The sequence below is a fragment of the Stenotrophomonas sp. A3_2 genome (assembly GCF_036624925.1).
Lineage (GTDB): Bacteria > Pseudomonadota > Gammaproteobacteria > Xanthomonadales > Xanthomonadaceae > Stenotrophomonas > Stenotrophomonas hibiscicola.
In genome coordinates, this window is record NZ_JAZKVY010000252.1 from 1 (window position 1) to 55581 (window position 55581).

52 protein-coding genes and 1 pseudogene (1 of these 53 only partly in view) are annotated in these 55581 nt (G+C 66.9%); 33 read left to right on the forward strand and 20 right to left on the reverse strand.

Annotated features, from left to right (window positions below):
* The first annotated feature begins 192 nt into the window (after window positions 1-192).
* The 9 genes from R5H29_RS10405 to R5H29_RS10445 all read left to right on the forward strand — a co-directional run bounded on the left by R5H29_RS10405 (window position 193) and on the right by R5H29_RS10445 (window position 9632).
* Window positions 193-486 (forward strand): LysM peptidoglycan-binding domain-containing protein, encoded by a 294-nt coding sequence (locus tag R5H29_RS10405; protein WP_005419771.1) that lies wholly within the window; start codon window positions 193-195, stop codon window positions 484-486.
* A 43-nt stretch (window positions 487-529) separates the two neighbouring features.
* Window positions 530-1042: a hypothetical protein gene (locus R5H29_RS10410; protein ID WP_019660848.1), complete on the forward strand. Its 513-nt coding sequence runs from the start codon at window positions 530-532 to the stop codon at window positions 1040-1042.
* Between the two features lie 911 nt (window positions 1043-1953).
* On the forward strand, window positions 1954-4176 hold the full coding sequence (locus tag R5H29_RS10415) for an NADP-dependent isocitrate dehydrogenase (protein WP_019660847.1): 2223 nt from the start codon (window positions 1954-1956) through the stop codon (window positions 4174-4176).
* 278 nt (window positions 4177-4454) lie between these two features.
* The gene (locus tag R5H29_RS10420; RefSeq protein WP_308304989.1) at window positions 4455-5420 is read left to right on the forward strand and encodes a hypothetical protein; all 966 of its coding nucleotides are present in this window, start codon (window positions 4455-4457) and stop codon (window positions 5418-5420) included.
* Complete coding sequence (locus R5H29_RS10425) at window positions 5413-5961, forward strand: ATP/GTP-binding protein (protein WP_134730120.1); 549 nt, start codon at window positions 5413-5415, stop codon at window positions 5959-5961. Before R5H29_RS10420 ends, R5H29_RS10425 begins: the two co-directional genes overlap by 8 nt.
* The gene (locus tag R5H29_RS10430) at window positions 5954-6370 is read left to right on the forward strand and encodes a roadblock/LC7 domain-containing protein (RefSeq protein ID WP_111098609.1); all 417 of its coding nucleotides are present in this window, start codon (window positions 5954-5956) and stop codon (window positions 6368-6370) included. The genes R5H29_RS10425 and R5H29_RS10430 overlap by 8 nt, the downstream gene beginning before the upstream one ends.
* A 53-nt stretch (window positions 6371-6423) precedes the next feature.
* Window positions 6424-6783: a hypothetical protein gene (locus R5H29_RS10435; protein ID WP_005419760.1), complete on the forward strand. Its 360-nt coding sequence runs from the start codon at window positions 6424-6426 to the stop codon at window positions 6781-6783.
* 166 nt (window positions 6784-6949) lie between these two features.
* Window positions 6950-8680 carry a bifunctional isocitrate dehydrogenase kinase/phosphatase gene (aceK, locus tag R5H29_RS10440; protein WP_332329144.1) on the forward strand — a complete coding sequence of 577 codons (1731 nt, stop codon included), beginning with the start codon at window positions 6950-6952 and terminating at the stop codon, window positions 8678-8680.
* A gap of 61 nt (window positions 8681-8741) precedes the next feature.
* Window positions 8742-9632 carry an energy transducer TonB gene (locus R5H29_RS10445; protein ID WP_134730138.1) on the forward strand — a complete coding sequence of 297 codons (891 nt, stop codon included), beginning with the start codon at window positions 8742-8744 and terminating at the stop codon, window positions 9630-9632.
* Between the two features lie 34 nt (window positions 9633-9666).
* Here R5H29_RS10445 and R5H29_RS10450 read toward each other — a convergent pair whose 3' ends face one another.
* Complete coding sequence (locus tag R5H29_RS10450; protein WP_329843311.1) at window positions 9667-11241, reverse strand: sensor domain-containing diguanylate cyclase; 1575 nt, start codon at window positions 11239-11241, stop codon at window positions 9667-9669.
* A 297-nt stretch (window positions 11242-11538) separates the two neighbouring features.
* On the opposite strand from R5H29_RS10450, the gene R5H29_RS10455 reads away from it, so the two are divergent.
* On the forward strand, window positions 11539-12606 hold the full coding sequence (locus R5H29_RS10455) for a hypothetical protein (protein WP_180877941.1): 1068 nt from the start codon (window positions 11539-11541) through the stop codon (window positions 12604-12606).
* An 87-nt stretch (window positions 12607-12693) separates the two neighbouring features.
* Here R5H29_RS10455 and rho read toward each other — a convergent pair whose 3' ends face one another.
* Complete coding sequence (gene rho, locus R5H29_RS10460; protein WP_019660840.1) at window positions 12694-14445, reverse strand: transcription termination factor Rho; 1752 nt, start codon at window positions 14443-14445, stop codon at window positions 12694-12696.
* Between the two features lie 228 nt (window positions 14446-14673).
* Window positions 14674-15003 (reverse strand): thioredoxin, encoded by a 330-nt coding sequence (gene trxA, locus R5H29_RS10465; RefSeq protein WP_005411275.1) that lies wholly within the window; start codon window positions 15001-15003, stop codon window positions 14674-14676.
* Between the two features lie 509 nt (window positions 15004-15512).
* Here trxA and rhlB point away from each other — a divergent pair.
* The 8 genes from rhlB (at window position 15513) to R5H29_RS10505 (ending at window position 23543) form a co-directional block, all read left to right on the forward strand.
* A complete protein-coding gene (gene rhlB / locus R5H29_RS10470) occupies window positions 15513-17237 on the forward strand; it encodes an ATP-dependent RNA helicase RhlB (protein ID WP_019660839.1) in 1725 nt (574 codons plus the stop codon).
* A gap of 144 nt (window positions 17238-17381) precedes the next feature.
* The gene (ftsE, locus tag R5H29_RS10475; protein ID WP_032129538.1) at window positions 17382-18068 is read left to right on the forward strand and encodes a cell division ATP-binding protein FtsE; all 687 of its coding nucleotides are present in this window, start codon (window positions 17382-17384) and stop codon (window positions 18066-18068) included.
* 3 nt (window positions 18069-18071) lie between these two features.
* Window positions 18072-19019, forward strand: coding sequence for a permease-like cell division protein FtsX (gene ftsX / locus R5H29_RS10480; RefSeq protein WP_227844015.1), 948 nt, complete (start codon window positions 18072-18074; stop codon window positions 19017-19019).
* A gap of 7 nt (window positions 19020-19026) precedes the next feature.
* A complete protein-coding gene (locus R5H29_RS10485) occupies window positions 19027-19869 on the forward strand; it encodes a response regulator (protein WP_332329145.1) in 843 nt (280 codons plus the stop codon).
* A complete protein-coding gene (gene ung / locus R5H29_RS10490) occupies window positions 19866-20579 on the forward strand; it encodes a uracil-DNA glycosylase (protein ID WP_180877942.1) in 714 nt (237 codons plus the stop codon). The genes R5H29_RS10485 and ung overlap by 4 nt, the downstream gene beginning before the upstream one ends.
* Before the next feature lie 277 nt (window positions 20580-20856).
* Window positions 20857-21732, forward strand: coding sequence for an RNA polymerase sigma factor RpoH (rpoH, locus tag R5H29_RS10495; RefSeq protein WP_099559904.1), 876 nt, complete (start codon window positions 20857-20859; stop codon window positions 21730-21732).
* Between the two features lie 350 nt (window positions 21733-22082).
* Window positions 22083-23054 carry an RHS repeat domain-containing protein gene (locus R5H29_RS10500; protein ID WP_227844016.1) on the forward strand — a complete coding sequence of 324 codons (972 nt, stop codon included), beginning with the start codon at window positions 22083-22085 and terminating at the stop codon, window positions 23052-23054.
* A 6-nt stretch (window positions 23055-23060) separates the two neighbouring features.
* On the forward strand, window positions 23061-23543 hold the full coding sequence (locus R5H29_RS10505; protein ID WP_021203248.1) for a DUF2247 family protein: 483 nt from the start codon (window positions 23061-23063) through the stop codon (window positions 23541-23543).
* A 149-nt stretch (window positions 23544-23692) separates the two neighbouring features.
* Here the strand turns inward: R5H29_RS10505 and purD are convergent, their stop codons facing one another.
* On the reverse strand, window positions 23693-24976 hold the full coding sequence (gene purD, locus R5H29_RS10510; protein ID WP_332329146.1) for a phosphoribosylamine--glycine ligase: 1284 nt from the start codon (window positions 24974-24976) through the stop codon (window positions 23693-23695).
* Window positions 24977-25037: 61 nt separating this feature from the next.
* Window positions 25038-26621, reverse strand: a complete 1584-nt coding sequence (gene purH, locus R5H29_RS10515; protein WP_329843307.1) for a bifunctional phosphoribosylaminoimidazolecarboxamide formyltransferase/IMP cyclohydrolase — start codon at window positions 26619-26621, stop codon at window positions 25038-25040.
* A 223-nt stretch (window positions 26622-26844) separates the two neighbouring features.
* On the opposite strand from purH, the gene R5H29_RS10520 reads away from it, so the two are divergent.
* The 6 genes from R5H29_RS10520 to R5H29_RS10545 are packed head-to-tail and all read left to right on the forward strand — an operon-like array spanning window position 26845 to window position 32645.
* On the forward strand, window positions 26845-27462 hold the full coding sequence (locus R5H29_RS10520; RefSeq protein WP_332329147.1) for a CDP-alcohol phosphatidyltransferase family protein: 618 nt from the start codon (window positions 26845-26847) through the stop codon (window positions 27460-27462).
* 34 nt (window positions 27463-27496) lie between these two features.
* Entirely contained in the window at window positions 27497-29248 is a 1752-nt protein-coding gene (locus tag R5H29_RS10525) for a bifunctional alpha/beta hydrolase/class I SAM-dependent methyltransferase (RefSeq protein WP_332329148.1), read from the forward strand.
* Window positions 29248-30576, forward strand: coding sequence for a phosphatase PAP2/dual specificity phosphatase family protein (locus tag R5H29_RS10530; protein ID WP_308304982.1), 1329 nt, complete (start codon window positions 29248-29250; stop codon window positions 30574-30576). The genes R5H29_RS10525 and R5H29_RS10530 overlap by 1 nt, the downstream gene beginning before the upstream one ends.
* Complete coding sequence (locus R5H29_RS10535; protein ID WP_021203254.1) at window positions 30573-31010, forward strand: hypothetical protein; 438 nt, start codon at window positions 30573-30575, stop codon at window positions 31008-31010. The genes R5H29_RS10530 and R5H29_RS10535 overlap by 4 nt, the downstream gene beginning before the upstream one ends.
* A 13-nt stretch (window positions 31011-31023) precedes the next feature.
* A complete protein-coding gene (locus tag R5H29_RS10540) occupies window positions 31024-31653 on the forward strand; it encodes a 1-acyl-sn-glycerol-3-phosphate acyltransferase (RefSeq protein WP_021203255.1) in 630 nt (209 codons plus the stop codon).
* Window positions 31650-32645 (forward strand): phosphatidate cytidylyltransferase, encoded by a 996-nt coding sequence (locus R5H29_RS10545; RefSeq protein ID WP_021203256.1) that lies wholly within the window; start codon window positions 31650-31652, stop codon window positions 32643-32645. The genes R5H29_RS10540 and R5H29_RS10545 overlap by 4 nt, the downstream gene beginning before the upstream one ends.
* Before the next feature lie 128 nt (window positions 32646-32773).
* On the opposite strand, the gene fis is transcribed toward R5H29_RS10545, so the two are convergent.
* The 3 genes from fis to prmA all read right to left on the reverse strand — a co-directional run bounded on the left by fis (window position 32774) and on the right by prmA (window position 34897).
* Entirely contained in the window at window positions 32774-33049 is a 276-nt protein-coding gene (gene fis, locus R5H29_RS10550; RefSeq protein WP_005419706.1) for a DNA-binding transcriptional regulator Fis, read from the reverse strand.
* A gap of 114 nt (window positions 33050-33163) precedes the next feature.
* Complete coding sequence (locus R5H29_RS10555; protein ID WP_019660828.1) at window positions 33164-33934, reverse strand: DUF3426 domain-containing protein; 771 nt, start codon at window positions 33932-33934, stop codon at window positions 33164-33166.
* A 42-nt stretch (window positions 33935-33976) separates the two neighbouring features.
* Complete coding sequence (prmA, locus tag R5H29_RS10560; RefSeq protein WP_134730136.1) at window positions 33977-34897, reverse strand: 50S ribosomal protein L11 methyltransferase; 921 nt, start codon at window positions 34895-34897, stop codon at window positions 33977-33979.
* Between the two features lie 163 nt (window positions 34898-35060).
* Here prmA and R5H29_RS10565 point away from each other — a divergent pair, with 163 nt between their 5' ends.
* Window positions 35061-36026, forward strand: coding sequence for a hypothetical protein (locus R5H29_RS10565; RefSeq protein ID WP_134730134.1), 966 nt, complete (start codon window positions 35061-35063; stop codon window positions 36024-36026).
* Complete coding sequence (locus tag R5H29_RS10570; protein ID WP_010481078.1) at window positions 36023-36397, forward strand: hypothetical protein; 375 nt, start codon at window positions 36023-36025, stop codon at window positions 36395-36397. The genes R5H29_RS10565 and R5H29_RS10570 overlap by 4 nt, the downstream gene beginning before the upstream one ends.
* 97 nt (window positions 36398-36494) lie before the next feature.
* Here the strand turns inward: R5H29_RS10570 and accC are convergent, their stop codons facing one another.
* The 4 genes from accC to R5H29_RS10590 form a co-directional block, all read right to left on the reverse strand.
* The gene (accC, locus tag R5H29_RS10575; RefSeq protein ID WP_019660825.1) at window positions 36495-37862 is read right to left on the reverse strand and encodes an acetyl-CoA carboxylase biotin carboxylase subunit; all 1368 of its coding nucleotides are present in this window, start codon (window positions 37860-37862) and stop codon (window positions 36495-36497) included.
* 10 nt (window positions 37863-37872) lie between these two features.
* Window positions 37873-38352, reverse strand: a complete 480-nt coding sequence (accB, locus tag R5H29_RS10580) for an acetyl-CoA carboxylase biotin carboxyl carrier protein (RefSeq protein ID WP_019660824.1) — start codon at window positions 38350-38352, stop codon at window positions 37873-37875.
* Window positions 38353-38410: 58 nt separating this feature from the next.
* Window positions 38411-38854, reverse strand: a complete 444-nt coding sequence (gene aroQ / locus R5H29_RS10585) for a type II 3-dehydroquinate dehydratase (RefSeq protein ID WP_111097629.1) — start codon at window positions 38852-38854, stop codon at window positions 38411-38413.
* Window positions 38855-39173: 319 nt separating this feature from the next.
* On the reverse strand, window positions 39174-39902 hold the full coding sequence (locus R5H29_RS10590; RefSeq protein ID WP_332329149.1) for a DOPA 4,5-dioxygenase family protein: 729 nt from the start codon (window positions 39900-39902) through the stop codon (window positions 39174-39176).
* A gap of 164 nt (window positions 39903-40066) precedes the next feature.
* On the opposite strand from R5H29_RS10590, the pseudogene R5H29_RS10595 reads away from it, so the two are divergent.
* Window positions 40067-40896 (forward strand): annotated as a pseudogene (locus tag R5H29_RS10595) (oxaloacetate decarboxylase).
* 57 nt (window positions 40897-40953) lie between these two features.
* On the opposite strand, the gene R5H29_RS10600 reads toward R5H29_RS10595, so the two are convergent.
* Window positions 40954-41487 carry a hypothetical protein gene (locus R5H29_RS10600; RefSeq protein WP_332329150.1) on the reverse strand — a complete coding sequence of 178 codons (534 nt, stop codon included), beginning with the start codon at window positions 41485-41487 and terminating at the stop codon, window positions 40954-40956.
* A 124-nt stretch (window positions 41488-41611) separates the two neighbouring features.
* Between R5H29_RS10600 and R5H29_RS10605 the strand changes: the two genes are divergently transcribed.
* Together R5H29_RS10605 and R5H29_RS10610 are read left to right on the forward strand one after the other, a co-directional pair.
* Window positions 41612-42208, forward strand: coding sequence for an NAD(P)H-dependent oxidoreductase (locus tag R5H29_RS10605; protein ID WP_171952571.1), 597 nt, complete (start codon window positions 41612-41614; stop codon window positions 42206-42208).
* A gap of 16 nt (window positions 42209-42224) precedes the next feature.
* Window positions 42225-42818 (forward strand): TetR/AcrR family transcriptional regulator, encoded by a 594-nt coding sequence (locus R5H29_RS10610; protein ID WP_332329151.1) that lies wholly within the window; start codon window positions 42225-42227, stop codon window positions 42816-42818.
* 13 nt (window positions 42819-42831) lie between these two features.
* Here R5H29_RS10610 and R5H29_RS10615 read toward each other — a convergent pair whose 3' ends face one another.
* Window positions 42832-43614: a D-alanyl-D-alanine carboxypeptidase family protein gene (locus R5H29_RS10615; RefSeq protein ID WP_155030471.1), complete on the reverse strand. Its 783-nt coding sequence runs from the start codon at window positions 43612-43614 to the stop codon at window positions 42832-42834.
* A gap of 129 nt (window positions 43615-43743) precedes the next feature.
* Here R5H29_RS10615 and R5H29_RS10620 point away from each other — a divergent pair, with 129 nt between their 5' ends.
* The gene (locus tag R5H29_RS10620; protein WP_021203266.1) at window positions 43744-44310 is read left to right on the forward strand and encodes a GIY-YIG nuclease family protein; all 567 of its coding nucleotides are present in this window, start codon (window positions 43744-43746) and stop codon (window positions 44308-44310) included.
* Window positions 44311-44317: 7 nt separating this feature from the next.
* On the opposite strand, the gene R5H29_RS10625 is transcribed toward R5H29_RS10620, so the two are convergent.
* Window positions 44318-44461: a hypothetical protein gene (locus R5H29_RS10625; protein WP_019660816.1), complete on the reverse strand. Its 144-nt coding sequence runs from the start codon at window positions 44459-44461 to the stop codon at window positions 44318-44320.
* 98 nt (window positions 44462-44559) lie between these two features.
* Between R5H29_RS10625 and R5H29_RS10630 the strand changes: the two genes are divergently transcribed.
* Window positions 44560-45459: a LysR substrate-binding domain-containing protein gene (locus R5H29_RS10630; RefSeq protein ID WP_134730090.1), complete on the forward strand. Its 900-nt coding sequence runs from the start codon at window positions 44560-44562 to the stop codon at window positions 45457-45459.
* 98 nt (window positions 45460-45557) lie between these two features.
* On the opposite strand, the gene R5H29_RS10635 is transcribed toward R5H29_RS10630, so the two are convergent.
* Window positions 45558-46274: a transporter substrate-binding domain-containing protein gene (locus R5H29_RS10635; protein WP_332329152.1), complete on the reverse strand. Its 717-nt coding sequence runs from the start codon at window positions 46272-46274 to the stop codon at window positions 45558-45560.
* An 81-nt stretch (window positions 46275-46355) separates the two neighbouring features.
* Between R5H29_RS10635 and R5H29_RS10640 the strand changes: the two genes are divergently transcribed.
* Complete coding sequence (locus R5H29_RS10640) at window positions 46356-46727, forward strand: VOC family protein (RefSeq protein WP_332329153.1); 372 nt, start codon at window positions 46356-46358, stop codon at window positions 46725-46727.
* 65 nt (window positions 46728-46792) lie between these two features.
* On the opposite strand, the gene R5H29_RS10645 is transcribed toward R5H29_RS10640, so the two are convergent.
* Window positions 46793-47632: an arylamine N-acetyltransferase gene (locus R5H29_RS10645; RefSeq protein WP_332329154.1), complete on the reverse strand. Its 840-nt coding sequence runs from the start codon at window positions 47630-47632 to the stop codon at window positions 46793-46795.
* Between the two features lie 203 nt (window positions 47633-47835).
* Between R5H29_RS10645 and R5H29_RS10650 the strand changes: the two genes are divergently transcribed.
* Window positions 47836-50373, forward strand: a complete 2538-nt coding sequence (locus R5H29_RS10650) for a methyl-accepting chemotaxis protein (protein ID WP_332329155.1) — start codon at window positions 47836-47838, stop codon at window positions 50371-50373.
* Between the two features lie 46 nt (window positions 50374-50419).
* On the opposite strand, the gene R5H29_RS10655 is transcribed toward R5H29_RS10650, so the two are convergent.
* The 3 genes from R5H29_RS10655 to R5H29_RS10665 form a co-directional block, all read right to left on the reverse strand.
* A complete protein-coding gene (locus R5H29_RS10655; RefSeq protein WP_332329156.1) occupies window positions 50420-52942 on the reverse strand; it encodes a sulfite reductase flavoprotein subunit alpha in 2523 nt (840 codons plus the stop codon).
* Window positions 52943-53397: 455 nt separating this feature from the next.
* A complete protein-coding gene (locus R5H29_RS10660; protein ID WP_155030201.1) occupies window positions 53398-53961 on the reverse strand; it encodes a TlpA disulfide reductase family protein in 564 nt (187 codons plus the stop codon).
* On the reverse strand, window positions 53958-55581 hold the 3' portion of the coding sequence (locus R5H29_RS10665; RefSeq protein WP_332329157.1) for a protein-disulfide reductase DsbD. The gene runs 761 nt beyond the window's last position; 1624 of the gene's 2385 nt are visible here — the last part of the coding sequence; its start codon lies beyond the right edge, outside the window; the stop codon is at window positions 53958-53960. Before R5H29_RS10665 ends, R5H29_RS10660 begins: the two co-directional genes overlap by 4 nt.

A 55581-nucleotide genomic window follows, 5' to 3' on the forward strand; every position in this document is an offset into this window, starting at 1 on the left:
GTGCCGGCCGCTGGCCGGCAATCGGCCAAGGCCGGATCCCGTGGCACAGCCGGCCAGCGGCCGGCACTACCGGGTGTCCATTCCCCCGATTGTTCAGCCGCCCCCGGGGCCGGCTTCACATCTGCACCATCCCCATTTAACAACCGCCATGGCACCGTGCCAATCACGTAGTCATGCAGACGGGAGTTGTGGATGAGTACCGAGAAGAAAGCCGATTTCTCCGGCGTCAGTGGCAGTGTCGACAGTACCGCCGAGCAGGTGCCGAAGGCGGACTTCTCCGGCGTCAGCGCTTCGGTGGACAGCACCGCAGACGTTGTCAGCGGCGGCACCTATACCGTGCAGAAGGGTGACTCGCTGTCGAAGATCGCCAAGCAGCATCTGGGCGACGCCAATGCCTGGAAGAAGATCTTCGAAGCCAACCGCGATGTGCTTGATGACCCGGACAAGATCTTCCCGGGCCAGACCCTGAAACTGCCGCCGAAGTAAGCCGGCCAGAACGCCGTCCGACAATCCCTGGGAGGAACCCCGAATGATCAAGACCACCCCGCTCCAGACCGCCCTGATCGCCGCCCTGCTGGGCAGCGTCGCCCTGGTCGGTTGCAAGAAGAAAGAAGAGTCGACCGACAACAATGCCGCTCCGGCAGCGACCGCTCCGGCCGAACCGGCAGCACCGGCCCCGATGACCGGCGCGCCGCCGCCGATGGCCGAAGCCGCTGCTGTCAGCGTCTCGTCGGTCACGGTCGGAAAGACCGCCGCCGCCGACAAGTCGGTTGCGACGACGGCTCTGTTCGCACCGAAGGACGACATCATCGTCTCGGTCAAGACCGACGGTGCGGCAAACAATGTCAACGTTGGCGCGAAGCTGACCTATCAGGACGGCCAGGTGGCCGGCGAACAGACCGCCACCCTGAACACCAGTGGTGCGGAAACCACCAACGTCACGTTCAAGAATGCAAAGGGCTGGCCGGCCGGCAAGTACCGCGCCGAAGTCACCGTCGATGGCAAGGCGGCCGGAACGCCGCAGGAGTTCGAGGTCAAGTAAGTCCAGCCGACTCTCTCCCGGCAGGGCTCACGATGGACGCAGCCGCGAGGCTGCGTCCTTTTTTATTGGGCGATGTCCGCTTTGGGGCCTAGCGGGATACGCTGAACGGACCACGGACAGATCGGGGGACAGGATGCTCAGCTGGATTGCGCTCACACTCGCAATGGGACCTGCGAATCTCTGGAGCTACAGTTGCGACCACTTCCTATACGGCGCCTGTGTGCGGGTGCCGACAGGAATGTCTGTGACCTACGAGGCACCTGTTGACTCTGGTCTGCACCTTATCAGGCACGATAGTAAGGAAGTCGCCCTGATCTACGAGGGCGACGCCCCCGAAAAGCCTGCAGGAAGCACGCCGGATCTGCGTTTCACGGACGGCGGATATGCCGTGTCGGGATACGTAAGGTCGGAAGGACCTTCCACCCGGTACGACGTCTACGTTCGGCCCGGATCGTCTGGCGCCGGTTCGCTGCACATCCGAGGTTCCGCAGCGACGGCGGATGAACTCGCCAGCCTGGCCGCCGTCGTCGGGGGATTCCGTGTCTGCAACTTCCAGCAAAGCAAGCGCGCACAGACGTTGACCTGTCCGAGGCGTGCCGAGTGGGGGCAGCGATTGTCGGAGTGGGTCATGCGTGCCTCCACGAGCGGGAAGTCGAACTAGCCATCAAGCCCCAGCTTCCAGACCGGAAGCGAGCCAACGACGAAACACAGCGGTCCAGTACCGTCGCGTATGGCGTGGCTTTGCCCCGCGCGGTTGAAAACGCGACAATGCAGGGGTTTCCCCGCCGCGCGCCCACCCTGACGGCGACGGGGGAAAGCGTGGGGCCCGGCCCCGCGCGCGACACGGTTGCACGTGGCCCGGCGCTGGCGCCGGCCTTCCCCTGAGCACTGCTACAGAGTCCAAGTCCCCCATGTCCAAGATTCTCTACACGCTGACCGACGAAGCCCCGTTCCTGGCCACCCAGTCGCTGCTGCCGATCGTTGACGCCTACACCGGTACGGCCGGCATCGTGGTGGAAACCCGTGACATCTCGCTGTCCGGCCGCATCCTGTCGCAGTTCCCGGAACTGCTCAGTGACGCGCAGAAGGTCAGCGACGACCTGGCCGAGCTGGGCCAACTGGCGACCACCCCGGACGCCAACATCATCAAGCTGCCGAACATTTCCGCCTCGGTGCCGCAGCTGAAGGCGGCCATCAAGGAACTGCAGGACCAGGGCTATCCGCTGCCGGATTACCCGGAAACCCCGGCCGACGACCAGCAGCGCGACTACAAGGCGCGCTACGACAAGGTCAAGGGCAGCGCGGTGAATCCGGTGCTGCGCGAAGGCAACTCCGACCGCCGTGCACCGCTGTCGGTGAAGAACTACGCGCGCAAGCACCCACACCGCATGGGCGCCTGGGCGCCGGATTCGAAGTCGCATGTCGCGCACATGGCCGCCGGCGATTTCTACGGCAGCGAGAAGTCGGCCACCCTGGCCAATGCCGGTTCGCTGAAGATCACCTTCCACGGCAATGACGGCAGCACCGCTGTGCTGAAGGAAAAGACCGCGGTCAAGGCCGGCGAGATCGTCGATGCCGCCGTGATGAGCCGCAAGGCACTGGCCGCGTTCATCGGCGAGCAGATTGCCGATGCCAAGGCCCAGGGCGTGCTGTTCTCGCTGCACCTGAAGGCGACCATGATGAAGGTCTCCGACCCGATCATGTTCGGCGTGGCGGTGAACGAGTTCTACAAGGACGTGCTGGCCAAGCACGCCGACGTGCTGAAGCAGGCCGGTTTCGATGCCAACAACGGCATCGGTGACCTGGCTGCGCGCCTGCCGTCGCTGCCGGAAGCCACCCGTGCTGCGATCGAAGCCGACCTGGCTGCCGAGTACGCACAGCGCCCGGGCGTGGCCATGGTCAACTCGGACAAGGGCATCACCAACCTGCACGTGCCGAGCGACGTGATCGTCGACGCCTCGATGCCGGCGATGATCCGCGACTCCGGCAAGATGTGGAATGCCGAAGGCAAGCTGCAGGACACCAAGGCCGTCATTCCGGACCGCTGCTACGCCGGCGTGTACCAGGCCGTCATCGACGACTGCAAGGCGCACGGTGCCTTCGATCCGGCCACCATGGGTTCGGTGCCGAACGTCGGCCTGATGGCGCAGAAGGCCGAGGAGTACGGCTCGCACGACAAGACCTTCCAGATCGCCGCCGATGGCGTGGTCAAGGTCACCGACGATGCTGGCACCGTGGTGTTCGAGCATGCCGTCGAAGCCGGTGACATCTGGCGCATGTGCCAGACCAAGGACGCGCCGATCCAGGACTGGGTGAAGCTGGCCGTCGAGCGCGCCCGCCTGAGCAGCACCCCGGCCGTGTTCTGGCTGGATGCCGCCCGTGCCCACGACGCGCAGGTCATCGCCAAGGTCGAGCAGTACCTCAAGGACCACGATACTGCCGGTCTGGACATCCGCATCCTGCCGCCGGTGGAAGCCACCGCGTTCTCGCTGGACCGCATCCGCAAGGGCGAGGACACCATCTCGGTGACCGGCAACGTGCTGCGTGACTACCTGACCGACCTGTTCCCGATCATGGAGCTGGGCACCAGCGCCAAGATGCTGTCGATCGTGCCGCTGATGGCCGGTGGCGGCCTGTTCGAGACCGGTGCCGGTGGTTCGGCGCCGAAGCACGTGCAGCAGTTCGTCGAGGAAGACTACCTGCGCTGGGATTCGCTGGGTGAATTCCTGGCCCTGGCCGCGTCGCTGGAACACCTGGGCAACCGCTACGACAACGCCGCTGCCCGTGTGCTGGCCAAGGCGCTGGACGAAGCCAACGGCCAGTTCCTGGACAACGACAAGTCGCCGTCGCGCAAGCTGGGTGGCATCGACAACCGTGGCAGCCACTTCTACATCGCGCTGTACTGGGCCCAGGCCCTGGCCGCGCAGGACGAAGACGCCGCCCTGAAGGCGCGCTTCGCCCCGCTGGCCAAGGCGCTGACCGACAACGAGCAGAAGATCGTCGAAGAGCTGGTCGCGGTGCAGGGCAAGGCCGTGGACATCGGCGGCTACTACCGTCCGGACGTGGCCAAGGCCAGCAAGGCGATGCGCCCGAGCGCGACCTTCAATGCCGCGCTGGAGCAGCTGCGCGGCTGATCCGTCGCCGTTCGGTCGTGACCCCGGAACCCGCGCTTCGGCGCGGGTTTTTTTTGGGGCGGCCCCATTCGACCCGCGTCCAGAACCGTGACATCCGTTGGCCGTCGGAATGCCGTCAAAGCGGCATGAAACTTGCCCGCGATGGCCGTCGCAGAACCGATCGGACACCGTCTGCAACCGCTCCCGATCTGAGCAGTCGATCACGACGGCTGCCGCTGGCGATGTCCTAGCCTTGGCGACGCGAGGCCACCGGGGAGGTGGCCGCACGGGGAACACGGATGGCACGCGTGCTGGTAGTGGGAACCGACATCCAGGGCGAGCAGGCCCTGCTGCAGCGGCTACGCGTAGCATCGGCGCTGCCGGACGGCCAGATCCGCCGCAGCCAGGATCTGGACGATTGCGACCTGCTGGTCATCCGCGATACGCCGGCGCTGCGCAACGCGGCCCTGCGCATGCGCCAGCAACGCCCGCGACTGCAGTGCTGGATCGAGGATCTGGGGGGCCAGCTGCGCGACGGCGATGGCCCTCAGGACATACTTGATGACGGTGCCATCGGCCGCGCCCTGCGCGGGATGCAGTTGGCAGTGGAGCCCCTGACCATGCACGCACCCGCACCGATCCGTCTTGCCGATGGTGCACACGCCATCACCCGCCTGCTGCGCGAGCGGCTGCCCCTGCGCCAGGGGCAGGCACTGCTGAGTGACGCGGGTGACCCCGTCCTGCTGATGGACCTCGAGCATGACCAGGCCGTGCTGTTGCAGGAGCCCGCGAGCGCGCTGGTAGAGCGCCTGGCCGAGGCCTTCGAACGCCTGCAGCTGGATGCGCTCACGCCGGCTCGCCTGCAGGCCCTGGCCGGTGAGCGGCCGCGCCAGCCACTGCGGCCCCTGCTGTGGCAGTGGGCACAGCGCAGCCGACATTGGCAGGCACTGGACGAACGCCTGCGTGGCGCCTCGGTGAAGCTGCTGCGCTGGCCGGATTTCCGCGTGCTGGGTCACGACCACGATGGCTTCCGCTTGTGTTCGCTGCTGCTCAAGCGCGCGTGCACGGTTGAAGAATGCGCGATGCTGCTCGAGTTGCCGGCTGCGGCGGTGCGTGATTTCATCCATGCCGCCTATCTCTGCGGTTACGCGCAGTTGCAGAGCGCCCCGGCGGCACCGATGACGGCCCTACGCGGCAATGGCACCGACAACGGCCTGCTTGCCCGCCTGTGGCGCCACCTGCGTGGGAGCGAGCGCAATGCGTGAGCACAAGGTGGTCGTGCTCGGTGGCATGGGCAGCGGCAAGTCGACACTCGTGCGCAGCATCGCGGCCGGCGCGGTGATCGACACCGATGTGGCCAACAGTGATCGCCTCGGTGCCGACAAGGCCTCCACCACCGTCGCGCTGGACTACGCAGACATCGACCTGCCCAACGGCGAACGCCTGCGGCTTTACGGGACACCCGGCCAGCAGCGTTTCGATTTCCTGTGGCCGATCCTGCTGCAGGGGGCACGTGGTGCGGTGCTGCTGCTGGACGCGCGCCGCGCCGGCATTGCCAGCGAGCTGCAGGACTACCTGCAGGTGCTGCAGCCGTTCGCAGCGTCATTGGCGCTGGTGGTGGCGGTCACCCATCTCGACCAGGCGCCGCACGCTGCGCTGGACGACTGGGCTGCACGCGCCAGCCTGGATGATCAACCGCTGCCTTTGCTGGCAGTGGATGCCCGCGACCGCGAACAGGGATTGCTGCTGATGGATGTACTGATGAGCGAAATGGAAGCGCACGCACTGGTGGCCGCGCATGGCTGACGGGCAGATGGCGGTGCTGCCCGATGCCGGCCAGCGTGCGCGCCTGCAGCCGCTGCTGCAGGACCTGCAGCAGCGGGTGGAAGGCGTGCGCACGGTAGTGCTGGCCAGTGTCGATGGCTTTGCCCTGGTCAGCGCTGGTGCCGAGGGGCGCGGTGAACGGCTGGCGGCAATGACCAGCGCGATGCTGGCGCTGGCCGCGGCGGTCGGGCGCGAACTGGTGCTGGGCGATCTGCAGACGCTGATGCTGGAAGCGATGGGCGGGAAGGTGCTGATGCTGGCAATCCAGGCCGAGGGACGTGCACCGCTGCTGCTGATGGCGGCCTGCGACCAGCGCAGCGTGATCGGCCAGGTGCTGTGGCAGAGCAGGGAATGTGGCCAGGCGATCCTGGCCGAACTCGGCGGATCGTGAGCCCGGCCGCAGGGGAACGAGGGGCTCGAACCAACATCGACAAGGGGTGCGACGTGGCTGGATTGAATGAATCGTTGAACGCACTGATGGGCATCGACGGCGCGCAGGCAGTGGCGCTGGTCGACTACGAAAGCGGCATGCTGCTGGGCGAAGCCGGTGCCGGCATGGACATGGAGGTGGCCGCTGCCGGCAACACCGAAGTGATCCGGGCCAAGATGAAGACCGCCGCCTCGTTGAACCTCAATGACAGCATCGAGGATATCCTGATCTCGCTGGGCAAGGCGTACCACATCATGCGACCGGTCGCGAAGAAGAAGGGACTGTTCTTCTACATCGTGCTGGACCGGACCAAGTCCAACCTTGCACTGGCCCGACGCAAGGTGCAGGACGTGGAGGCCGAACTGGCGATCTGAGCCATTGGCTTCGGTAGAGTCGAGCCCGCCCGACTGCTCTTTGCAACTGTAGAGCCGAGCCATGCTCGGCTGCTTCTGCCTGGATCAGCCGAGCATGGGCTCGGCTCTACACAAGCAACCCCACGCCAGCGTATGGTGAAGCCGGTCCTCCCCGGGTTAGCTACGCATGTCCAAGCCTGACATCGCTGCCGAGCTGGCACCGCGTATCGCAGGTGCCATCCGCGACGGTTTCGAGCAGTACCACGCCCGTTTCGCGGCGATCACCGCGCGGGCACGGCAGCGCTTCGAGCAGCGCGACTGGGCCGGTGCGCGGCAGGATGCGGTCGAGCGCATTGCCCTGTACGACCTGTGCATCGCCGAGCAGATGGATGCGTTGCGTCGGCTCGCCGGTGACGCGATCGGCGAGCGTGCGCTGTGGCTGCAGGTGCACGCGCGGTACAGCGCGCTGCTGCAGGGCCTGATTGACGCCGAGCTGTACAAGACGTTCTACAACACCCTGTCGCGGCGCTTGTTCTCCACCCGTGGCGTGGATCCGGCGCTGGAGTTCATCGCCTTTGACGTCGAGCCGTCCGATGCGATCACCCATCCCGTCGCGCGGCATACCTACGCGGTGTCGCCGACGCGACCGGTGGAGGCCCTGCAACGCGTGCTGGCCGACTACCGCTTCGACATTCCCTACGCGCACCAGTTGCGTTGCGCGGCGGCCATTGCCGTGCGCCTGCAGGACGACCTCGCCCATTGGGGGGACACGCCGGTGCGCAGCATTGAACTGCTCGACACGGTGTTCTACCGCGAGCGCCGCGCCTACCTGGTTGGCCGCGTGTTCGGTGAGCATCGCTTCTCGCCCTGCGTGATCGCGCTGGTCAACGATGAGCGCGGGCTGCGAGCCGATGCGGTGCTCACCCGGCGCCGTGATGTCGCCCATCTGTTTGGCGTGTCGCGCAGCTACTTCCAGGCCGATCTGGGTACGGTGGGCGATGCCGTGGTGTTCCTGCGCAGCCTGCTGCCGGGCAAGCCCATCGATGAGATCTACACGGTGCTGGGACGTGCCAAGCAGGGCAAGACCGAGCGCTACCGCACGTTCTACCGCCACTTCAACGAGCACCCGCAGGAGCGGCTGGTGCATGCCGAAGGTACGCCGGGCATGGTCATGGCGGTGTTCACCCTGCCCAGCTATCCGCTGGTGTTCAAGCTGATCCGCGACCGTTTCGCGTGGCCCAAGGCGATGTCGCGGCAGCAGGTGGAAGAGAAGTACGCGCTGGTGTTCAATCTCGATCGTGTCGGCCGCCTGCTCGATGCGCAGCCCTATCGTCATCTGCGTTTTCCGCGCGCGCGTTTCGCGCCGGCCTTGCTGGACGAACTGCTGCAGCAGTGCGCGCAGAGCGTACGCGTTGATGGCGATGAGGTGGAGATCGCACTGTGCTACGTGCAGCGCCGTTTCCGTCCATTGAACCTGTACCTGCGCGAGCAGGGCGGGGAGGCGGTACGTGCAGCGGTGCTCGACTATGCGCAGGCGATCACCGACATGGCGCGCAACAACATCTTCCCCGGTGACATGCTGCCGAAGAACTTCGGTGTATCACGGCACGGCCGGGCCGTGTTCTACGACTATGACGAGCTGTGCCTGGTCAGCGACTGCGTGTTCCGTGCGTGGCCGCAGCCGCGTACGCCGGAGGAGGCCATGGCCGACGAGCCCTGGTTCCATGTTGGTCCGCGCGACGTGTTTCCCGAGCGCTTCGGCCCGTTCATGGGCCTGCCCGCTGCAGAGCTGGCAGCGGTGCGCGAGCACTACCGGCACCTGTTCGACCCGGGCTGGTGGCAGGGCCTGCAGGAACGCTTCGCACGAGGGGACTATCCGGATACGCCGCCCTATGCGGGTGCACACCGGCTGGCCTGAGCCGGCTGTCATGAGTATTGGGACTGAGGTACGCTCGCTGTTCATCACCAAGGATCCGGCAATGATGCGTTCCCCACTGTTTCTCGCCCTCGCGCTGGCCGTCGGTGCCGGCGCCCCCCTGCTTGCAGGTGACGCCACTGCGCAGACCGCACGTGCTGTACGTGCGACTGCGGAAATGAGCATGGTGCTGTCCGGTCATATCGAGGTCACGCCGGAGGGCGCTGTCAGTTCGCTGGTGCTGGACCAGAAAGCCATGGTCGCCCCGGGCATCGCCTCCTTCGTCGAAGGCACCATCGGGGGCTGGCGCTTCGAGCCCACGCTGCGCGCTGGCCAGGCGGTGGCCACGCGGGCCCCTTTGCGCGTTCGCCTGCGCGGCAAGGCTGCGGCCGATGGCGGTTATGAAATCAGCATGACCAGTGTCGACTTCAGCGAGTACGATCCGAAGGCCACTGATTCGGTGACCCCGCTGCACATGACACCGCCGCGCTACCCGGAGGCGGCCTACCGAAACGGTGGCCAGGGTGAGGTGCTGCTGCTGGTGAAGGTGGCGCGCGACGGAACAGTGGCCGACGTGGCCGCCGAGCAGGTGAACATGGCTGTGGTCGCGTCCGAGCGGACCCTGGCCAAGATGCGCGACATCCTGGCCAGAGCCAGCGTCAGCACCGCCCGTACCTGGACCTTCAAGCCGCCGACCACCGGCGAGGACAGCACCCGGGACAGCTGGACGGTTCGCATCCCGGTGAACTTCGCCCTGAACCATGATCCCAATGCAGAGGCGGAACGCTATGGCCGCTGGCGCGCCTTCATTCCGGGGCCGCGGCAGAGCGTGCCGTGGCACGAGGCTGACCCGGTCGAGCAGGCCGGCAGCGATCTGCTGCCGGAAGGCGGCGTCTACATGGTGGACGGCGCCAAGCGCGGCCTGCGCCTGCTGACCCCGCTGCAACAGAGCTGAGACCCGCTGCGGAGCCGGGCAGCCCGGCTCCGCGTCAGTCCGCGTACGGGTAGACCACCACCCGGTTGCGGCCCTGTTCCTTGGCCATGTACAGGGCCTTGTCGGCCAGCCGCAGTGCCTGCTCGGCATCGACATGGAAGCTGGGGAAGTGGGCCACGCCCAGTGACACGGTGATGGTGCCGACCGGCTCGAACGGATGATCGGCGATGTGCTGGCGCAGGCGCTCGCCGGCCTGGCGCGCCGAGTCGGTGCTGATGCCCGGCAACAGCAGCAGGAATTCCTCGCCACCGGCACGGCAGAGGATGTCGCTGTCGCGCGAGTAGCGGCGCATCTGGTCGGCGATATGGACGATGGCGGCGTCGCCGACGTCGTGGCCATGGCTGTCATTGATCGATTTGAAGCGATCGATGTCCAGCGCCAGGATCGCGAACGGAATGCCCTGCACCTGCAATGCATCCAGCGCCTGCTGCAGGCCGCGGCGATTGAGCAGGCCGGTCAGCGGATCGGTACGGTTGGCGCGGCTGAGCGTGCCGATGCGGTCCTGCAGCGCGTTGAAGCTGTGCAGCACCGCCTGCTTGAGCTGGGCCACCTCGAAGTACCAGGCGCGGATGCCGCTGACGTGGCTGATCGCGTTGCCGGTGTCCTCGCCACCCTGCACGTTTCGCGCCAGCTGCCACAGCGGCATCGAGATGCGGCGGGCGAACCACCAGGTGACCAGCAGTGACAGCAGGCCGAGCGGGATCGCATTCCAGATCACCGCGGTCATCAACCGCGACAATGGCTGCAGCGTGGCCTCGGTCGGCCGCTGGGCGATGATGCCCCAGCCGGTGGCCGGTACCGGTGCATAGCCGGCCAGCATCGACACGCCCAGGTTGTTGCGGACCTGCTGCGCACCGCGTTCACCGCGCACGACTGCCTTCACCGCCGGGTTGCCGACCACGTAGTCGCCGACCCGCTTGCCATCGGCGTGGTACAGCAGGCGGCCATTGCGGTCCACCACGTACAGGTACGAGCCGTCGCGGTAGTAGTGCTTGCCCAGCAGCGTGTGCAGCGCACTGCGCTGGCGCAGGTAGAGGGTGCCGCTGACGTAGCCGCGATAGCGGCCCTGGCGGTCGAAGATCGGGTGCGACAGCGAGACCAGCAGCTTGCCGGTGGCCGACTGGTACGGGTCACTGATCATCGGCTGGCGCGCGGCCAGTGCCGCGTTGTTGCCGACGCTGTGCAGGATCTCGCCCTGCAACTGCAGGGTCTGTGGCGAGGTGGCGATCACCAGGCCATCGGCATCGACCACCAGCGAGGAATTGAAGCTGTTGGTCTGCAACTGCAGGCGGCTGGCTTCGTCCTGCGCCTGTGCCGGATCGAGATTGCTCTGGCCCAGCCGGGTGGCGGCGTAGGCCAACTCCTGCTGCGCGGCCAGCAGGAAGTTCTGGGTGGTCTCGGCCAGCTTGGTGGCATAGACGCGGTTGGCTTCCAGGGTATTGCCGACCAGCTGGTCGCGCTGCACCCGGTAGCTGGCCAGCAGGGTATTGGCCAGGGCGATGATGGCGCTGAGCAGGGCCAGGGCGAGGATCAGCTTGCCCAGGTTGAGGCGGGGAGACAGCGTTCGCATGCGTCGACGGATCCGGCAGGAGGCTGGACCCGACCGGTTCTCCGGAAGGGGCGACAGCGGGAATCGGTGGCCACGCCCTTGGGGCCGGGCAGGGTATCGGGCGAATTATCGCCAAAAGTCAGCGGCGGCAAAGTGAAACAGGTCGCCCTGCAGCCAAAAAAAAACCTGCCGCAGCGGGCTCGGTGCCAAGACGCGTGGGCGCAGGGCCAGTCTGGCTGGTCAAGGAAATCTACAACTATTCGCATGGTACCTGCCCTCGGGAACTGAAAGCATGGTGCGTTTGGAGGATGCACGTTCATGCGATATCTGCTGCAGAGCTTGGGAGTTCTTCCTTGTGCAACCCATCGAAGCCACTTTGTCGAATCCCATCTTTCGCGGGTTCGCATGCACCTGAATGCCGGTGACCACGCTTCGGCCGAGGCCGTGATGGCGGGGGGGGCGGCTGAAACCCATGAGCACCTTGTCTGGCGCCTGTCGGTGGAACGCCGGGTTGGTCGATGGATCAAGACGTGGACGCAGGCGTTGCCACAGTCCTCTCATCCTCTATTGGTTTCTGCATATGCGGACATCAACAAGGCATGGACAGTCCGCGGTGAGAGTTACGCAGCGGATATCCCGATGTTGCGGCGACGCAGATACCCCGGGATCATGATGCAGGCATATCGGAAGCTCTCGAACATCGTGGCCCAGGAGCCTGGCAATGCAATGGCGCTGGCTGGCCTGATTCACTGCAACGTCGTGGTCGGCGCAGGTGACGGAAACAGGGAGGAATGGCTCGATGCGGCGATGGCGGCCGAGCCGTTCCATTGCCCATCGATCGTGCAGTATGCGAGAGGGACATGGCAGCGCTGGGGAGGCAAGCCCGATGATCATTTTCGATTTGCCGATTGGGTGGTTGAGAACGCGCCCGCTGGTAGCTGCTCGCACATCGTGGCTGCACAAGCGGTGCTGGATGACGCCCTGACCGCGGCAGACAGCTTCAGCACGATGCGAGGAATCTCCCGCCATCTCGGAAACGAGGAAACCGCTGCGTGGCTACGCCGCGCAATACTGAAATGGGCCGGTGCCACGCCCGAAACCCTGGAGTGTCGTCTGCAGGACATTGCATCCGTTCATGGCGACAGCTATCACGGGGTCTGCATGGAGACATTTGCTTTTGCGGCGTACTTCGCGGGTGCGAAGGACGAGGCCCGCCAGCTGCTGATCGCATTGAGGGGGCGATTGCAGGCTGATGTATGGGAGATGCTCTTGCCCTCCATTCCCGGCTGGCTGGCTGCCGTTGGCCTCCGGCATCGGGCGGCGCATCTGGCGCATGATCGCATCTGTCGTGATCTGGGGTTGGACCCGAGGCAGATCTGCCGATAACTCCATGGTGCCCATGAACGGTAGCGATGGTCCCAATGAAGAGGCCCCGCATGGCGGGGCCTCTTCTCGTTCCATCAATGCCGTGGATCAGCGCTTCATCGAACCGAAGAACTCGTCGTTGGACTTGGTGTTCTTCATCTTGTCGAGCAGGAATTCCATCGCGGCCATTTCGTCCATCGGATGCAGCAGCTTGCGCAGGATCCAGATCTTCTGCAGCAGTTCCGGCTCGATCAGCAGGTCTTCGCGGCGGGTGCCGGAACGGTTGATGTCGATGGCCGGGAACACGCGCTTTTCAGCAATACGACGGCTCAGGTGCACTTCGCTGTTGCCGGTGCCCTTGAACTCTTCGTAGATCACCTCGTCCATCTTCGAACCGGTGTCCACCAGCGCGGTGGCGATGATGGTCAGGCTGCCGCCTTCTTCCACGTTGCGCGCGGCACCGAAGAAGCGCTTCGGGCGGTGCAGGGCGTTGGCGTCCACGCCACCGGTCAGCACCTTGCCCGAGCTCGGCACCACGTTGTTGTAGGCGCGGGCCAGGCGGGTGATCGAGTCGAGCAGGATCACCACGTCCTTCTTGTGCTCGACCAGGCGCTTGGCGCGCTCGATGACCATTTCGGCCACCTGCACGTGGCGCGCGGCCGGCTCGTCGAAGGTCGAGCTGATGACCTCGCCGCGCACGGTGCGCTGCATTTCGGTCACTTCTTCCGGGCGCTCGTCGATCAGCAGCACGATCAGGTGCACGTCCGGGTGGTTGGTGGTGATGGCGGTGGCGACCTGCTGCATCATCATCGTCTTGCCGGCCTTCGGCTGCGACACGATGAGCGAGCGCTGGCCCTTGCCCTGCGGCGCCATCAGGTCGAGGATGCGGCCGGTGATGTCTTCCGACGAACCGTTGCCACGCTCCAGGGTGAAGCGGCGGCGCGGGAACAGCGCGGTCAGGTTCTCGAACAGCACCTTGTTCTTCGACGCTTCGATCGGCTCGCCGTTGATGGTGTCGACGATGTTCAGCGCGAAGTAGCGCTCGCCGTCCTTCGGGAAGCGGATGCGGCCGGAGATGTGGTCGCCGGTGCGCAGGTTGAAGCGGCGGATCTGGCTGGGCGAGATGTAGGTGTCGTCAGGGCCGGCCAGGTAGCTGGCTTCGGCCGCGCGCAGGAAACCGAAGCCATCCGGCAGGATTTCCAGCACACCGTCGGCGGCAACGCCATCGCCGTGGCGGGTCAGCACCTTCAGCAGGGCGAAGATCACATCCTGCTTGCGGGCGCGGGCCACGCCTTCGGAGATCTGCAGCTGCTCGGCGATTTCCAGCAGCTTCTGTGCCGGCATGCGCTTGAGGTCGCTCAGCGAATAGACCGGGAAGCCCTCGGGCACGTTGGCGTGCGGGCGCGGCACGAACGGCTGCTGCTCGCCGCCGTCGTTGGGCATGCCCTCGTCGCGGAAGCGGTTGTTGCGGTCACGGTCGCGGCGGTTGCGGAAGCGGTCGCGGCGGTTGCCCTGCCCCTGGCCCTGCTGGCCATTCTGGTTGTATGGGTTCTGGCCCTGGTTCTGGCCGCCCCCCTGATGGTTGTGCTGCTGGCGCGGCTGGCCGGATTCGCGGCCTTCGCTGCCTTCGCCACCGCCACTGCTGGCAGGGGCCTCGGCGGCGGGCGCGCTCGGTGCAGGTGCTGCGGCAGGCGCCGGCGCGGGAGCTTCGGGCGCGGAGGCCAACGGCAGCGTCGGCTGCGCCGGAGCGGCGCTGGTTTCGGCGGCTGCCGGGGCGGCGGCCTTGCTCACGCGGGGCTTGCGCACACGCTTTTCGGCGGGCGCATCGGCGCTGCCGGTTTCGGAAGTGTTATCGGACAAGAGCGTTATTCCTCGCTTGAAGGTGCGAGCGCCCGGCTGGGGCGGCGAACGTTGGGAATGGGTCTGGAAGAAACTGCGTCCAGAGGGTGCGGCACGCGAACGCGGCCGGATATGCCGACACTATCATCGGCCTGCGGCGCCATGCAAGGGTCGCCGGGAACAGCATTCATCATGGGCGCAGGGGCGCCGCCGGCAGCCGCGTTCGGCGGCTGCCGGAGAACCGAAGGATCAGGCCAGGGCCTTGTCCAGCAGGCCGGCCAGCTGGGCCTTGCCCACCGCACCGATCTGCTCGCCGACCTTCTCGCCGTCCTTGAACACGACCAGGTACGGAATCGAACGCACGTGGTACTTGGCGGCCAGCGCACGGTTGTGGTCAACGTTGACCTTGGCGATCTTGGCGCGGCCCTGGTAGGCATCGGCCAGTTCGTCCAGCGCCGGGGCGATCATCTTGCACGGGCCACACCACTCGGCCCAGAAATCGACCAGCACCGGTTCCTTGGAATTCAGCACTGCGCTATCAAAGTCGGCATCGCCGACATGTACAACCTTGTCGCTCATCTTGGTTTCTCGTCTTGGATTGCACCCGGCCATGCCGGAGGTGGGTGAACTGGGCCATGCCCGGTGGCGCGACCCTCGTCGTTGCCTCGCGGCGCACTGCCGCGGTGCGTTCGGCGGGATGCCTGGACGCTCACGGCCGGCAGTGTACCCCTATCGCAGGGCAGGGACAGGCGCCGGTTGGAACCCAGCGTATCGTGATCGCTTCGATGGCCGGTATGTGTCGGATTTCACTGTCTTCCTGTACATGGGGCTGGCAGTGGGCGACACCAGCGAACCCGGGCAGGCCGTTCAAGTCCGGTGTGGCTGGGTGAAGGTAGCGTCTCTGGATGCCATGAGACGCCGCATTCCGGTTTGCCTGCCCGAGTGCGGTAAACTGGGGCATTGTGCGGCGCGCGGACCGGGTGGTCCCAGCCTGCCAACCCGCCGCAGGGGCCGCAGTTTGCGACGGTGCCCCCAGACGCTGAAGTGCCAGCCGCCCCACGGGCCGGCGGCCATACCAAGACGGACTCATGAGCGACAAACCGCTGACCGATTTGACCTTTTCCTCCTTCGAGCTGCATCCGGCCCTGCAGGCCGGTCTTGAAGGAGCCGGATTCACCCGTTGCACCCCGATCCAGGCGCTGACCCTGCCCGTCGCGCTGCCCGGTGGTGATGTTGCCGGCCAGGCCCAGACCGGCACCGGCAAGACCCTGGCCTTCCTGGTCGCTGTCGTGAACCGCCTGCTGACGCGTCCGGCCCTGGCCGACCGCAAGCCGGAAGATCCGCGCGCGCTGATCCTCGCCCCGACCCGCGAACTGGCCATCCAGATCCACAAGGATGCGGTGAAGTTCGGTTCCGACCTGGGCCTGCGCTTCGCCCTGGTCTACGGCGGCGTGGATTACGACAAGCAGCGCGAACTGCTGCAGCAGGGCGTGGACGTGATCATCGCCACCCCGGGCCGCCTGATCGACTATGTGAAGCAGCACAAGGTGGTGTCGCTGCACGCCTGCGAGATCTGCGTGCTGGACGAAGCCGACCGCATGTTCGACCTGGGCTTCATCAAGGACATCCGCTTCCTGCTCCGCCGCATGCCCGAGCGCACCACCCGCCAGACCCTGCTGTTCAGTGCCACCCTCAGCCATCGCGTGCTGGAGCTGGCCTACGAGCACATGAACGAACCGCAGAAGCTGGTGGTCGAAGCCGAGACCATCACCGCCGCGCGCGTGCGCCAGCGCATCTACTTCCCGGCCGACGACGAAAAGATTCCGCTGCTGCTGGGCCTGCTGTCGCGCAGCGAAGGCGCGCGCACCATGGTCTTCGTCAACACCAAGGTGTTCGTCGAGCGCGTGGCGCGTTCGCTGGAAAAGGCCGGCTACCGTGTCGGCGTGCTGTCCGGTGATGTGCCGCAGAAGAAGCGCGAGAGCCTGCTCAACCGCTTCCAGAAGGGCCAGCTGGAAATCCTGGTGGCCACCGACGTGGCTGCGCGCGGCCTGCACATCGACGGCATCAAGTACGTCTACAACTACGACCTGCCGTTCGACGCCGAAGACTACGTGCATCGTATCGGCCGCACCGCGCGCCTGGGTGAGGAGGGCGACGCGATCAGCTTCGCCTGCGAGCGCTACGCCATGGGCCTGCCGGACATCGAGGCCTATATCGAGCAGAAGATTCCGTCCGAGCCGGTCACCAAGGAACTGCTGACCCCGCTGCCGCGCCCGGAACGCCCGGCGCCGGCGGCAGGCGAGGAAGGCGAGGACAACGAAAGCGTCGGCCAGATCTTCCGCGAAGCGCGCGAAGCCCGCGCCGCCGAGGAAGAGCGTCGGGGCGGTGGCCGCAGCGGCGGCCGCTCAGGCAGTGGTGGTGGCCGCGGTAGTCGCGACGGTGAACGCAGCGGCGAACGCCGTGCGCGTGGCCCGCGCAAGCCGCGCGTGGAAGGCGAGCAGGGCGCTGCCGCCGCGGTTGCCGGTGCCGAAGGCGCCGCCGCCCAGGCCCCGCGTCCGCCGCGCCCGCCGCGTGCCGAAGGCGCACCGGCAGCCACGGTGGACGGTGAGCACAAGCCGCGCAAGCGCCGTCGTCGTCGCCACGGCCGTCCGGTCGAAGGTACCGAGGGTGTACAGGCCAACGCCGGCAACGGCGCCAGCCCGGTGACCCCGGTGCAGGTGGTGGCCAAGCCGGTGCGTACCGCCGCCGATACCGGTGACTCGTTCCTGACCCGCATCGGCCGCAAGATCCGCCGGATGCTGTCGGGCAGCTGATCGGCGCTGCCGATCAGCGGGTAGCACCCGACCGTTGGTCGGGTGGCTTTGAAAGGTGTGCCGACCAACGGTCGGCACCCACCAGGCGGGGCCGGTGGCACCCACCGTCTCCACGACGTCGCGCCGGTCCTGCATAATCGGGGCATGAGTGTCCTGCGCTTCGACAATGTCAGCAAACAGTACGCCGGTGGCCACGAGGCGCTGACCGATGTCAGCTTCGAGGTCGCGCCGGGCGAGATGCTGTTCGTCACCGGCCATTCCGGTGCGGGTAAAAGCACGCTGCTCAAGTTGATCCACCTCGACGAGCGGCCCAGCCGCGGCGCGGTGGTGTTCGACGAGCGCAACCTGCTGAAGGTGCGCGGCGGCGACGTGCCGCGCCACCGACGCGCGGTGGGGGCGGTCTACCAGGACCACCGCCTGCTGATGGACCGCTCCATCGCCGAGAACGTTGCACTGCCGCTGATCCTGCGCGGTACCCGCCGTAGTGACATCAACAAGCGCGTGCGCTCGGTACTCGAGCGGATGGGGCTGGGCCATCGCGAGAAGGCGCTGCCCTCGCAGCTGTCGGCCGGCGAACAGCAGCGCGTCGGCATCGCCCGCGCGATCGTCGGCGAGCCCAAGCTGCTGGTGGCCGATGAGCCGACCGGCAATCTCGACCCCACCCTGGCAGCGGAGATCATGGCCCTGTTCGCCGAGCTGCCCGCGCGCGGCACCAGCGTGCTGGTGGTCAGTCACGACCTGCCGCTGCTGCGCCGCATGCGCAAGCGCGTATTGATCCTCGACCACGGCCGGCTGGTGGATGACATCTCGCCGCAGGACCTGGCGGAGTAACCGATGGCGAAGAACGAAAACAGCGAAGCCGCCGCCCCGTCGCGCGTGGGCGTCTGGTTCCAGCACCACGTGCACAGCGTGGTGTTCAGCCTGGGCCGCGCCTGCCGCAAGCCGTGGGCGACCCTGCTGACCGTGATGGTCATGGCGCTGGCCCTGGCGTTGCCGCTGGGGCTGTCGATCGCGCTGGACAACCTCAAGCAGTTCGCCGGCAGCGTGCAGCAGTCGCGCGACATCAACGTGTTCCTGAAGGGCAACATCGATGGTCCCGGCGCGCTTCGCCTGGCCGGCCAGCTGCGCGACCGCGATGACGTGGCCGAAGTGAATGTGCGCACACCCGAGCAGGGCCTGCAGGAACTGCGCGATGCCGGCCTCGGTGAGGCGATCGATGCGCTCAACGACAATCCGTTGCCCTCGCTGCTGGTGATCACCCCGGGCCAGGGCAAGGACGACGCACGCCTGGCACGCGCGCTGGAAAGCCTGCCCGAGGCCGATCTGGTGCAGCACGATGCGCTGTGGCGCCAGCGCCTGGACGCCTGGCTGGCGTTCGGCGCGCGGCTGGTGCAGGTGCTGTCGGTGCTGCTCGGCGCGGGTGCCGCGCTGGTGGTCGGCAACACGGTGCGCCTGGACATCCAGGCGCGCCGCGAAGAGATCGGCGTGCTGCAGCTGCTTGGCGCCAGCGATGGCTTCATCCGCCGCCCCTTCCTGTATCTGGGTGCGTGGTATGGCCTGGGCGCAGGCGCGGTTGCACTGGCCCTGATCGGCGCCGCCGGTGCCGCGCTGCGCGTGCCGCTGGCCGAACTCTCGCGCAGCTACGGCAGCCCGTTCGTGCTGCATGGCCTGGACCTGCTGCATGGTGGCCTGGTCCTGCTCGGCACGCTGCTGCTGGGCTGGCTGGGTGCCTGGCTGGTGACCGGCCACTTCCTCCGCCAGACCCGCCCGACCGATACCTGAGACCGGCATGCAACCGCAAGCGCTGAAGCACCTTGAAGGGCCCGCGACGCGGGTGATGGTGGTCGATGGCTCGAAGCTGGTCCGCAAGCTGATCGCCGACGTCCTGCAGCGCGACCTGCCGGGCGTGGAGGTGATTGGCTGCGACAGCATCGAAGACGCGCGGCAGGCGCTGGCGCAGGGCCCGGTGGACCTGGTGACGACCTCGCTGACCCTGCGTGATGGCGACGGCCTGGCGCTGGCGCGCATGGTCCGCGAAGCGGCCGGACAGGCCTATGTGCCGGTGATCGTGGTTTCCGGCGACGCCCAGCAGCACCTGGAGCAGCGCCGCTTCACCGAGTACGTCACCGACTATTTCGACAAATCCCTGGGCCATGAAGCGCTGGCGACCTTCATCCGTGGCTATGTGCAGCCGCAGACCATCCCCGGCGCCACCATCCTCTATATCGAGGACAGCCGCGTAGTGGCCGAGGCCACCAAGCGCATGCTCGAGCGGCAGCAGTTGAACGTGCTGCACGTGGTCAGCGCCGAAGAGGCCTTCACCCTGCTCACCGCCGAGTCGCTGGGCCGCAGCCGCCACCGCATCGACCTGGTGCTGACCGACGTCACCCTGAAGGGCGAGCTGAGCGGCCGCGACGTGGTGCAGCGCGTGCGCGTGGACTTCGGCTACGGCAAGCGCCGCCTGCCCGTGCTGGTGATGACCGGCGACGGCAACCCCCACAACCAGACCGGGCTGCTGCAGTCCGGTGCCAACGACCTGGTGCTCAAGCCGATCGAAGAGCGGCTGCTGGTCACCAAGGTGCTGTTCCAGCTGCGCCTGGCTCGATTGAATGATGGACCTTTGTTGCGATGATCGATGAAGTAACCGACACCCCGACGATCCAGCTGGAACCGAGCTGGAAGCAGCACGTCGGTGAGTACCTGTTGCAGCCGCAGATGCGCGAGCTGTCGGCCTTCCTGCGCCAGCGCAAGGCCAGCGGTGCGGCGGTGTTCCCGCCCGGGCCGCAGATCTTCGCAGCGTTTGACGCCACGCCGTTCGAGCAGGTGAAGGTGGTGATCCTCGGCCAGGACCCGTACCACGGGCGCGGCCAGGCCCACGGCCTGAGTTTCTCGGTACCGCCCGGCGTGCCGGTGCCGCCGTCGCTGCTGAACATCTACAAGGAGATCGAGAGCGATCTCGGTATCCCGCGCCCGGACCACGGCTGCCTGATCCCCTGGGCGCAACATGGCGTGCTGCTGCTCAATGCCGTGCTGACGGTGGAGGAGGGCAAGGCCGGCGCGCACCAGGGCCGTGGCTGGGAAGGCTTCACCGATCATGTGGTGGACGTGCTCAACCGCGAGCGCGAAGGCCTGGTGTTCATGCTCTGGGGCGCCTACGCGCAGCAGAAGGGCAAGGTCATCGACACCCGCCGCCATCGCGTGCTGAAGGCCCCGCATCCGTCGCCGCTGTCGGCCCATCGTGGCTTCCTCGGTTGCCGCCATTTCTCCATGGCCAACGAGTACCTGCAGCGCCGCGGCCAGGCCCCGATCGACTGGTCGCTGCCGCCGCGCTCGGCGCTCTGAGCGCCGGCGAGTGGCCGGGCCTGAACGCCGGACAACGTCCCCGTCCTGAATGGGCCTCCGGAACGGCGCGTTCAGCTCCGCTTGACCGGAATCGGCAGGTTTTCAGTGGGTAATTGCTTGAATTCCAAGGGATTGTGAATCCCGAAAAGCGTGCTCGCCACTGTCATCAAATCGCGCTACGGTAGGGCTCTGTTTGGGACCAGTGTTGCATCAATGGGATGCTGGAACTTTTTCCTCCTTTAGCAGTCCAAATCCCGGACTGCTAAGATGGGTGCCTATGAGCCAGAACACCTCTACTGCCCTTGTGGCAAACAATCTCCCGATTCCCAGTGCGCTCGGTTCGCTGGACGCCTACATCGGTGCCGTGCACCAGATTCCGGTGCTGTCGGTCGATGACGAACAGGACCTGGCCCGTCGCTTCCGCGACGGTAACGATCTGGACGCCGCCCGCGAGCTGGTGCATTCGCACCTGCGCTTCGTGGTGCATGTGGCCCGCGGCTACAACGGCTACGGCCTCGCCCTGGGCGACCTGATCCAGGAAGGCAACATCGGCCTGATGAAGGCGGTCAAGCGCTTCGACCCGGACATGGGCGTGCGCCTGGTCTCCTTCGCCGTGCACTGGATCCGTGCCGAAATGCACGAGTTCATCCTGAAGAACTGGCGCATCGTGAAGGTCGCCACCACCAAGGCGCAGCGCAAGCTGTTCTTCAACCTGCGCAAGTCGAAGACGCGCCTGGGCTGGATGAACGCGGCGGAAGTCAGCGCGGTGGCCAAGGACCTGAACGTGTCCGAGCGCGAGGTCATGGAAATGGAGTCGCGCCTGTCCGGCCGCGATATCGGTTTCGATGCGCCGTCCGACGAGGACAACGAACACGCACCGCCGTCGCCGGCTGCGTTCCTGGTTGCCGATGATGAAGACCCGTCGATGGCTTACGAGCGCGAGGACAACGAAGACAACCAGATGCAGCTGCTGCGCGAAGGCCTGGCCGAATTGGATGCGCGTTCGCGTGACATCATCCGCCGCCGTTGGCTGGATGCCGACAGCAAGGTGACGCTGCAGGAACTGGCAGACGAGTACGGCGTGTCGGCCGAACGCATCCGCCAGGTCGAGGCGAATGCCCTGAAGAAGATGAAGGCGCTGTTCACCGCGTAAGGCATGGATCTTAGGTTCGGTTCCTATTTCCGGAACCCGTTCTGATGAAAAGCCCCGGCGTTGGTCGGGGCTTTTTTTGTTCGGCCGGCATGGCAGTTGGTAATGCAGGCCGCTGATCGGCTGCTTCAGTAGTACCAGCCCATGGCTGGCAGTCATGCGCTTCCGGTGGCCGTTCAAGCCCTCGCGAGGTTTATAGCCAAGGGCCTGGTCCAATTCAGAATGGTCCCTTTGGCCTCAGTCCTGGAGTTGGACTCCGATGACTGCCTTCCTGTGCTATGAATGCCAAGCCTTGCTTCAAGGCTCTTTCATGGATTGGAATGATGCGCAGGTTCGGGGGAACTGCAGGCGGTGTGTCCACCCGCTTCGGGGCATTTGAAGGTCGAACTCGCAAGCTTGGTGTCATAGGCGCCTGGCTGTGCTGCTTGCTGCTGATGGGCCTTGGCCTGTCACCATCCGCAATCGCCCAGACAACGATCACATACATTCACACTGATGCCCTCGGCTCGGTTGTGGCCGAAAGCGATGCCAACGGCAACGTCATCAAACGATATGACTACGAGCCCTACGGGGCCGTGGTAGGCGGTCAGGTCACGGATGGACCTGGGTACGCCGGACATGTGAGTGACTCGGCCACAGGGCTGAGCTACATGCAACAGCGCTACATGGATCCACAATTGGGTGTGTTTTTGTCAGTGGACCCAGTCACCGCTCACCAAAAGCCAGTTGAGCAGTTCAATAGGTATCGGTACGCGAACGGGAATCCCTACAGGTTCGTCGATGCGGATGGAAGGCAGGCCGCAGAGCGATTCGTTGAGCAGCATCGGAGGGATATTGCTGCCGGAAATGGCGCCGTATACGAGCCGATGAGACCGGCCGCAATCGCTGTTACAGCGGCAATGGCTGCCCCAGTGCTGATCGAAGCTGGCATGGTTGCGATGGCCAATCCAAGTGTCATATCAGCAGCTACCAGTATCGCTGCTGATATCGCAGGAGTTACAGGTGCCGGTGGAGCAGGTGTGGCGGCATCCAAAGCTCTGAGTGTTGAAGGTCGGGCACTTCTGAATTCCCGACCTGTGGGAAGTGCACTCAAAGCCGACGCTGGGCACAATTCGGCGACCTTTATGCGAGAGACGGCTGCAGAAGCGGGTGTTCATACTCCGTTGACAGGGGGTGACGGCGTGGTCCGCACTCTGACGCAGCTGCCAGGTGAACTCAATGGAAAGGCCGGTCGATTTGAATACATAGTCGACAAGGCTGGCGACTTGACCCATCAAAGATTTGTGGAAGGTGGCAGCATGAACGGAATACCAAACAAGAAGTGAGTGCCCATGAGAACGTATGACTCTATTCAACCCTATGGACCCTGGAATCAGACCGAGGTGGCATGGGCACTGGGGCGCCATCTGATTGACTTTGAGGTTGTGAAGCACTGCGCGTCGGAGCAGAAGGAACTGGAAGGGAAGTTCAATCTGAACGCCTTGATTGAAAGGCTTGAAGGGGTTCTTCCCGATGAGCGTAATAGCGTAGCTGCGCAGTTGGCGGCATTCGATAAGAACTCAAACGAGGATGAGATTCTCAGAAGATGGCTTGTTGCATTTCTCGCGGACGCCTACGCCAAGCGCGATGAGATTGCTGATCCGCTCGGAGAGGTTGAGAGGATCTACGCTGATTTTGATTACCCGGAGTCTCTGGAGAGCTTTGTCAGGTACATGCCAGCTTCTGATGGGTATGATCCGTCTGCTCACTCACATGAGCAGAACGTTGCGCGGCTCTTCGAGAACTGGAAACGTTATCTTGACTCGGCGAAATAGCGGATTCACTCAGCGTAATTTCCTTCGCTTGACGTGCGTCGCCTCTTCCCGAAGCGCACCGTCCCGGCTTCCATGCCGAGGACGGTGAAGACTCCCAGAATCCGTGATCTGGTTCCATGCAGGAGGCTGCGTGGTGGATCTATCAGGCCTTACCCCTCACGCGCGATCGCGCGCCAGCCGATGTCGTTGCGGTGGAATTCGCTGGCCCAGCTCACCTTGGCTACGCCGGCATAGGCATTGGCCTGCGCGTCGCGCACGCTGTCGCCCAGTGCGGCCACGCACAGCACGCGGCCGCCGGCGCTGACCACCTGGCCCTGCGCATCCAATGCGGTACCGGCATGGAACACCTTGGCAGCGGCCGGCACGTCGTCCAGGCCGGAAATCACGTCACCGGTGATCGGCGCTTCCGGGTAGGGCTTCGCCGCCAGCACCACGCCCAGCGACGGGCGCGCATCCCACTGTGCCTCGATCTGGTCCAGGCGGCCATCAATCGCCGCTTCCACCAGGTCCACCAGATCCGACTGCAGGCGCAGCATCACCGGCTGGGTTTCCGGATCGCCGAAGCGCACGTTGAATTCGATCACCTTCGGTGCGCCGCTGGCATCGATCATCAGGCCGGCGTAGAGGAAGCCGGTGAACGGGATGCCGTCGGCGATCATGCCCTGCACGGTGGGATTCACCACCTCACGCATCACGCGGGCGTGTACTTCCGGGGTGACCACCGGCGCCGGCGAGTACGCGCCCATGCCGCCCGTGTTCGGGCCGGTGTCGCCGTCGCCGACGCGCTTGTGGTCCTGCGAGGTGGCCATCGGCAGCGCATGCACGCCATCGACCATCGAAATGAAGCTGGCTTCCTCGCCGTCGAGGAACTCCTCGATGACCACGCGCGCGCCGGCATCGCCGAAGGCGTTGCCCGAGAGCATGTCACGCACGGCGTCCTCGGCTTCGGCCTGGGTCATCGCAACGATCACACCCTTGCCGGCGGCCAGGCCATCGGCCTTGACCACGATGGGGGCGCCCTTCTCGCGGATGTAGGCCAGCGCGGCGTCCACGTCGGTGTGCACGGCGTAGAACGCGGTGGGGATGTTGTGGCGGGCCAGGAAGTCCTTGGCGTAGGCCTTGCTGCCTTCCAGCTGCGCGGCGGCTGCGGTCGGCCCGAAGATGCGCAGGCCAGCGGCGCGGAAGTGGTCGACCACGCCGGCCACCAGCGGTACTTCCGGGCCAACCACGGTCAGCGCCACGCCTTCAGCCTGGGCCAGCGCCAGCAGGCCCTCGATGTCGGTCACCTTCACCGCCACGTTGCGGCACTTGTCTTCGCTGGCAGTACCGGCGTTGCCGGGCGCCACGATCACTTCGGTGACACGGGAGGACTGGGCCAGCTTCCATGCCAGGGCGTGTTCGCGGCCGCCAGAGCCGATGACGAGGATCTTCATGGGACAGGGTTCTCGGGTGCGGAAAAGAAAAGCCGGGCAGGGCCCGGCTTGGTGATGCGGATCAGTGGCGGAAGTGGCGCACGCCGGTGAACACCATGGCCAGGCCATGTTCGTCGGCGGCGGCGATCACTTCGGCATCGCGCATCGAACCGCCCGGCTGGATGACCGCCTTGATGCCGGCGGCAGCGGCGGCATCGATGCCATCGCGGAACGGGAAGAACGCATCGGAGGCCATCACCGAACCTTCCACCACCAGGTTCGCATCGGCGGCCTTGATGCCGGCGATGCGGGCCGAGTACACGCGGCTCATCTGCCCGGCACCGACACCGATGGTGCGGTTGTCCTTGGCATAGACGATCGCGTTGGACTTGACGAACTTGGCTACCTTCCAGGCGAACAGCAGGTCGGTGAACTGCTTGTCGGTCGGCGCCAGCTTGCTGACCACCTTCAGCTCGTCGCGGGTCATGCCGCGGTTGTCCGACGACTGCAGCAGCAGGCCCGAGCCGACGCGCTTGCTGTCGAAGTTGTTCAGGCCATCGCCATGCGGGATGCGCAGCACGCGCACGTTGGCCTTCTTCTGCGCGTATTCCAGCGCGGCCGGCTCGTAGTCCGGGGCAATCAGCACTTCCACGAACTGGCGGTCCAGGATCACCTTGGCGGTGGCGGCGTCCAGCGGCGTGTTGAAGGCGATGATGCCGCCGAAGGCGCTGGTCGGGTCGGTGGCGTAGGCCAGCTCGTAGGCATCGCCGTTGCCGGCACCGACGGCCACGCCGCACGGGTTGGCGTGCTTGACGATGACGCAGGCCGGCGCGTCGAACTGGCGCACGCACTCCCACGCCGCATCGGCATCGGCCAGGTTGTTGTAGCTCAGTTCCTTGCCCTGCAGCTGCTGGAACGTGGCCAGCGTACCCGGCACCGGGTACAGGTCGCGGTAGAACGCGCCGCTCTGGTGCGGGTTCTCGCCGTAACGCAGGTCCATCACCTTCACGAAGGTCGAGTTCATCTGTGCCGGGTACTCGGCACGCACCGGCACGGCGGCGTCGGTGGCGGTGACCGCCGACAGGTAGTTGCTGATCGCCGCATCGTACTGGGCGACGCGGTTGAACGCGGCCACCGAGAACGTGAAGCGGGTGGCGGCCGACAGCTGGCCGTCGTTGGCGTCCAGCGAGGCCAGCAGTTCGGCGTACTGCGACGGATCGGTGGCCACCGCCACGCGGGCGAAGTTCTTGGCCGCCGAGCGCAGCATGGCCGGACCGCCGATGTCGATGTTCTCGACCGCGTCGGCCAGGGTGCAGTCGGCCTTGGCGGTGACCGACTCGAACGGGTACAGGTTCAGCACCAGCAGGTCGATGGCACCGATGCCATGCTCGGCCATCACCGCATCATCCAGGCCCGAACGGCCCAGCAGGCCACCGTGCACCATCGGGTGCAGGGTCTTGACGCGGCCGTCCATCATTTCCGGGAAACCGGTGACCTCGGCCACGTCCTTCACGGCCAGGCCCGCCTCGCGGATCGCCTTGGCGGTGCCGCCGGTGGACAGCAGCTCCACGCCGCGTGCCGCCAGCGCAGTGGCCAGCTCGACCAGACCGGTCTTGTCGGAAACGGAGAGGAGGGCCCGGCGGACGGGCAACAGATCAGCAGTCATGGGACGGAATCGGCAGCGGAGCGGGGCCGATATTGTAGGCGGTGGGGGCCGGTGGCGGGCGCCGCAGGGGCAGATTTGCCGTGGCAGTTGACGTAAAGGCGGGTCGGGCACATCGATCCGGCCCGATCCGGGGGCTGGGCTGCGGACCGGAGCAGGGTTGTCGGAATCTGCCAACGATGGGGTAGGCTGTGCCCGCACTGCCAAGGATCAGCGGGTACGGATCATGTCGATCTATGCATTGAAGGGACGTTTCCAGGACCTGTTGCGTCCAGCCGTACGCGGTCTGTTCCGCATGGGGATCACTGCCAATACGGTGACCGTGGCCGCTGCCTTGGTCTCGCTGCTGGTGGCCGCGGCCGTGTGGTGCTGCGCGCCTGCCCAGCCTCTGCTGTACCTGCTGCTGCCGTTGTGGATGCTGCTGCGCATGGCGCTCAACGCGGTGGACGGCATGCTGGCGCGCGAATTCGGCCAGCAATCGCGGCTGGGCGCCTATCTGAACGAATTGTGCGATGTGATCGCCGATGCGGCACTGTACCTGAGCCTGCTCAGCGTAACCGGCGTGCGCCCGGAGGCGCTGTGGCTGCTGGCCTGGACGGCGGCGCTGAGCGAGTACGCCGGCGTGCTGGGGCTGATGGTCGGTGCCAGCCGCCGCTATGACGGCCCGATGGGCAAGAGCGACCGCGCCTTCGTGATCGGTGCGCTGGGCTTGCTGCTGGCCTTCGGCTGGGGCGGTGCACTGACGGTCAGCGGCGTGGCTGCAGCCATGGCAGTGTTGTGCGTGCTGACGATGATCAACCGCGTCCGTCGCGGCCTGCGGGAAGCGGCGGTTTCGCCGAATTAATCAAGCAGATACAAAAAGACAATCAGGAGATTGCATGCGTCAGGCGCAGGAACGGGAATTCCACAGCTTCGACCAGGTACCGCTGTTCTACCGGTACTGGGCGGGCACCACCGCAACCCCGGCCACCAAGGCCATCGTGCTGCTGCACCGCGGCCACGAGCACTCCGGCCGGGTCACCCACCTGGTCGATGAGCTGGACCTGCCCGACACCGCCTTCTTCGCCTGGGATGCGCGCGGCAATGGCCGTTCGCCGGGCGCACGTGGCGATGCACCGGGCTTCCCGGCGCTGGTGCGCGACCTCGATAGCTTCATTGCCCACATCGGTGCCGAGCACGGCATCGCGGTGGAAAATATCGTGGTGATCGCGCAGAGCGTGGGCGCGGTGGTCGCCGCGACCTGGGTGCACGATTACGCGCCGCGCCTGCGTGCGCTGGTGATGGCTTCGCCGGCGTTCAAGGTGAAGCTGTACGTGCCGTTCGCGCGCCCGGGCCTGGCCTTGATGCAGAAGCTGCGCGGCAACTTCTTCGTCAACAGCTATGTCAAGCCGCAGTGGCTGACCCATGATCCGGCGCGGGTGGAAAGCTACCGTACCGATCCGCTGATCACCCGGCCGATCTCGGTGCGCGTGCTGCTGGGCCTGTACGAAGCGGCTGACCGCATCGTCGCCGATGCGCAGGCCATCAGCGTGCCGGTGCAGCTGCTGGTGTCCGGTTCGGACTTCGTGGTGCACCGTGGCCCGCAGGATCGCTTCTATGAACGCCTGTCCAGCCCGATCAAGGAGCGGGTGCATCTGCCGGGCTTCTTCCACGACACGCTGGGCGAGCGCGATCGGGCACCAGCACTGGCGCGCATCCGCAGCTTCATCCAGACGCGTTTTGCCGAGCCGCTGCGCGAACTGCCGCGGCGTGACGCGCACCGTCATGGACCGACCTTCGAGGAATCAGAGATCCTGGCGTGGCCACCCGAACGCAACAGCCTGGCCGACCTGCGCTGGCGCGTGGTGCGCGGCGGCCTGCGCTTCGGTGGCACGCTGTCCGAAGGCATTGCGCTGGGCCTGCAGACCGGTTTCGATTCCGGCAGCACGCTCGACTACATCTATCGCAACGAAGCGCGCGGCAAGGGCCCGCTGGGCCGCATGGTCGACCGCAATTACCTGGACGCAATCGGCTGGCGCGGCATCCGCATCCGTGGCCAGCACCTGCAGGAACTGCTGCGCGATGCTGCCCAGCGCCTGCGCGGGCAGGGCACGCCGGTGCGCGTGCTGGACGTGGCCGCCGGCCATGGCCGCTATGTGCTGGAAGCGCTGGGCCAGGGCGAACAGCGCGCCGACCGCATCGTGCTGCGTGATTTCAGCGATCTGAACGTGACCCAGGGCCAGGCCTTGATCGAGCGCCTCGGTGCAGCCGACATCGCCCACTTCGAGCAGGGCGATGCGTTCGACCCGGCACAGCTGGCCACGGTGGACCCGGCGCCGACGCTGGCGGTGGTGTCCGGCCTGTACGAGCTGTTCCCCGACAACGATGCGGTGCTGCGATCGCTGCAGGGCATCGCTGCGGCAGTGCCAGTGGGCGGCTACCTGGCCTACACCGGCCAGCCCTGGCACCCGCAGCTGGAATTCATCGCCCGCGCGCTGACCAGCCATCGAGGCGGCGCCGCGTGGGTGATGCGCCGCCGTACCCAGCAGGAGATGGATGAGCTGGTGCGCCTGGCCGGGTTCGAGAAGGTGGCGCAGCGCATCGATGACTTCGGCATCTTCACCGTGTCGCTGGCGCGCCGGACCGCGTGATGGCGACGCTGGCCGCAACCCCACTGGCCGCGGAAGGGCGCCCCTGGCGGCGCGCCCTGCTGTGGCTGGTTCTGCTGGGACCGTTCTTCTTCGCCAGCTACGGCTTCGCCAACTGGATGGCTGGTCGCCATCCCGAACTGCCGGTGATGGCGTTCGCCTGGGAGACGCGCATTCCCTTCGTTCCGTGGACGATCGTGCCGTACTGGTCGATCGACCTGTTCTACGCGGTCTCCTTCTTCCTGTGCCGTCAGCGCCTCGAACTGGACCGGCACGCGCTGCGGCTGCTCAGTGCACAGCTGATCGCGGTGACCTGTTTCCTGCTGTGGCCACTGCGCTTCAGCTTCGAGCGGCCGGAGATCGGCGGCGTGTTCGGTTGGCTGTTCGATGTGCTGCTGGGCTTCGACAAGCCGTTCAACCAGGCGCCATCGCTGCACATCGTGCTGCTGATCGTGCTGTGGGTGAAGTTCGCGCAGTACCTGCACGGCGTGTGGCGTTGGGTGCTGCATGTGTGGGCACTGCTGATCGGTGTTTCGGTGCTGACCACGTTCCAGCATCATTTCATCGATATCCCGACCGGCCTGCTGGCCGGCTGGCTGTGCGTCTGGCTGTGGCCGGAGCAGGGTACGCCGCCGCTGCGGGCCTGGCGCACGGCGCGTGATCCAAAGCGCTGGCGTCTGGCCTCGTTCTATCTGCTGGGCGCGGGGGTGCTGCTGGTGCCGGTGGTGGTGCTGGGGGGCACGGCGCTTTGGCTGCTGTGGCCGGTGGTGTCGCTGCTGCTGGTGGCGCTGGCCTATGCGGGGCTGGGTACGGCGGTGTTCCAGAAACGCGCCGATGGTCGCCTGACCGTGGCCGCGCGCTGGCTGCTGGCGCCGTACCTGGGTGCAGCCTGGATCAATTCGCGGCTATGGACGCGGCGTGTGCCGCAGCCGGTGCCGGTGATGGACGGCGTGTGGCTGGGGCGCATTCCCGACGGCGCGTTGCCGCCGCCACTGTCGGGCGTGGTGGATGCCTGTGCCGAGCTGTCCTGCCGCGCGCCAGGCGCGGCGTACGCCAGTGTGCCGATGCTGGACCTGGTAGTGCCCACGCCGGAGCAGCTGCGCGAGGCAGTCGAGGCCATCGAGCGGCTCCATGCGCACGGACCGTTGCTGGTGTGCTGTGCGCTGGGCTATTCGCGCAGTGCGGCCAGCGTGGCCACCTGGCTGCTGCGCAGCGGTCGTGCGGCCGATGCTGACGCTGCGGTCGCGATCGTGCGTGTGGCACGCCCCGGCATCGTGCTGGGCGCGGCGCATCTGCATGCCATCACCGCTGCAGCAGGAGCGCGCGCATGAGCACCGTTCCCGATCTGGCGACCATGCAGCTGCTGCTGCGGCAGGGGCGTTGGCCGGCATGCCTGTCGCTGGGCCTGTTGCTGGTGGCGTTGCTGCTGCTAGGCATCGAGACGGGGCTGGCGATGATCGCTGCCGGGCTGTTGCTGCTCAGTGTTGCCGCGGGCATCGCACAGGCCTACCACGCGTGGCGTGTGGGGCTGGATGCCGACCTGCTGCAGCTGCTGCGCGATGAGGGCCTGCACGACGAAGCCGCCGCGCGCCGCACCGATCAGCTGCTGCACGACAGTGGCCTGCGCCGTGCCTCGCCCGCTGCACAACTGCGCGGCTGGGATGCGCGTTGGGCCGGCATGCGCCGCCTGCTGCTGCGCCAGTACCTGCTGACCGCAGTGCAGTTCGTACTGCTGGTGGTGGCCGTGTTGTGGCCGCAGACGTGAACGGGAGGGACCGATGCTTGCCGAACTGATTGCCCGCGCCTGCAGTGGCGCGATCCATGTGGTGACCGGCGCCCGCGCGCTGTGGATCGGCTGTGCGCCGTCCAGCGAGCGTCGCGTGTACTACGGCAACCATGCCAGCCATGGTGACTTCGTGCTGATCTGGTCGTCGATGCCACCGGCATTGCGACGGCAGGTGCGCCCGGTGGCCGCGGCCGAATACTGGCAGCGCGACGGCCTGCGTCGCTACCTGATCGACGCGGTGTTCAACGGTGTGCTGGTCGAGCGCGAGGCCGGGCATCGTCAGCAGGATCCGCTGCAGGTACTGCGCGAGGCCGTGGACGAAGACTGCTCGCTGATCCTGTTTCCGGAAGGCACGCGCAATGTGGGCGATGAGCCGCTGCTGCCGTTCAAGAGCGGCATCTACCACCTGGCACGGCAACGACCGGAACTGGAGTTCGTGCCGGTGTGGATCGACAACCTGAAGCGGGTGATGCCCAAGGGCCGGTTCCTGCCGCTGCCGCTGCTGTGCACGGCCACCTTCGGTACGCCGCTGCGGCTGCAGGCTGACGAGGACAAGGCCGCCTTCCTGGCCCGCAGCCGACAGGCGCTGCTGGACCTGGCGCCGAATGGAGGTCGTGCATGAGTTTCGTGCTGGATGTATCTGGCGATCTGGCAACGCAGAGTGTCGGCCAGCAGACCGGCCTGCTGTTTGCCGGTGTGGGGGCGGTGCTGGTGCTGGCCACGCTGGTGGCCGAGACCCTGCGCTGGCGCCAGCGCGGCCAGCCCAGTGCAGTCATCGCCAACCTGGTGTCACGCATCCGCGCCTGGTGGGTGATGGCGATCGTGGTCGGGCTGGCGCTGTTCTTCGGACGTGCCGGGGTGATCGTGCTGTTCGCGATCATCTCGCTGTTCGCGTTGCGCGAGTTCATCACGCTGGCGCCGACCCGCTCGGGCGACTACTACGCGCTGCTGGCCGCGTTCTACATCGTCCTGCCGTGGCAGTACTACCTGGTGTGGATCGACTGGTACGGCATGTACACGCTGCTGATTCCGGTCTATGCGTTCCTGTTCCTGCCGATCCTGTCGACCATCGGCGGTGACACCACGCACTACCTGGAGCGGACCGCGAAGGTGCAGTGGGGCCTGATGATCTGCGTGTTCTGCATCTCGCACGTGCCGCTGCTGCTGAACCTGCACGTGCCGGGCTACGATCCGGCGCGCAACGTATTGCTGTTCGCTTTCCTGGTGATCGTGGTGCAGTCCTCGGACGTGCTGCAGTACATCTGGGGCAAGCTGCTGGGCAAGCATCTGATTGCGCCGAAGCTGTCGCCATCGAAGACGGTGGAGGGCTTCGTCGGTGGCGTGCTGAGTGCCAGCGCGCTGGGCGCAGCGCTGTGGTGGATCACCCCGTTCACGCCGCTGCAGGCGTTCGGCCTGTCGCTGCTGATCAACCTGATGGGGTTCTGGGGCGGCCTGGTGATGTCGGCGATCAAGCGTGATCGTGGCATCAAGGACTGGGGCCACATGATCGAGGGCCATGGTGGCATGCTCGACCGGCTGGATTCGGTGTGCTTCGCCGCGCCGGTGTTCTTCCACGTGGTGCGGTATTACTGGAAGGCGGGCGGCGGCGGTTGATTCTGCCGGCTTCCATCCACGCATGGCGTGGATCTACCGGTAGTGCCGGCCGCTGGCCGGCAACTGCAGCATCGTGCCATCGTGCATCATTGAGTTGCACGCCAGCGGCTGGCGCCACCCACGCGCGCTTACGCGCTGATGCCGTATTCCTTCAGCTTCTTGCGCAGGGTGGCACGGTGGATGCCCAGCATCGCCGCGGCGCGGCTCTGGTTGCCTTCGCAGTGGTTGAGCACTTCCACGAACAGCGGGATCTCCATCTCGCGCAGCACGATCTCGTAGACATCGTCCGCATCGCAGCCATCAAGGTCACGCAGGTAGCGGCGCACGGACTGGGCGACGTGTTCACGCAGCGGTGGCCGGGGAGCGCCACGACTGTTGTCAGGACGAGAAAGGACAGCGTTCAAGGGGGTTCCCGATTCGGTTGGCCCGTGCGCGCGGAGCGCGCGGCCGGACGAGGTGGTGGCGGCCAGTCTAGCGCGAGCGTGCCCAGCCTGCCACGGCTGGTCGCCTGCCCCCGGTCAGAGAAAGTCGAAGGTGAATGCGACGGTGGACGCAGCGGGCTCCTGTACCCGGAACGCGACGCGCGCGCTCTGGCCCGGTTCCAGCAGGGCTGCGCCGGGGTTCTCACCCAGGTATTGCGCGGGCGTGAACACGCCGCTGCCGATCACCCGGCCATCGGCATCGGACAATGACAGCCGCAGGTCCGGCCACGCCTGTGCCCAGCGCGCATCATTGCGGATGCTGGCCTGCACCTGCAGCACGCCGGCCTGGCCTGGCAAGGGGCGGATCTCGCGGCTGGTCATGGTGAACGCAGCGGGCTCGTGCCAGGCGGGCAGGCTGCAGCGCAGCACGCCACACAGTGCACCCAGCCATACGCGGTTGCCGGCGTCGGCAGCCAGCCGCGCACGGTCGGCCAGCACACTCTGCAGGACCAGCAACAACGCCAGCCCGGCGACCAGCAGCCAGTGCCAGCGGGGGGCTGGCAGCGTGCGCTGGCGTGCGCTGCCGAGGAAGCTGGGGGCATCGCTGGTGACCGCCGTTGCCTGCACCGCGGCCAGCGCCGGTTCGATGGCTGCAGCTTCAGCAACGATGACAGCGTCATCGTCGTGTCGCATTTGTGTGGCCGGTGGTTGCGCCAGATTGCTGGGCTCGGCCTGCACCTGCTCCACAGGCGTTGTCTGCCCGGTTTGATCCTGCATGCGCGGATCGGACGCAGGCGCAACCTCACCTTCCGGGGTCTTGCGCAGGAAGGTGGCCAGGGGGCGGCGGGGTGGGTTCGGCTCGGACATGCTCAGGGCGCGGGCTCGGATCCAGCGGTCATTCAACCACGATCAGGCGCGGCGCACGCCAGTGATGCGCATCCAGTCGCCGTCCTGGGTGGCCTGCAGATCATCGAACCAGGCCGCGTAGCGCTGCAGCAGTTCGCCTTCCTGGCCATGCAGGATGCCGGACAGGGCGATGCGGCCGCCGGCGGCGACGCGTGCGGCCAGCAGTTCGGCCAGCGCATCCAGCGCCGAGGCGAGGATGTTGGCGACCACGATCGGATAGGTCGCGGCCGGTTCGTCCTGCGGCAGGTACACGTGCATGCGGGCCTGTTCGCCGTTGCGCTCGGCATTGTCGGCGGTGGCGACCAGCGCCTGCGGATCGTTGTCCACGCCGATGGCTTCAGCGGCGCCCAGCTTCAGCGCGGCCAGTGCAAGGATGCCCGAGCCGCAACCGAAGTCGAGCACGCGCTGGCCCTGCAGCAGGCCATCCACGGCCAACTGGTCCAGCCAGCGCAGGCACAGTGCGGTGGTCGGGTGGGTACCCGAACCGAACGCCAGGCCCGGGTCCAGCCGTACCACGGCGGCGTCGGCGGCCTGTGCGGCGTCGGGCAGTTCGTGATTCCACGGCACGATCCAGGTACGGCTGCCGAAATCCATCGGCTGGAACTGGTCCAGCCAGGCGCGTTCCCAGTCTTCATCCTCGACCGTGCGGAAGCTGCCGCTGCTCCAGTCCAGTTCCGGATCGAAGGATTCCAGTGCGGCCAGCAGCAACAGCGCGTTGCTGTCGGCGGGGAACAGCGCGCTCAGCACCAGGGTGTCCCACAGCGGGGTCTCGCCCACGCCTGGTTCGAGAATGGCCTGTTCGTTGCTGGTATCGGCCTCGGCATCGAGCAGGGTCACGGCCAGTGCACCCACGTCCTCCAGCGCATTTTCATAGCGGGGCTGGGTGGCTTCGGTGCAGCGCAGGGTCAGTTCCAGGAACGGCATGGTGGTGGGGGCAATCGCAGGAAAGGGGGCCATGCTAGACCATCGGAGCGTCTCCGTATTGCCTGAGATGCTGTGCCTGGATGAACTAAGCCCGTTCAGACAGGCCCGTCGGGCCTTGCTAAACTTCGTGCTTTCCTGTGTGCCGTATCGCCCGCCGCCGCCGATGGCCTTCGCTCCTACCCTGAAAACCTGGTTGCTCGTGCTGCCGGCCGTGGCCGTGCTGGGCGTGGCCGGCTATCGGGCCAGCGGCCATGCTCCGGCTTCTTCGGTAGCCTCGGCGGATCTGGCGGCTGGAGGGGCGGCCACTGACAGTGCGGCACCGCTGCCGGTGATGCCGGAGGCGCTCGCGCGCCGGCTGGCACCCTTCGAGCGTGGCGGTGCATTGCCGTCCGGGCTGCCCCTGGATATCCGCGCTGATCTCGAAGAGGCCACCGACCTCTACGCCTATGCGCAGCGTTTGCGTGCGCAGGCGGACGAAGGCAATCACGAGGCGCGCTGGATGCTCAGCCGTGTCTACGACTATTGCGCGCAGTATGCGGTCGATCCGGGTGGCTACCGCCTGGACAACAACGTGCTGGCCGGATTGGGCCTGACTGCCGCACCGGCGATGGTGCAGGCGCGCGAACGCGTCGCGCAGCGTTGCGGCGGGTTCGTGCCGGGCGACAAGCTGGGCACGGCCCTGGTGCTGTCCGAACGGCGCAAGGCGGCTGCACAGGGCAACCTGGCTGCCGAGGCTGCGCTGTTCGCCGAGGGCGAACCGCTGCAGGACAGCCCCGAGTACCGCCGTGACCTGGTTGAACGGGTGCGCACCTCGCGCGACCCGGAGGCCTTCATGGCCATCGCTCCGGGGATGGGCGTGCGTGCCTCGGGTGACCGCGCGCTCAGCGGGCTGGTGGCGGGCGAGCAGCTGAGTGAACTCGCATGGCGGCTCGCGGCCTGCGAACTCGGTCTACCGTGTGGGGCAGACAGTGTGCTGGTCAACAGTTTTTGTGCGAACGGAGGGATCTGTTCGCAGGATGGTACGCAGGATTTCCGGGATTTCGTGTATGACGCTGCGGTATCGCGGCAGGGCGCTGGGAAGATGAAGGAATGGATCAAGCGATTGGTTGGAAAGAGGAACGAGCAATGAACTACCGCCGATTCCTGCACGGGGCCAAGTTCTGGTTCTGGGTGGCCCTGTTCGTGGCCTACTCGGCCGGCGCCGTTGGCCTGTTGATGATCGATACCTATGAAGATCGCTACCGGCATCTGTCGAAGGTGGAACTGACTACGGTGAAGGCGCAGGAAGACGTGCGCCGTGCCGGCGCCAGCCAGGTGGCCGCGGTCTATCGGGCGCAGAGCGGCATGCCGTTTGCGTCGCTGCCGGCGGGCAGCACCTTCCAGGTGGTGTGGCCGGACGGTTCGACCGAGACCATGGTGATCGTCGACCCGACCTCGCCCAACGGCGTGCGTCCGCTGGCGAACTCGCAGATCCCGGCCGAAGCTGCCGACAAGCGCTGATGCGCCTGCTGTAGCGCCGGGCATGGGCTCGGCGCTGCAGCAAACGGAAAAGGGCGGGGATATCCCCGCCCTTTTCATGTCCAGCACGCGGCGCCGATCAGGTCAGCGCGATCGGCTTGTTCTTGCGTTCGGCCAGGCGCTTTTCCAGGTAGTGGATGTTCTGGCCACCGGCCTGGAAGCCCTTGTCGCGCATGATCCGCTGCTGCAGGGCGACGTTGGTCTTGATGCCATCGACCACCATTTCGCTCAGTGCCACGCGCATGCGGGCAATGGCGGTTTCGCGGTCCGGGCCGTGCACGATCAGCTTGCCGATCATCGAGTCGTAGTTCGACGGCACGCGGTAGCCACTGTAGATGTGGGTGTCCACGCGCACGCCGGGACCGCCCGGCGGATGGAAGCCGGTGATGGTGCCCGGGCTCGGCACGAAGGTTTCTGCATCCTCGGCGTTGATACGGCATTCGATGGCATGGCCGGTCAGCACCACGTCACTCTGCTTGATCGACAGCTTCTGGCCGGCGGCGATCTTCAGCTGCTCGGCCACCAGGTCGATGCCGGTGACCATTTCGGTGACCGGATGCTCCACCTGGATGCGGGTGTTCATTTCGATGAAGTAGAAGCGGCCGTCCTCGTACAGGAACTCGAAGGTGCCGGCGCCGCGATAACCAATGCGGATGCAGGCTTCCACGCACACCTTGCCGATCTGCTCGCGCTGCTCGGCGGTGATGCCCGGTGCCGGCGCTTCTTCCACCACCTTCTGGTGACGGCGCTGCATCGAGCAGTCACGCTCGCCCAGGTGGATGGCGTTTCCCTGGCCGTCGGCCAGCACCTGGATTTCCACGTGGCGCGGATTCTCCAGGAACTTCTCCATGTAGACCTCGCCATTGCCGAACGCGGCCTTGGCCTCGCTCTTGGTGGTTTCGATCGAGGTCTTCAGCGAGGCTTCGGCGTGCACCACGCGCATGCCGCGACCACCGCCACCGCCGGCCGCCTTGATGATGACCGGGTAACCGATCTCGCGGGCGATCTTGGTGTTGGCGACGATGTCCTCACCCAGCGGGCCGCCCGAACCGGGCACGCACGGCACGCCGGCGGCCTTCATCGCGCGGATGGCCTCGACCTTGTCACCCATCATGCGGATGGTGTCGGCCTTGGGGCCGATGAAGATGAAGCCGGACTCCTCCACGCGTTCGGCGAAGTCGGCGTTCTCCGAAAGGAAGCCGTAGCCCGGGTGAATGGCCTGGGCGTCGGTGACTTCAGCGGCGGCGATCAGGGCCGGGATGTTGAGGTAGCTCTGCGGCGACGGCGCCGGACCGATGCAGACCGACTCGTCGGCCATGGCCACGTGCTTGAGGTTGCGGTCGACCGTGGAGTGCACGGCCACCGTGCGAATGCCGAGGGTGTGGCACGCGCGCAGGATGCGCAGCGCGATCTCCCCTCGGTTGGCGATGACGACTTTGTCGAGCATGGCGTGCCCCTCAGCCGATCACGAACAGCGGCTGGTCGAATTCGACCGGCTGGCCGTTCTCGCCGAGGATGGCGACGATGGTGCCGGACGTGTCGGCTTCGATCGGGTTGAACATCTTCATCGCTTCGATGATGGCCAGGGTCTCGCCTTCCTTGACCTGCTGGCCAACGGTAACGAAGGCCGGCTTGTCCGGGGCGGACGAGGCGTAGAAGGTGCCGACCATCGGCGAGCGCAGCACGTGGCCTTCCGGCAGTGCCGGGCCCGGCTTGGCGGTGCCGCCGGTGGAGGCTTCGGTCGGCGACTGCATCGGCATCGCCTGCGCCGCCGGAGCGGCCGGAGCGGCATACACCGGGGCGGCGACCGGGGCGGCGTAGCCGGCCACCGGCGCGCGCGACAGGCGCACCGACTCTTCGCCTTCCTTGATTTCGATCTCAGCCAGGTTCGACTCTTCCAGCAGGTCGATCAGCTTCTTGATTTTGCGCAGATCCATGAGGGCCTCTTTGGTTTCTTCTAGGTGAGGAGAGCGCCGTGGGCGCCCGGGTCGACAATCAGGTGGCGGATACCCGCAGCAGCGCCGCGTCCATCGCGTAGCGGTAGCTGTCGGCACCGAAGCCGCACACCACGCCCACCGCCTTGTCGCTGAAGTAGCTGTGCTGGCGGAACGGTTCGCGGGTATGCGGGTTGGACAGGTGGATTTCGATGAACGGCACCGCCACCGCCGCCAGCGCATCGCGCAAGGCCACTGAGGTGTGGGTGAACGCGGCGGGGTTGATCAGGATGAAGGCAGTGCCGTCGTTGCGTGCGGCCTGCACGCGGTCCACCAGTACATGCTCGGCGTTGGACTGCAGGCTCTCTACGGCGTGCCCGGCGGCCGAGGCCTGGGCAACCAGGGCCTGGTCGATGTCGGCCAGCGTGGTGTGGCCGTAGACCTCCGGCTCGCGGGTGCCGAGCAGGTTGAGGTTGGGGCCGTGCAGGACCAGCAGCTTCGCCATGGGATCCGGAAGACGGGAAAGGGCGGCAGTCTGGCGGAACCGGCGGATGCTGTCCAGTTCGGCGAAGTTTGCAGCGTTTCAATCGACCGTTTGAAATCTGCGGAAGCGCTTGCGGCCCTATGCGGGGCGGCGGATCAAGGCGCGCTGAATGCCTTGCGGGCGGGGGATGGATGCACGTAGGCCGACGATGGCGGCAAGGGCCACGCCGGGGGATCCGCGCCAAGCGCGGGCGACGGGGCCGGCGGTCAGTAGATCCACGCCATGCGTGGATGAAGGAAGTTCCATATGCAGCAAGCTACGCACCCACCGGAATGGCGGGTCAGGTCTCCAGCGGCACCGTCGGCACCACGTTCGGGAACACCTCTTCCAGCGGCTCCCGTTCCCCAGGCTTCGGTGCCGGCCAGTTGTACGCGTTCACCGGCTGCGCGCGGTTCACCCACAACGCGTAATACAGATGATCGGCGCGGCCGTCCCCGGTGTTGGGATGGATCAGGATGGTCAGGCCCAAGCTGTTGAGCTGCAGCCAGGGCACCAGCACGGGGAGCAGGTCGTTGGTAAAGCCGAAATAGAACGAGGGCGTGACATGCGGCCCACGCGGCTCAAGGTTCCAGTTGCCCAGCTCCACCGGGAACCGCTCGGCGGCCCAGCGCCGTAGCAGCGCGGCCTTTTCGAAGCTGTCCTCATCGAAGTAGATGTGAGCGTGGTAGCTCTTGATGTCGGTGTAGGCGCGCGGGCGCGTCGGAAGCGTGGCCTCGCCGGGACGCACGCTGGCCGGGCGCGGGGTCGGTTCGCTGGCCGTGGCCTGGCCCCAGGGGCTGCGGCCCTCGGGCGCCGGCGGAACGATGGCGCGGAAGCCGGGTCGCCCGGGTTCGGTGGTGTTCACGGCGTTGTCGCTGCGCGCGGCTGCGGTGGCAGCCGACGCGCTGGCCAGGCCGCCAGCGGCCAGCCCGGCCGACGCGATCAGGCGACGGCGCGCGGGTGAAAGCAGGTCGGCCCAATGGGCGTCATCGTCGCCGGCATTGATCAGGGTCTGCGGGTCCGGGTGCATCTGGGGCTCCGTGGGGCACTGTGTGGCAGGCAAGCACGCTCGGGCAGCGTGCACGGTGGTGTCCAATAAGCAGCCGGCATCACCTCATGCACGTTGGCCCACGCCGTGATTGAGTGCCGCCGCGGGGCGGGCTAGGGTGCAGGTCCGCCGCCCGGGAACCCGCCATGACCTCGCTTGATGCCGACACCCAGCGCAAGCGCGCGCGTTTTCCCGCCAGCTGCACGCGCAGGGTTGCTTCGTGCTGCCCAATCCGTGGGACGTGGGCAGCGCCCGCTACCTGCAGCGGCAGGGCTTCCAGGCACTGGCCACGACCAGTGCCGGCTGCGCCTGGAGTGAAGGGCGGCCGGATGGGGCGGTTTCGCTGCAGGCCACACTGGAACATCTGCGGCTGATGGCGGCCGCGACACCGCTGCCGTTGAACGCCGATTTCGGTGATGGCTTCGGCGCCACGCCACAGGCAGTGGGCGAGGCGGTGGCGGCGGCCATCGACACCGGTATCGCGGCGCTGTCGATCGAGGACGCCAGCGGCGTGGCCGATGCGCCGCTGCGGCCGATCGGGCAGGCGGTCGAGCGACTGTGTGCAGCACGTGCGGCCATCGACCGCGCGGGGGGCGATGTGCTGCTGGTCGCGCGGGCCGAGAATTTCTTCGTTGGCGTGCCGGATCTGGAGGACACCCTGCAGCGCCTGCGCGCCTATGCCGAGGCCGGCGCCGATGTGCTGTATGCACCGGGCATCAGCACGCGCGAACAGATCAGCGCGGTGGTTGCCGCTGCGGGGGCGAAGCCGGTGAACCTGCTGGTGGGTGGACCGACACCGCTGAGCCTGCAGGACATCGCCGCACTCGGCGTGCGACGGGTCAGCCTGGGCGGTGCGCTGGCGCGAGCTGCGTGGGGTGGGTTGATGCAGGCGACCCAGCCGATCGTGCAGGACGGACGCTTCGATGGCCTGCAGCAGGCGGCTTCGGGCGCGGCGTTGAACGCGCTGTTCCGCTGACACACACCCAGGCCTGCAATGGATCCAGCCCGGGCGTGGATGGACGCGCGCCTGCGACTACAGCGCTTCCATCCCACCCCTGGGCAGCGTCACACCCGGCTCCAGTGCCGGCAGCAGTTGCCGCAGCAGTGCCGGGTTGTCCAGCATCGCCGCGCCGTCCAGATAGCGCCATTGCGTTGTACCGACGCGTCGCACAGCAACCATGAATGACGTGCTGCGCATCGGCGCTTCGCGCACGCGAAGCAGTGACTGGCGCGGTACGAAGCAGACTTCCTCGTCACCGGCCGCATAGGTGCGGCCCGGCACGCCTGCCTCGTCGCTGACGATGGTGACGCCGGCCTTGCGCAGCGCCTTCACCGTGTCGCGGGTCGCCCGCGCATAGGCCTCGTCGCCACCGGCCAGCTGCTTCAGGCTGGGATGGGTACGCGCGATGATCAGCTCGGTATCGCCACGGGCGAAGGCGCCCATCATCGCCTGCACCTCCTTGCGCAATGCGGCCGAGTCTTCCGGACTGAGTTCACCGGCCAGCGCGGGCGTAACGTCCATTGCCATCGGCAGGGCCAGCAGAAGGGCAAGCAGATACCGGTGCATCGTCGGGCAGCTCAGCGGGAACGCCGCACTATACGTTGGACACGAAAACAGCGTCCCATCGGTGGCGCTGGTTTCCCCGGAATCGATACTTACCATTGGTAGGTATTGATGTCTGGAGATCCCCATGCATAGCCTCATTGTCATCGCCCACCCTGAGCCCGGTTCACTGACCCACGCGATGGCGCGTCGCATCGGTGATGCCATTGCCGCGGCCGACACCGGCAACACCGTGACCTATGCCGACCTGATGGCCGAAGGCTTCGATCCGCGCTTCAACCCGCAGGACCAGGCGTTGTTCCGCAGCACCGGCGCGGTACCCGCCGATGTCGCTGCCGAGCACGCGAGGCTGGATGCCACCGATACGCTGGTGCTGGTGTTCCCGTTGTACTGGTGGTCGTTCCCGGCGCTGCTGAAAGGCTGGATCGACCGTGTGTTCACCAACGACTGGGCCTACGCGCAGGACGCGCAGGGCAGGCTGGTGAAGAAGCTGCAGCGCCTGAATGTGCATCTGGTGGCGCTGGGCGGCGCCGACGCAGCCATGGTCGAACGTCGTGGCTACGACGCGGCAATGAGGACGCAGATCGACATGGGCATCTTCGACTATTGCGGCGCACGCGTGCTGTCGTCCGACCTGCTGTTGGACGCCGATACCGGTGCCGCTGAAGCGCATCTGCAGACCGCGCTGGCGATCGGCCGTAAAATCGGTGTTCCGATGCGCTGATCGCCGTGCTCCGCCGATGCCCGCCAACGCCACCCCCACGCGCCGCCGAATGACCCGGGAGCAACGCACCCGCCAGTTGCTGGATGTGGCCTGGGCACTGGTTCGCGGAGAAGGTACCGGAGCGTTGACGCTGGGGCGGCTGGCCGAGGCGGCGGGCGTGACCAAGCCTGTGGCCTACGATCACTTCGTGACCCGCAATGGCTTGCTGGCGGCGCTCTACGATGACTATGACGGACGCCAGACCGTGGTCTTCCACGAGCGCATCGGCCGCGCCCGGGCGCAACTGGTCGATCGGGCGGCGGCCATCGCCTCCGGCTACATCGACTGCGTCCTCAGCCAGGGCAGCGAAGTGCAAGGCATCCTCGCCGCGCTGGTGGGGGCGCCGGAACTGTATGAGGTGCGACGGCGCTACCAGCAGGATTTCATCGACAACTGCCAGGTCTGGCTGGGCCGGTTCGCAACCGGCGGCACGGTGTCGCTGGCGGGGCGCTGGGCCATCCTCGGTGCGGCTGAAGCCCTTTCAGAGGGTGTTGTTGCCGGCGCGTTGGACAAGGCCGGTGCCGTGGCCGAGCTGCAGCGGCTGATGGTGGCGACGGTCAAGCGGCGCTGAGCCGCACGAGCGGTCAGCCGCCGGCCAGAGCGGCGAATCCCGCGGCCAGCCGGTCGCGCACCAGTGCGTCGCGCGCGTCGCGGCTTGCAGAGCCCAGCACCACGGTGATCAGCCGTACCGGCTGGTCCCGCCCGGGTACTGGCCGGCACGCGGTGGCGGCCAGGCAGAAGCCTGCGGCCTGGGTGTAGCCGGTCTTCAAGCCGTCCACGCCGTCTTCGCCGAGCAGGGCGTTCTGGTTGCTGCGGTTGAAGCTGCCATGGGCGAACGCGCGCTGCGCGGTGATCGCCAGGATCTGCGGATGGTCATTCAGCAGGCAGGCGGCGAGTACGGCCATGTCGCGCGCGCTGGAGGCATGGTGCGGTGTGGTGATGCCCGACACGCTGGCAAAACAGGTGCTGCCCAGCCCGAGCTGGCGTGCGTGCCGGTTCATGCGTTCCAGGAATGCCGCCTGCGATCCGTCCAGGTGGCGCGCGATCGCCAATGCAGCGTCATTGCCGGAAACCACCATCAACCCTTCCAGCAGGCGCGCCAGGGAGATTGTCTCGCCGGGCACCAGGCCCATGCGCGTTTCATCGTCGGCGACCGCATGCACGTCGTCGGCGGCGATGGGGACTTCGTCGTCCCACGAACGCCCGCGCTCTTCCACACATTCGTAAGCCGCATAGGCGGTCATCAGCTTGGTCAGCGAAGCCGGTTGCCTGGCGATGTCCGCGTTGTACTGGTGAATCACCGCAAAGGTGGCCGCTTCCAGAGTGATGGACGAGGCCGGTAGGGGGGCAGGTGCAGCAGAGGGCATGGCGGCGGTGATGACAGCGACAGCCAGCAAGGATAGTCCGCAGCGGCATGAAGCCGCACTGCCCAAGCGCCGCAGTGCACACGGTAACGCCCGGTTGCGCCCGGGCTGTTGACGAGGCAGCCTGCGCACATGCAATCGGATATCCGCATCGACGGTCGTGTCTTTGCCTATGTCTTCCCCTGTGCGTGGGAAGACTACGCGAAGATCGGCTTTTCACGTGATCCGCTCGGACGCATCAGCGCATTGCACCGGCGCTGGTTCGAGTTCTTCGACCTCGACGCCGGTGCACTGGTGGAAGCGGAAAGCGAGCGCGATGCGCGGGATCTGGAGCTGCAGCTGCGTTCGCCGTTCAAGGCGCACCGCGCACCGGCGCCGATGACGGTCCAGGACAAGGCCGGAGGCCACACCGAGTGGGTACGTGGTGCCAACCAGGCGTTGTTGCTCGCGGTTGATGCGTTGGGCGAACAGGGCTATCGCTGTTTCCCGCTGAAGGCATGGCTGCGGGCTGCGCTGCGCGTGCGCATGGACCGGCTGCACGACTGGGCGGCGGTGCAGCTTCCGGAAGAGGAAGGCCTGCGGATGCCGGGCGGCCCCGGCGAGGGTGTGCTGCGGGACACCCTCGACGGTTGTCGGGCATTGGATATCGATCCAATGCCGTGGCTGCCTGAACACGTCCAACGCTGGTATGCAGGTTGAAGAGCGTTCAACGGGTTCGCGGCCGCTGAACCGGCGTGGCCGGTTGCGGCGCGCGCGGCGGAGCCGGTGTGGACGGGCCGGCCAGCTGGCGTGCCAGCTCGGCGCTGGCCACGTGGCCGTGCAGGAACAACAAACCGCCGAAGATGTTCATGAGCGCGCCTCCACTTGAGTGGATTGCACGATACGGGCAGCATGAAGCGGCAAGAAGCGACATTTCCGCAAGCGTGACGTGAGAGGATTTCAAGCCTGATGTCCCGTGCTCCGCTCCATGCCCTGCAGGGCTTCGTGGCTGCCGCCCGGCTGGGCAACCTGTCGCGTGCGGCAGCGTCGATGAACCTGACCGTCAGCGCGCTCAGCCATCAGATGCGGCAACTGGAAGAGCGGCTCGGGCAGCCGCTGCTGATCCGCCAGCCGCGGGGTGTCTCGCTCACCCTGGAGGGACAGCGCCTGCTCGACCAGGTGGGGCCGCACCTGGATGCGATCAACGAAGCCTTCCAGCCCTATGCGGCGCGTGCCGAGCACGTGCTGACGATCAGCGCGGTGCCGTCGATGGCGTCGGCGTGGCTTGTACCGCGCCTGGGTCATTTCGTGGCTGAGCACCCACAGATCGAGATCAACCTGCAGTCGAGCGAGCGCCTGGTCGATTTCGAGCGGCAGCGCCAGTTCGACGCCGCGCTGCGTCTGGGCAGCGGGCAATGGCCGGGCCTGGTGGTGGAACCGTTGTTCGATGAATGGCTGCTGCCGATGGCCAGCCCGGCGCTGATCGAACGCATGGGAGGGATCGAGCGCGTGCCGCTGAACCAGTGGCCGCTGCTGGGTGATCCGGACGGCGCCTGGGGCGCGTGGTTTGCATTGAGTGGGCAGAGTGCGCCGGCGCGGTTCGTGGCGGTGCTGGATGATTCGGAGGCGCACCATCGCGCCGCTCTGGATGGCGTGGGCGTGGCCCTCGGCCGAGTGACGCGGGCGAGGCTGCTGCTCGACTCCGGCCAGCTGGTCGCACTGTCCAGCCAGCGCCTGAAGACGGCGTGGCCGCATTGGTTGGTGTACCCGCAGCGCTCGGCCAGCCATCGCGGCTTCCTCGCCTTCCGCGACTGGTTGCACGCGCAGGCTGCTGAGCATGTGCGACACATGGCAGACGCGCATCCGTAGCGTCGCGGCATGCTCGACCATCGCATCTGCATCTGTAGAGTCGGGCCACGCTCGACTGCGCTTGCGGAGGGCGAGTCGAGCATGGCTCGACTCCAAACTCATCGCAGCAGCGTGACCGCCTGCCCGCCACGCGCGAACGCTTCCTCCAGCAACGGGCCCGCCTTGATCGCTTCCACTTCCTCGAACAGCGCCCGCAGTGCATCGGCGGGGCGCGAGGCCGGCGCCGCGACCGCCTGCTGGATCACGGTGAAACGGTCGGCCAGCACCCGATGGCCGGGATGTGCCTTCGCCCAGGCCGCCAGCGGCTGGCGCACACCGGCCGCGGCATCCAGGCGCTGCTGATCGAACAGGGTGATGGCCGCCGCCGACGTCTCAGCTCGCTCGATCATCGCGTGGCGCAGTTCACGGCTGAGAAACAGGTCGTAGGCTGCACCGCGGCCCACCGCGATGCGCAGCCCCTCGCGGTCGAGGTCGGCCACCTGCTGCGCCAGGCTGTCCTCGCGCACTAGATAAGTGCCTTCGATTTCCACATAGGGCGCGCTGAAGGCGATGCCGTCGGCACGCGCCGGATCGATCGCCAGGAAGGCCAGATCCCAGGCATCTTCGGCGGCCGCGGCAACTACCGAGGCTGCGGCGTCGTGGCAGGTGAAGCGGGCCTGCACGCCCATCCGTTGCGCCAACGCGGTCGCCAGTTCCAGTGATGGACCGCGCGGTGAGCGCGCATCGCCCTGTGCCAGCACAGGGTTGCCCAGGTTGATCGCCACGCGCAGGAAGCCGTGCGGTGCCAGGGTACGTCGATGGTCGGACAGGGACATGCAGGACTCCGCGCTGAGGGCGCTCCCAGCATGCCATTGCTGCCCTGCAAGGGGGTACCAGTGTCCGGTTATGCTGCGGGCATGAACCCCATCCTGCACGTCGAAATACCGGCCAGTGATCTGGGCCGGGCCATCACGTTCTACCAGCGGTGGCTGCAGGTGGCGGTGGACGAGCCCATCGTGCTGCACGACTGCCGGATGGCCTACCTGCCGTTTTCCGATGAGGCCGCCGGTGCCAGCATTGCGCTGGTGCACGGCGCGGACTACCGGCCCTCCGAGCAGGGCGCCCGCATCTACATCGGCGTCGATGACCTGGAGGTGAGCCTGGAGCGTGCACTGCAAGCGGGCGCTGCGCTGCGCTTCGGACCGGCCGACGCGGGCGACTGGCGCGTGGCCGAGATCTTCGACAGTGAAGGCAACCGTATCGCGCTGCAGGCGCGCGCGGTTGCGTAGAGCCGAGCCCATGCTCGGCTGCTGTTGACCCAGCAGCCCAAGCTCAGCCGAGCATGGGCTCGGCGCTACAAGGTTGCGGCGCGTGAGCGCTGCAGCCAGTCATTGATCGCCGGGTCAAGCCGCGGGTCTTCGGGCAACTGCATGCCGAAGCGTTGCTGCAGTACCTCGCGCACGTCGGCAACATCGTGCAGCGGACGCTTGTCCGGTACCTGGCCGGGGCGGTACTCGGTGTAGTTGCCGCTGCCGATCGTGCGGCGCCAGTCCGGCCCGGTCAGCGATGCGCGCAGCTGGCCGGGGAAGCTGGAATCGGGATGGGTGCACACGTACCAGTTGCCCACCACGTTGTCGATTGGTGCCGGCGCCTGCAGGTCGAACCGATACATCGCCCGCCAGCCATCGTGGGACTCGGCCGACAGCACGAAATCACCGTTGCCAGGCAGTCGGCGCAGCAGGTAGCGCTCGTGCGGCGTGGCCTGTGGCTGCGGATCATGCACGCGCAGCGGCACGGTCGGGGTCAGGCTGCCGAAACCGGCATCCACCAGCCAGTCATCGCCGTCCACCTGCACGCGCAGCAGCAGGTGGGTGCGTGCGGTCAGTTCGCCGTCCTGGGCGGCCAGCAGCACGCGCGCGCTCAACGGCTGTGCATCGAAGCCCAGCGCCTGCAGCAGTGCCAGCAGGCCGCCATTGAGTTCGAAGCAGTAGCCGCCACGACGGTCGTCGAGCAGCTTGCGCTGCACGCTGTCCAGGTCGATCGGTACTGCATCGCGCAGCAGGCAGCTGAGGGTTTCGAACGGCAGCAGTGCGTTGTGGCGCTGCTGCAGCAGGGTCAGGCCCGCCAGCGTCAGCGGTGGCGGTGCATCCAGCTGCAGGCGTTGCAGGTAGCGGGGGACATCGAGCGTCGTCATGCGCGCGCCGGGCGGGGGAGGGAGATCTACTGTGCTCCCCCAACCGGGGTTGAGGTCAAGCATTGCGCGGGTGTCATCCCCCTGTCGCCTGTGCCGGGTACAAAGGCCGCGTCCGCCAGCAATCGGTGGGAGTGGACCAGGAGCGCCCTAAAGTTGTCCTGAGTCAGGCCGATACAGATGCGTCTTTCCGCCTGGAGTCTGTCATGTCGGCCGTCGTCCCCCACCTCCGGTCCCTGCGCACGCGCCTTGCTGCGTTGCACTCGGCGTCCCCTGGGCTGCTGCGCTGGCTGCAGCCACATCGGCTCAGCGTGGCCAACAAGCTCAAGGCCACACTGTGGATCTGCGGCCTGGGCCTGGTGGCGATCGCTGCTGTCTACGCCTGGACTGGCCATGCCAACGCACTGGCTGCGCGCAGCCAAGCCAGCTACCAGCGCGGCAGCGATCTGGCTGCCAGCCTGTCCACGCGGGTGGCCGAAGCGCGTCGCCTGCAGGCCCAGTATGCACGCAGTTTCGATGATGCCGACCGCGCGCAGCTGTTGGCCACGCAGAAGGCGTTGCAGACCGATCTGCAGGCGCTGCGCGCGATGCCGATGGATGCTGGCCGGCGCAAGGCTCTGCAGGCGCTGACCGAAGCCGCCGACGCGTTCTCGCAGGGTGTGGCCGCCCTGTTCGAACGGGTCGACGAGATGGGCCGTGGTGATGCCGGCCTCGCTGCGCAGCTGCAGCAGGCCGCCGACACTCTGCAGGCGCAGGTGGATGTGCAGCAACGGCCCGCGCTGGCGCTGTCCCTGCAGAAGATGCGAAGGCAGGAGGCACTGCTGCTGCTGGACGGTGATTCCACCCACGCCGACCGCGCCAGCGAGGAGAAGCTGCCGTTCGACCTCGCGCTGGCGGGCCTGCCTGCGGATGTGCAGGACACCCTGCGCACCGGGATGGAGGCGTATCAGGCCGCATTGCTGGGGTATGCCGCTGCCCGTGTCGGCCTGGATGTGGAAGCGCAGTCGCTGCTGGGTGCCGCTGCGGACGTAGCGCCTGCACTGGCCGCATTCCAGCGGGCGCAGGTGGCGGCGCTGGCCAGGGCGCAGGCACGCCAGCAGGCCGGCGCGCGCACCATGAGCGTGCTGTTCGCACTGACCCTGCTGCTGGTGGCCGGCGTGCTGATCACCAGCCTGGTGCTGGTGCTGCGTGCGGTGCGCCGGCCGATCCAGGACACCCTGCGCTTCGCCAGCGACATCGCCGACGACCGCCTCGACACCACCCTGCGCATCTACAACGCCAACGACGAGATCGGCCAACTGGCCCAGCGCCTGGTCGACATGCAGCAGCGCCTGCGCGCACGCATCGAGACCGAGCGCGCGGTGGCACGCGGCAACACCCGCGTGCGCCAGGCATTGGATAGCGCGCAGACCGGCCTGATGGTGATCGATGCGGAAGGGCAGGTCGCCTACGCCAACCCGGCATTGCTGCAGCTGCTTGAACTGCCGAACGAAGCGCTGGTGGGCAGCGACGCGGTACGCCTGCATCCGGCGTTGGCCAGCCTGGCCGGCGTACGCCAGCGCGAGGAGCGCGAGATCGGCCATGCCGGCGTGCGCTACCAGCTGATCGCCAATGCCATCACCGACGAAGGGCATTTCCTCGGCGTGGCAGTGGAGTGGCGCAGCCGCGCGCTGGAAACGCTGCTGGAAACCGAAGTGGCAGCACTGGTCGACGCCGCCGCACATGGCGACCTGCACGGCCGCATCGCGCTGGAGGGAAAACAGGGCTTCGTGCGCACGTTGTCGACCAGCATCAACCGCCTGCTGGCGACCTTCGAGACCAACCTCGGCGATCTGCAGGCGCTTCTGGCGGCGCTGGCCCGTGGTGACCTCAGCGTGCGCATGGAAGGTGAGCTGCAGGGCGTGTTCGCACGCATGCGCGACGATGCCAACGCCACGGTCGCGCAACTGGGCCGCATCGTCACCCGCATCCAGCAGGCGACGTCCAGCCTCGACACCGGTGTGGGTGAGATCGTTGCCGGTCACCATGATCTGTCGCAGCGTACCGAACAGCAGGCGGCCAACCTGGAAGAGACGGCAGCGTCGATGCACGAGTTGACCGACACCGTTGGCCGCAATGCCGATGCCGCGGGCCGCGCCGATGCCCTGGTGCAGGGGGCGGCCGCGGTGGCCCAGCGCGGTGGCGAGGCCGTCGGCCAGGTGGTCGCAACCATGCATGGCATCAGCGAGGCCTCGCGGCGGATCGGCGACATCACCCAGCTGATCGATGGCATCGCTTTCCAGACCAACATCCTCGCGCTGAATGCCGCGGTGGAAGCTGCGCGCGCAGGTGAGCAGGGCCGCAGCTTCGCCGTGGTGGCTGCGGAAGTGCGCCTGCTGGCCCAGCGCAGTGCCGAAGCGGCCAAGCAGATCAAAGGACTGATCGAGGATTCGGTGGCGCGTGTTGGCCAGGGCAACCAGCAGGCCGAGCAGGCGGGCATCACGATGGGCGAGATCGTTGGCAGCGTGCAGCAGCTGGCCGAGCTGCTGGCCGGTATCCGCAGTGCATCGCAGGACCAGCATGCCGGCATCGCGCAGGTGAAGCAGACCATCGTGCAGATGGAAGCCAGCACCCAGTGCAACGCCAGCCTGGTGGAAGAGGCGGGTGCCTCCACCGCGCAGATGCAGGCGCAGGTACACGCGCTGGCCGAAGCGGTGGGCGCGTTCCAGTTGCAGTCGATGCCACAGGCGCGCGCTGCGGCCTGATCCTGCTCCGGTAGTGCCGGCCGGCGGCCGGTACTACCCTTGTGGCTCAATACACGTCGCGACGGTAGCGCCCGGTCTCCAGCAGCGTTTCCACTGCTTCATCACCCAGTGCTTCGCGCAGCACCTGGTCCACACCTTCGGCCATGCCCAGCAGCGAACCGCAGACGTGGATGACCGCACCGCGCTGCATCCAGTCGCGCAGGGCATCGGCTGCCGCACGCAGGCGATCCTGCACATAGCCGCCCTTACCATCGCGCGAGAACGCCAGGTCCACCCGCGCGAGATGGCCATCGCCCTGCCACGCTTCGATCTCATCGGCGAACAGGAAGTCGTGCGCGCGCTGGCGTTCGCCGAACAGCAGCCAGTGCCCGTGCTCACCTGCATGCGCGGCTTCGCGCAGCAGGCTGCGCAGGCCCGCGATGCCGGTGCCATTGCCGATCAGCACCATTGGCGCACCGCCAACGCGATGGAAACCGGGGTTGCGGTGCACACGGGCCACGATGCTGGCACCGACAGGCGCATGCAGCGACAGCCAGCCCGAACCCAGGCCGGTGCGTCCGGTTTCGTCATGGACCAGCCGTACCACCAGTTCGACGGCACCGTCATCCGTACAGGATGCGATGGAGTACTCGCGCCCCGGCAGCAGTGGCAGCCCTGCCAGCCAGAGGCAGGCATCCTGCACCGCCAGCGCAGCATCGGCATCGGGCAGCTCGCGCTCGCTGGCCAGCGCCAACAGCGTGCGCGGCTGGCCGTCAATCAGCAGCGGCTGCTGGGGATCCAGCCCATGTGCCTTCAGCACCGCAACGGCGTGCCGCGCGTTGTGGCGGGGCGCGATGTGCAGGATGTCGCCCGCCTGCCACTGCACATCGGCCGGTGGCGCAAGACGGATGTGCCAGATGGCGCCGCCCACGCTGCCTGGATTGAGGCGGTCACGGCCGAGCAGGCGCCACTCGTGCATCTGCGTCGCGGTCGGCAACACGCTGTCATCGGTGGCGATGCCGGTCAGCGCGCCGAGATGTTGCTGCCACTGGCGCAGCGCCGGTATCGCAGCGGCATCGACATCGATGCGCTCGAACAGCGCACGTGCCCCGTTGCCCAGCAGCCAGCCATCGAATTGGCGGCCAAAGCCGCAGTAATGCGGGTACTGGCGGTCACCCAGGGCGAGCAGGCCGAACTGCAGGCCCGACAGATCCGGCGCTTGTGCCAGCAGCCGTCGCGCAGCGCCCCGCGCCGCATCCGGAGGTTCGCCATCACCAAAGGTGCTCAGCACGAACAATGCCTGTGCGGTGCGTGCCAGCCGCGCGGCATCGACGCGGGCCAGCGGCAGAACCTGCACTGCATGGCCGGATGCTTGCAGCTGCGCGGCAGCGCGCCATGCGAGTTGTTCGCCCAGTCCGCTCTGGCTGGCATGCACCACCAGCCACGGCGTGCCATCGCCATCTGCAGGTGTTGCTGGTAGCGACTTGCGCAGCCCGCGCGCAGCGCGCTGGCTGCTGCGCCGGTCCAGGTACAGCAGCCAGCCAGTGATGAAGAACAGGCTCATGCCCAGGCTGCTGAGCATCACCACCACCCGCCCGGGCATGCCGAAGTAACTGCCCGAGTGCAATGCGAACACGCTGGTGGCCAGCTGTCCTCCGGTGCCCTGGCGCGCGTAGGGGCGTGAATCGAGGATGGCCCCGCTGGCCGGATCCAGCTGCAGCAGATCGTGCGCGCGGTCATGCCGCCCACCGCGCTGCGACGGGTCACCGGCCATCACGCGCACATTCAGTACCTGCCCCGGTTTCTCCGGCAGACGCAGGTCGATGTAGCCGGTGCGCACGCCGGGCAGCGCATACAGCGTGGCTTCGATGCGCTCCAGGTCCAGGGCGGCGTCGGCGGCGACCTTGTGTTTGGCGGCCGGTGCGACGCCCAGCAGGGTGTTGGCTGCGCTGCGGTACCAGTTGAAGGACCACCACAGGCCGGTCAGCGCACTCATCAGGTAGATCAACAGCACCCAGGTGCCGGCCACGGAGTGCAGGCTCCACAGGAAGCCGCGTCCACTGCGCTTCCACTCCACTGCCAGCCAGCTGCGCCAGTGCCACCAGCGTCGTGGCCAGCGCAGGTAGAGCCCGGACAAGGTGAAGAACAGCAGGGCGATGGCGCAGCTGCCGGTGATCCATTTGCCGCGCTCACCGGCGGCAAGATGCCGATGCAGGTCCTCGACGAAGTCAAAGAGCGCCTGCCCGCGCAGGGCGCTGAAGCGCTCACCGCTGTAGGGGTCGAAGTACACCCAGTGTTCCTTGCCGCCAGCAAAGCGCGCCACCGACGGTCGCTGGCCGGTGGCATCCACGCGCAGGCGCTGCAGGGGGCGATCACCGCCGGCCTGCAGCAGCGTTGCCAGTTCGCTGAGTTCGAGCGGAAGCTGGCCATCAGCATGGTGTTCAGCGATCTCGGCGAAGCCGGGGTTGGCCGCTCGCAGCAGCTCATCCTCGAAGGACAGCACGGCGCCGCTGAGGCCCATCACGGCCAGTACGGCGCCGGCGGTGATGCCCAGCAGCCAGTGCAGTTGGAACAGGACGTTCTTGAACATCGAAGGAGGGGGCCCCGAAGGCTGCCGCCCGCATCCTGCGCAACAGCAAATGAGAATTAATCGCGGAATTCTCCGTGGCGGACGGGCTACGGTCAAGGAGGGTTTTGTTGCAGGGCTTTGCAGCCCTGCACCCGCTACAAGCCGGAGCAACGTCAACGTCAAAAGCTGGCTTTCCGTGGGTTGGCGGGGTGGGTCCGGTTGAGGGGGACGCTGCAAGTCCCCCTCCGGGGCCCGGCCCAGCCGCTGGCGGCTGTGCGTTCGGGCGCTTGCGAAGCAGTGCTTCGCAAGCAAAGCGCCCTCGCCCATGTAAGCTCGGTCGCCGCATCCATGCGGCTCACGCCCCCTCAACCGGACCCACCCCGCCATCCCACGGAAAGCCCGCTTTGGCTTTGGCTCTGGCCGTTGCCGTTGCATTGAGCAGGGTGCAGGGCTGCAAGCCCTGCAAAAAAACACCCTCACTTCACCCAGCTGTCGATCTCGCCGTGGGCGAACGGTCCCAGCTTCGCCTTCACCAGCCGCCCCTGTGCATCGAACAGCACGCTGTAGGGCAGCAGGCCCTGTGTATTGCCCAGCTGCACGCTGGCATCGCGCGGCCCCGGGGTCTCGATCACGATCGGGTAATCCACCGGTACCCGCTGCAGGAAACGGCGCACGTCCTCCGGCGTATCCAGCGCCAGTCCCAGCACCTGCACACCGTGCTCGCCCTGGACATGTGCGAAACGCGCCAGTTCGGGCATTTCTTCAACGCAGGGCGCGCACCAGCTGGCCCAGACATTGATCAACAGCGGGCGACCGCCAGCGTGCTGGCGCAGGTCCAGCGGCCGGCCTTCAAGATCCAGCAGCGACAGTGCGGGCAGGCTGTCGCCGACCTGCAGGGTGGGTGCGGCAGCCGCCACAGCAGGCGCTCCCGGCACGGCCTCAGGCGCCACCGGCGCCGGTGTCAATCGATGGCCGGCCCACAGGCCAAGGCCGGCGGCCAGCACCGCTGTCCACAGCAGCGCTGGCCGTTGCCACTTCATCGTGCGGTGCGCAGCAGCGCTTCCTCCACCACCGCCTGGGTCAGCAGGGTCGGCAGCACGGTCGGCGGCGCGCCGGGGCCGTACACCACGTACAGTGGCACGCCGACGGCCTTGTGCTCTTCCAGGAACGTGGTGATCTGCGGGTCGACATTGGTGTAGTCGCCGCGCATGTACACCGCGTTGGTGCGCTTGAGCAGTTCCTTGAATTCCGGCCGCGACAGCACGGCGCGCTCGTTGGCCTTGCAGCTTACGCACCAGTCGGCGGTCATGTTGACGAACACCACCCGGTTGTCGGCGCGCAGGCGGTCCAGCAACTGCGGTGAATACTCGACCACGTTGTCGCTGGCGGCCTGTGCGGCCCGCGCCGGCGGTGCGAGCTGGGTCACACCCCAGGCCGGCACCAGCGCGCCGATCGCCAGCAGTACGCCCAGCAGTGTCACCGCACGCGAGCCGGTCCAGCGGTTGCGCTCGAACAGCCACAGGCCGAACGCCAGCAGCAGCAGGCCACCCAGCACCAGCGCCATGCCATCCACGCCACGCTGCTTGCCCAGCACCCACAGGAGCCACAGCGCGGTGGCATACATCGGGAAGGCCAGCACGTGCTTGAGCGTTTCCATCCACGGGCCCGGCTTGGGCAGGCGGCGTGCGAGCGCCGGCACGAAGCCGATCAGCAGGAACGGCAGCGCCAGGCCCAGGCCGAGGAACAGGAACACGGTCATCGCCTTCAGCGGCGGGGCAATGAACGCGTAGGCGATCGCGCCACCCATGAACGGGCCGACGCAGGCACTGCCGACCACGCAGGCCAGTGCACCGGTGAAGAAGTCACCGGCCGGGCCGCTGCGGCTGGCCAGCGACTGGCCCAGATTGCCGATGCCGCCGCCCAGGGTGAACACGCCGGACAGGCTCAGGCCTACCGCGAACATGATGTAGGCCAGCGCCGCCACCACACCCGGGTGCTGCAGCTGGAAGCCGATGCCGACGGCATTGCCGATCGCGCGCAGGCCGACCATCAACGCGCCGATCACGGCGAACGCGACCAGCACGCCCAGCGTGTACCAGAGCGCGTGGCTGCGTGCGCGCTGCGCGCTTTCGCCGCTCTGCGCCAGGCTCAGCACCTTCAGCGAGAGGATCGGCAGCACGCAGGGCATCAGGTTCAGTACCAGGCCACCGGCCAGCGCCAGCAGCAGGACCCAGACGAACGAACGATCAGGATTCGGCGTCGTCACCGGCGGACGCGTGCGCAGCGCATTGTCGCCCTGTGCATCGGTGGCGAATTCACTGCTGGCGGTGGCGCCACCTGCGGCGGCCGGTGCCGCTACATCCGTGTTGGGCACGGTTGGCAGCAGGCGCAGCGGGGCGCCGTTGGCGGCTTCGCGCGGTGCACCGTTGGCAGCAGGCAGCGGGTTGATCACGTCATTGCGCGCTGGCGCCTGGTCGGCGCTGGCGCTGACCTTGCCGGCCGGAATCGACAGCTTCACCCGGCGGGTCATCGGCGGGTAGCAGATGCCATCGGTCTGGCAGCCCTGGAAGGTCACCACCAGGGTGCTGTCGACGGCATCAGTGACAGCGCGGCGCAGCGGCAGCGGCACTTCCACCTGGTTGAAGTAGACCGAGACATCG

Bases quoted from the DNA above. Each gene is read 5' to 3' on its own strand.
- R5H29_RS10405 (WP_005419771.1), top strand. From the start codon at position 193: ATGAGTACCGAGAAGAAAGCCGATTTCTCCGGCGTCAGTGGCAGTGTC.
- R5H29_RS10410 (WP_019660848.1), top strand. From the start codon at position 530: ATGATCAAGACCACCCCGCTCCAGACCGCCCTGATCGCCGCCCTGCTG.
- R5H29_RS10415 (WP_019660847.1), top strand. From the start codon at position 1,954: ATGTCCAAGATTCTCTACACGCTGACCGACGAAGCCCCGTTCCTGGCC.
- R5H29_RS10420 (WP_308304989.1), top strand. From the start codon at position 4,455: ATGGCACGCGTGCTGGTAGTGGGAACCGACATCCAGGGCGAGCAGGCC.
- R5H29_RS10425 (WP_134730120.1), top strand. From the start codon at position 5,413: ATGCGTGAGCACAAGGTGGTCGTGCTCGGTGGCATGGGCAGCGGCAAG.
- R5H29_RS10430 (WP_111098609.1), top strand. From the start codon at position 5,954: ATGGCTGACGGGCAGATGGCGGTGCTGCCCGATGCCGGCCAGCGTGCG.
- aceK (WP_332329144.1), top strand. From the start codon at position 6,950: ATGTCCAAGCCTGACATCGCTGCCGAGCTGGCACCGCGTATCGCAGGT.
- R5H29_RS10445 (WP_134730138.1), top strand. From the start codon at position 8,742: ATGATGCGTTCCCCACTGTTTCTCGCCCTCGCGCTGGCCGTCGGTGCC.
- R5H29_RS10450 (WP_329843311.1), bottom strand. From the start codon at position 11,241: ATGCGAACGCTGTCTCCCCGCCTCAACCTGGGCAAGCTGATCCTCGCC.
- R5H29_RS10455 (WP_180877941.1), top strand. From the start codon at position 11,539: ATGCGATATCTGCTGCAGAGCTTGGGAGTTCTTCCTTGTGCAACCCAT.
- trxA (WP_005411275.1), bottom strand. From the start codon at position 15,003: ATGAGCGACAAGGTTGTACATGTCGGCGATGCCGACTTTGATAGCGCA.
- rhlB (WP_019660839.1), top strand. From the start codon at position 15,513: ATGAGCGACAAACCGCTGACCGATTTGACCTTTTCCTCCTTCGAGCTG.
- ftsE (WP_032129538.1), top strand. From the start codon at position 17,382: ATGAGTGTCCTGCGCTTCGACAATGTCAGCAAACAGTACGCCGGTGGC.
- ftsX (WP_227844015.1), top strand. From the start codon at position 18,072: ATGGCGAAGAACGAAAACAGCGAAGCCGCCGCCCCGTCGCGCGTGGGC.
- R5H29_RS10485 (WP_332329145.1), top strand. From the start codon at position 19,027: ATGCAACCGCAAGCGCTGAAGCACCTTGAAGGGCCCGCGACGCGGGTG.
- ung (WP_180877942.1), top strand. From the start codon at position 19,866: ATGATCGATGAAGTAACCGACACCCCGACGATCCAGCTGGAACCGAGC.
- rpoH (WP_099559904.1), top strand. From the start codon at position 20,857: ATGAGCCAGAACACCTCTACTGCCCTTGTGGCAAACAATCTCCCGATT.
- R5H29_RS10505 (WP_021203248.1), top strand. From the start codon at position 23,061: ATGAGAACGTATGACTCTATTCAACCCTATGGACCCTGGAATCAGACC.
- purD (WP_332329146.1), bottom strand. From the start codon at position 24,976: ATGAAGATCCTCGTCATCGGCTCTGGCGGCCGCGAACACGCCCTGGCA.
- purH (WP_329843307.1), bottom strand. From the start codon at position 26,621: ATGACTGCTGATCTGTTGCCCGTCCGCCGGGCCCTCCTCTCCGTTTCC.
- R5H29_RS10520 (WP_332329147.1), top strand. From the start codon at position 26,845: ATGTCGATCTATGCATTGAAGGGACGTTTCCAGGACCTGTTGCGTCCA.
- R5H29_RS10525 (WP_332329148.1), top strand. From the start codon at position 27,497: ATGCGTCAGGCGCAGGAACGGGAATTCCACAGCTTCGACCAGGTACCG.
- R5H29_RS10530 (WP_308304982.1), top strand. From the start codon at position 29,248: ATGGCGACGCTGGCCGCAACCCCACTGGCCGCGGAAGGGCGCCCCTGG.
- R5H29_RS10535 (WP_021203254.1), top strand. From the start codon at position 30,573: ATGAGCACCGTTCCCGATCTGGCGACCATGCAGCTGCTGCTGCGGCAG.
- R5H29_RS10540 (WP_021203255.1), top strand. From the start codon at position 31,024: ATGCTTGCCGAACTGATTGCCCGCGCCTGCAGTGGCGCGATCCATGTG.
- R5H29_RS10545 (WP_021203256.1), top strand. From the start codon at position 31,650: ATGAGTTTCGTGCTGGATGTATCTGGCGATCTGGCAACGCAGAGTGTC.
- R5H29_RS10555 (WP_019660828.1), bottom strand. From the start codon at position 33,934: ATGTCCGAGCCGAACCCACCCCGCCGCCCCCTGGCCACCTTCCTGCGC.
- prmA (WP_134730136.1), bottom strand. From the start codon at position 34,897: ATGCCGTTCCTGGAACTGACCCTGCGCTGCACCGAAGCCACCCAGCCC.
- R5H29_RS10565 (WP_134730134.1), top strand. From the start codon at position 35,061: ATGGCCTTCGCTCCTACCCTGAAAACCTGGTTGCTCGTGCTGCCGGCC.
- R5H29_RS10570 (WP_010481078.1), top strand. From the start codon at position 36,023: ATGAACTACCGCCGATTCCTGCACGGGGCCAAGTTCTGGTTCTGGGTG.
- accC (WP_019660825.1), bottom strand. From the start codon at position 37,862: ATGCTCGACAAAGTCGTCATCGCCAACCGAGGGGAGATCGCGCTGCGC.
- accB (WP_019660824.1), bottom strand. From the start codon at position 38,352: ATGGATCTGCGCAAAATCAAGAAGCTGATCGACCTGCTGGAAGAGTCG.
- aroQ (WP_111097629.1), bottom strand. From the start codon at position 38,854: ATGGCGAAGCTGCTGGTCCTGCACGGCCCCAACCTCAACCTGCTCGGC.
- R5H29_RS10590 (WP_332329149.1), bottom strand. From the start codon at position 39,902: ATGCACCCGGACCCGCAGACCCTGATCAATGCCGGCGACGATGACGCC.
- R5H29_RS10600 (WP_332329150.1), bottom strand. From the start codon at position 41,487: ATGCACCGGTATCTGCTTGCCCTTCTGCTGGCCCTGCCGATGGCAATG.
- R5H29_RS10605 (WP_171952571.1), top strand. From the start codon at position 41,612: ATGCATAGCCTCATTGTCATCGCCCACCCTGAGCCCGGTTCACTGACC.
- R5H29_RS10610 (WP_332329151.1), top strand. From the start codon at position 42,225: ATGCCCGCCAACGCCACCCCCACGCGCCGCCGAATGACCCGGGAGCAA.
- R5H29_RS10615 (WP_155030471.1), bottom strand. From the start codon at position 43,614: ATGCCCTCTGCTGCACCTGCCCCCCTACCGGCCTCGTCCATCACTCTG.
- R5H29_RS10620 (WP_021203266.1), top strand. From the start codon at position 43,744: ATGCAATCGGATATCCGCATCGACGGTCGTGTCTTTGCCTATGTCTTC.
- R5H29_RS10625 (WP_019660816.1), bottom strand. From the start codon at position 44,461: ATGAACATCTTCGGCGGTTTGTTGTTCCTGCACGGCCACGTGGCCAGC.
- R5H29_RS10630 (WP_134730090.1), top strand. From the start codon at position 44,560: ATGTCCCGTGCTCCGCTCCATGCCCTGCAGGGCTTCGTGGCTGCCGCC.
- R5H29_RS10635 (WP_332329152.1), bottom strand. From the start codon at position 46,274: ATGTCCCTGTCCGACCATCGACGTACCCTGGCACCGCACGGCTTCCTG.
- R5H29_RS10640 (WP_332329153.1), top strand. From the start codon at position 46,356: ATGAACCCCATCCTGCACGTCGAAATACCGGCCAGTGATCTGGGCCGG.
- R5H29_RS10645 (WP_332329154.1), bottom strand. From the start codon at position 47,632: ATGACGACGCTCGATGTCCCCCGCTACCTGCAACGCCTGCAGCTGGAT.
- R5H29_RS10650 (WP_332329155.1), top strand. From the start codon at position 47,836: ATGTCGGCCGTCGTCCCCCACCTCCGGTCCCTGCGCACGCGCCTTGCT.
- R5H29_RS10655 (WP_332329156.1), bottom strand. From the start codon at position 52,942: ATGTTCAAGAACGTCCTGTTCCAACTGCACTGGCTGCTGGGCATCACC.
- R5H29_RS10660 (WP_155030201.1), bottom strand. From the start codon at position 53,961: ATGAAGTGGCAACGGCCAGCGCTGCTGTGGACAGCGGTGCTGGCCGCC.